This window comes from Pedobacter jejuensis, from assembly GCF_003725795.1.
GTDB lineage: Bacteria > Bacteroidota > Bacteroidia > Sphingobacteriales > Sphingobacteriaceae > Pedobacter > Pedobacter jejuensis.
Genome location: NZ_RBEE01000002.1, coordinates 288357 through 346027 on the forward strand (window position 1 = coordinate 288357; position 57671 = coordinate 346027).

Here is a 57671-nt window from a genome sequence, read left to right on the forward strand (position 1 = left end):
CGCCTTTGGGATAAGATGAACCCTGAATTAAAATCTAAAGTTTTATCAAGAGCAGATTATTATCTGAAAAACTTGGAGACATTGTAATTATTTAGGGTTGGTTTTTTCGATAGACAAATGAGCGATCTTATTTTCGGTTTGTAGGTGCAAAGACCGAGGAATGTCTATTTAGTATCCGTAGGACATAAGCGGAGTATAGGCATTAGCTTTGACAACTTTTAAAAAGTTGTCAAAGCTTACATGGGATGAAGCAAATCGATAAATTGTCGTATCATCACAAACCAATATACTAGCCCCCCATGGTCTGTGTCCTCACAGAACATTAAATTAATTTTATTTCGGTCTGTGGGGACACAGACCTGGGAATGTCTATTTGGATCTTTAGGACATAATCGGGGATATAGGCATTAGCTTTGACAACTTTTTAAAAGTTGTCAAAGCTTACATGGGATGAAGCAAACCAATAAATTGTCTGTATCATCATAAACCAATATATTATCCCCCGTGGCCTGTGTCCTCACAGAACATTAAATTATTTTATTTCGGTCCTTATGCACACAGACCGAGGAATAAAGAATTCCATGTTCAAAGATTTCTCGGCTTCGCTCGAAATGACGGTGGGTTTTCTTCAATGGCCAATGTCCTTACAGAACATTAAACACTTATATTTTCGGTTTGTAGGTGCAAAGACCGAGGAATGTCTATTTGGATATGTAGGACATAAACGGGCTATGGACAATTAGCTTTGACAACTTTTAAAAAGTTGTCAAAGCGACCATTAAACTATTTATTTCGGTCTTCATGGACACAGACCGAGGAATAAGAATTCTATGATAAAGATTTCTCGGCTTCGCTCGAAATGACGATAGCTTATTTACTTGCAGCCTTAAATACTTGTAGAAGCAAGATTTAACTAGACCCGATAGAGCGGAAAGACCGGAAGACGAGGAACGAGGATGAGGACTTGAAGCGATAGCGGGACGAACATTAATAGATGCTTCAGGTATTGCTCTTCTAAAAATTATGAATTTTGTGATATTAATCTAAATATTTTCGTTCATGGACATTAAACTTTTATTTTCGGTCTGTGAGGACACAGACCGAGGAATTTGTTTTGTGATATTTAATTTAAATATGCTCAACTATTGTCTGCGGGGCACAGACGTAAGAATATCTAAATAATTAATTTAGCTTTGACAACTTTTAAAAAGTTGTCAAAGCTTACTTGGAATGAAGCAAACCAATAAATTGTCTGTATCATCACAAACCAATTATTATCCTATTTCAGACCACTAAGACTTCTCTCCATTTCGGTCTGTGGCGGCACAGACCGATGAATAGGAATATAGTATGTATAAACTTAGCTTACTAAAGTTTGGGTAGATTGCCTAATATTTAAATTTGCATTTATTTTTAAAACGCTACGTTCGCCGCTGTTTTTTGATTCGCCGGCATTTAGTTTTTTAAGTAGCAGTTGAACAATATTTTCTGCCAATGCTTCAATTGGTTGTTCAATCGCTGTTATAGATGGGCTAATGAATTCCAAAAGTTCAAAATCATCGAAAGATAAAACTGCCTTGCTAGACAAAAGTTGCTCCATACCTAATCTAGAAAGCCTTAAGCCATCCATTGTTAAATAATTCGCTGCAAAAATTATGGCATCTAAATCCGGATTTTCCTGCAAAAATGATTTAATTTTCTCGGTAGAATCTTCTGAATTTGTGTATTTTATTTTCAGCACCTGCGGTTTAGCTTTTACTTTTTTAACGGTATCTGTATAACCTTGTAAACGATCGAGCATTTGCTGTTGTTCCGTATCAATGGTTACAAATCCTATTTTTTTAAATCCATTATCCAACAGGTGCTGTGTTGCTGTTGCCGTTGATTGAAAATTATCTGTTAACACATAATCTGCATCAATTTCTGGGAGATATCTATCGAAGAAAACTACCGGAGCTTTACCCGAAATAAGTCTACCAATTTCTTCTTCCAAACCTTCGGCAATGGCAATAATGTAACCATCTACGTGCCTATCTTTAAAAATATTTAAAATTTCGCTTATTCTTTTCTTATCATTCCCGGTGCTGCTGAAAATAATTTTATAACCACGAGCCGAAGCTTTTTGGTCGATAACCCTTGCAATTCCCGAGAAAAAAGGTTTAGAAATATCATCAACCAAAAAACCAATAATTTTCGTTTTGCCTGTTCGTAAGCTGCGAGCAATTGAATTTGGCTGATAATCCAATTCAGCTACAACCTTCAGTATTTTTTCGGTAAGCTTTTCGCTAATATGCTTTTCTTTCGCCTTTCCATTTAATACAAATGAAACGGTTGTAATTGATGTGCCTACCAGGTTAGCAATGTGTTTTATTGATAATTTTTCTTGCATTAAGAATGTTAATATGTAATAATAAATTGTTTAGACACGCAGCTAGGCTTATTTCATTAATAATTTCCGGTTACACCAACTTCAAGTCCACGTAATTCTGCCAAACCCCTTAAACGACCAATTGCTGAATAACCAGGGTTGGTTTGCTTCGCTAAATCATCGAGCATTTGGTGGCCGTGATCTGGTCTGAAAGGAATAGTTTTTTCTCTTAAAGCATTCTCTTCGGATAGAGCCTTCATAATTTCGTACATGTTTACATCGCCGCCCAAATGGTCTGCTTCGTAAAAACTTCCGTCGTTATCTTTAGTTACGTTTCTTAAATGTGCAAAATAAACCTGCTCTTTAACAACGTTAAAAATTTCTAGTACATTGTTATCAACACCCGCACCCAATGAACCGGTACAAAAGCAAACTCCATTAAATGGTTTATCAACCTTTTCAAATATATAACTAAAATCATCAATCGTACTTGCAATTCTTGGCAAACCTAAAATAGGATAAGGAGGATCATCGGGATGGATGGTCATTTTAATTCCTTCGGTTTCGCAAACATCCGCAATAGATGATAAAAAATAAACCAAATTTTCCCTCAAGCCATCAAAACCAAGTTTTTTATACTCGGTAATGCTGTTTCGCAGGGTTTCCAATTCGATTTCTTTCTCATTAGGAATACCCATCAAAACGTTTATCTGCAAATCTTTTAGTTCCTGCTGATTTAACGTAGCGAACTTGTCTTTCGCCCGGTTTAAAATAGATTCAGAATAATCCAACTCCGCTTCATCCCTTTTTAAAATGTATAAATCGAAAATTGCCAAATCTATCCAATTAAAATACAAGGCTTTGGAACCATCTGTCATTTCTAAATCCAGTTGTGTACGTGTCCAATCTAACACCGGCATAAAGTTATAGCAAACTGTTTTTATACCACATTGCGATAAGTTTTGAAGCGACTTTTTATACTTTTCAATATATTCATCTGCATTAGCAGCACGGGTTTTAATGGCTTCATGCACAGGAACGCTTTCTACTACTGACCATGTTAAACCAGCAGCTTCGATAATAGATTTACGCTCTAAAATATCGTTTACCGGCCAAATTTCGCCATGTGGAATGTGATGCAGTGCGGTAACAATTCCTGTAGCACCAGCTTGTTTTACATCTTGTAAACTAACCGGATCATTTGGCCCATACCAGCGCCAAGTTTGTTCTAATTTTTTATATTCAGTTTTCATAAATTTAAATTGAGGACGGAAATTATACAAAAAATCCAAATAAATTTTTGTTAAAATGTACTATTCGTTTCCTGAAAATTTACCGTTCTAAGTTTTTCAACATTTTTTTGTTCAATTGCTTTTCCGGCATAACTAGGTTTTTTTAAACCCCAAATTACTTCGCTATTTAGCAAATTAATGTTTCCTGTATTTTCAAAATAAAAACCAGCGATAGGACTTTTCACCAATCCTTCTACATTGCTAGGACGGCGATCGTAAACGCCTCCGCTAACATTGGTTGTTTTGTTAACAGTAACACTAACCTGGTCAAAATTAATGTTAGAAATCTTATCCTGACTTTCGCCGCTAATGTAAACGCCGCTTTCTCCTGTACAGCGAATATTGCTAAAATAAATATTTTTTACGGCACCAACTTTACCTTTCGTTTGTCCTTTTGGTAAGCGCCATCCGGCATCTTTGTTATTTGCCGTAGCACGTGGATAAGCAGTTATGTAAATAGGTTCTGCTTTTCCCCACCAAACATCACTAAAAAGTTTCGATTCGATAATCAAGTTAGAAAAAGTAACATCGCTAACTGTTCCTTCATCCCTATTTTGAATGCCAATGCCCCTATTACTGTTTCGGATATTGCAATTGTTAATCAATACATTACTAATTCTATCCATATTTTCGGAGCCTATTTTAATGGCACAAGAACTTGAAGTCATGGTGCAGTTGCTAATCACAATGTTTTCGCATGCGCCATATTCTTCAAACTCGCGTCGGTTTTTTAGGCATATACAATCATCTCCCGATTCGATATAGCAATTTGTAATTCTAACATTTTTACTGTGATCGAGATCAATTCCATCGCTGTTTCTAATTTTTATGCTATTGAGCAAGGTAATATTCGAAATGGAAACATCATCGCAGCCAATAAGATGGACGGTCCAATAAGCAGAATTTTGAAAGGTAACACCATCTATATTAAGTTTTTTACAGCCAATTAGGGTTAGCAAATGCGGACGAGGATCGATAACATTAAAAGGTTTCAATACATAAGAATCAGATAATTCATCTCCCATGAAAGAAATACCATTGCCATCAATAATTCCGGTACCGGTAATGCTTACTTGTTCCAGTTTTTCTCCTCCAATCCAAATGGTTCCTTCGCCTTTATTTTCGCGAAATGCGCTTTTTGTATAAATGCTTTCATCAGGACTAGCCAATATTTTTGCGCCACCTTCAACTCTTAATTCTACAAAAGATTTTAAATCGAATGGTCCTGCCAAAAAAACATGCCCTGCAGGTACAAGTACTTGTCCACCACCTGCTGCCGAGCAAGCATTTATGGCTTTTTGAATGGCTGAGGCATCATTCGTTTTACCATCGCCAACGGCTCCATAATTTTTGATGTTAAATTTTTGTTGTGCAAAGACATTTAAAGAAAGCAATAGTGCAAATGTAAGTAGTACTTTAATTTTCATTCTATATTGGTATTGGTTTTTATGTAAAACGTGCATCAAATCATATTCAATTAACGCAAAATATTTTTTTGTTGAAGCTAATTTGCCTTAAAAATTGCAATCATTCAATTAATTAATCTGCTACCAGAAAACGGTATAAAGAGCTGCTAAAATGCCGCAAATAATAACTGACGAAACTGCAAATGCTGGTGTTACTTTAAACATACTGCTATCAATTTCCAACCCCTGCTCGTTATTTTTACTTTTTGGATCGCTAAGCGTTACAGCAACCATAATAATTATAATGATTACAAAAACCCAGGACATTCTATTTAGAAAAGGAATATCAGCTATAAAACCGTTACTCAACACAGGTAAAAACTTAAGGAGAATTGATAATGGGATGGTTAATAATGCAGCAGCAAGTGCAGCTCTTGAAGTAGTTCTTTTCCAGAAAAAGCCCAACAAAAAGATAGCAAATACGCCTGGTGAAATAAAGCCAACATACTCCTGAATAAATTGATAAACCTGATCAAAACTTCTTAAAGCTGGCGCCACCACAATTGCAATAAGTGATGCCACCACAACCGACCAGCGACCAACAGAAACCAATTTCTTTTCGGTTGCTTCTGGCTTGATGTATTTTTTATAAATATCCAATGTAAAAATGGTTGCAATACTATTTGATTTTCCGGCTAGAGATGCAACAATTGCGGCTGTTAATGCGGCAAATGCCATTCCTTTAATACCCCCAGGCAATAAATTCATTAAAACCGGATAGGCATGGTCGGGCTTAACCGTTCCACTGGCGTCAAGCATTTCCGCCTGAAAATATCCGCGTTGGTACAATACAAATGCCGCTATACCCGGAATGACTACAATTACAGGAATTAACAATTTTAGAAAAGCGGCAAAGATTAATCCGCTTCTACCAGTTTTTAAATCCGCACCTAAAGCACGTTGAACAATATATTGATTGCAGCCCCAATAATTTAGATTGTTAATCCAGAGACCGCCAACCAGCACTGCAATTCCAGGTAATTCGTTGTAAAACTTATCACCCTTATTAAAAATCATGTGAAAATGATCAGATGCTTCTGAACGTAAAAGCGGCAGTGCTCCAAAAACAGTTTGTGTATCTAATTTTTCCGAAACCAATTTCAAAGCCATGTAGCAGGTAATTAAACCACCAACAACCAATACTACAACCTGAATTACATCCGTATAGCCAATAACTTTCATGCCGCCGAGCGTAATAATCGCCGAAAAAATAGCCAGAAATATTATACAAGTACTAAATGGAATACCGGTGATGGTTTCAATTGCGATTGCACCAAGAAAAAATATCGAAGTTAAATTGACAAAAACATAAACCAAGAGCCAGAAAACGGCCATTAATGTACTAACCGTATTGTTATACCGCGTAGAAAGAAATTGCGGCATAGTGTAGATTTTGTTTTTTAAATAAATAGGCAAAAAGAATATGGCTACAATAATTAATGTTGCTGCAGCCATCCATTCGTAACTTGCAATGGCCAATCCCATTGCAAAACCAGAGCCCGACATACCAATAAAATGCTCGGCAGAGATGTTTGACGCTATAATGGATGCACCAATAGCCCACCATGTAAGCGAACCTTCAGCCAGGAAATAATCTTTTGTATCGGTTTGTTTTTGTTTTTTGCTTCGGTAAACCCAGTATCCATAAGCAGAAACTATAATAAAGTATATAAAAAAGACTGCACAATCTAGCGCCGAAAGATGATTCATAAGAAAGATAATATTTGGTTTTTTTAAAAATCAGAAAAATTACTAAAGTTACAGGCTATATACTTTTATTTAATTACGTAAACGTTTTCGGATAAAATTTGAATTTAAAGCATAAATAAAGCTAGCAACCTGTTGAAGCCCGCTTGATGAGTACTGATTTTAAAACAATGTCTTTATCATCATCCATGCCTTTTTTATTTAATATTTTGAACAAACATTTGGCTGCTTCATTGCCAATTTCAAAAGCAGGTTGTGTAATAGTTGTTAGTGAAGGATTAAGTAATTTTGCCGAACTCATGTTAGAAAAACTCAATATTTTTACGTCTCCAGGAATGCTGAACTTCAATTCAGCACAAGCCATGTAAGCTGGAATGATAAATTCTTCTATTGATGAAAACAAGGCATCGGGTTTATGTTTTTTAAAGAGCGTTTTAATATTAGCGAAATTTACTTCCTCATCTTCGCTATAATCTAGCACAAGCTCCTCACGAAAATTAATGCCATGCGCTATTAAAGCATCTTTGTAACCTGTAAACCTGGCTGTACCTGCCGGAAGTTTACCCAAACCATATAAAAATGCGATGTTTTGACAACCACATTCAATGAAATGCTCTGTTGCCTTAAAAGATATTTGGTAATCATCGGTGGTAATTTTAAAGGCATCTAAAGATTCATAAACCCTGTCGAAAAACACCAATGGAACTTTTTTTACCAAATCTCGGTAATAATCGCTGTTGTATTCGTTGCTCGATACCGATGTTAATATTCCATCAACCCTACCATTTAATAAACTATTGGTAAAGGATTTTTCCATTTCTGCGTCTTCATGCGTTTGATAAATCAAAACATGGTGACCGTATTTTCGGGCGATTTCTTCAATACCTTTAATGGCCAGCGAAAAGAAATTATTAGCAACATCAGGCACAATTACCGCGATGGTTTTGGTCTTATTGCTTCTTAAATTACTTGCTGCCGGGTTTGGTGTATAATTAAGTTCTTTAGCTAGCGATAAAACCCTGTTTTTAGTTTTCAAGCTAATTTCATAGCTATCGTTAAGTGCTTTAGAAACCGTTGCAATAGAGATGTTTAATTCTTGTGCAAGTCTTTTAATATTTACCTCTCCCGCCATTTTTTATTAAAGTTTGTTAGTTATTACGCTTCTCATCTTATCACCCAAGGCAAAAGCTGTATTTAAAAAATATCTCTATCAGCATTTGCGAAGTAAAAGTTAGTTAATCTTTTAAATAATTTAAAATACCAGAAATTATTTGGTTAATAAAACAAGTGTTGCGTTGCATTACACAACAATTTCGCCGTTACGAAATTATAAAATAATAGTCGTATTAACATTTATTTAATATGCTACTGGTAATGCAGATTAAATTTATCAAAAGTGGTGTTGAAAAACCAGCCCTTAAACAAAATCAAATAATTGATTTACAGATAAATATATAATTTTTTAGAAGGTTACGTAATCGTTTAAGTAAATAAACTTGGCAAATTATTAAGGTTTGTGTTTTCAAAAACTCAACTTTAACTATTCAAAAAAAGCAATTTTTAACCAAATTATTTCTAGCCTTATGAGAAACGAAAACCTAGTTTCGGGGGAAGACCAAAATCCTTTGAAAAATCTTGATCAGTGGGAAGAGGATATATTAACACGCTATCCAGACCCAGCAAACATTAATTCTGATAAAGCAGAAGAACAGTTTAGAAATTATGAAGAAACTGAAAAAGATGGTGTAAAAGAATTTTACAAGTTAAACCACACTTATCAAACTTACGATTTCGTTCAGCAGAAAAAGGCAGAATATTTAAAGTTTGACAAAGAAGAAATGCCAATTTGGAGTGCATTTGATTTCTTAAACAGATTGGTAGATGATTCAGATCCGGATACGGATTTAGACCAGATGCAACATTTACTTCAAACTTCAGAAGCGATTCGCAATGATGGTCATCCAGATTGGATGGTCTTGGTTGGCTTAATTCACGATATGGGTAAAGTACTTTGCTTGTACGGAGAATCACAATGGGCGGTTGTTGGCGATACTTTCCCTGTAGGTTGCGCTTACTCTGATAAAATTGTTTATCCTGAATTTTTTAGCTTAAACCCCGATTTTCACAACCCAACCTATCAAACCAAATTAGGTGTTTACAGCCAAAATTGTGGTTTGGATAACGTTGATATGTCATGGGGACATGATGAATATGTTTACCACATGATGAAGCCATACATACCAGAACCTGGTTTATATATGCTTCGTTACCACTCTTTTTATTCGCAGCACCGCGAAAATGCTTACGACCACTTAATGAGTGAAAAAGACCACGAAATGTTTAAATGGGTTAGGCTTTTCAATCCTTATGATTTGTACTCAAAAAACCCAAACCAAAAAAGCTGGGAAGAACTAAAACCTTATTACGAAGCTTTGGTGAGCAAGTATTTGCCAACCAACATAAAATTTTAACTACAAACAATCAATTTTTTTATAACCAAATAACAAACAATTTATGAACCTAAATTTACAAAAATCATGAGATTAAAATGTACAAGTTTAAAGTATGGCAGCATTCTTTTGCTGCTCTTACTTATTGGACAATCTTTCAACTTTGCATACGCACAAACGGATAGAAAAATTTCAGGTAGTTTATTAGACAATACCAATCAGCCTATTATTGGAGCTTCGGTTTCGGTTAAAGGCACAAGCAAAGCCGTATCAACAGGCACCGATGGATCGTTCAGTATTATGGCAAAAACAGGAGATGTAATTCTGTTTAGCTTTATGGGTTACGAAACAAAAGAATTAATCGTAACTACAGCATCAACTTACAAAGTAACCATTGCCGAAGCAAGCGCTACCTTAACTGATGTTGTTGTAGTTGGTTACGGAAAAAGTACTCGAAAGGCATTAACCAGTTCAATATCAACCATAAAAGGTGATGATTTAAACAAAGGTGCTATAAGTGATGTTGGGCAAATGCTACAAGGTAAAGTACCTGGTTTGAACATAACCAGAAGTGGAGACCCAAACCGATCGGCAGCTATTATTTTACGTGGTGCTTCTACCCTGCGTGAAGGCGCACAATCGCCATTATTTGTAATTGATGGTGTGGTTGGTGCTGATATTTCTATCCTTGCTCCAGATGATATTGCATCGATTGATGTATTAAAAGATGCTGCTGCTGCCGCAATTTATGGTAACAGGGCTGCAAACGGAGTAATTATGGTTACCACCAAAAAAGGTGTAGCCGGACAAACTCAATTATCATACAGTGGTTATTTCGGAGTAGAGAACGTTTCCAATCAGTATGAAATGATGAATTCTGACCAGCTGAAAGCATTTTTAGCTAAAAATAATTCTTCACTTACGCCAGCTAATGATAAAGGTGCCAATACCAATTGGCAAAACGAAGTGCAACGTACAGATGCGATTTCTTACAACCATAACATTTCTTTTAGTGGTGGTACAGAAAGAACGACTTACAATGCTAGTTTAAATTATTTCAAGCAACAAGGTATCATCAAAACCAGTGATTTAGATCGTTTTATTGGTCGCGTTGGTGTAGAGCAAAAAGCCCTTAACGATAAATTAAAATTAGGTTTTAGCTTAACCAATTCGGTAAGCAATTCTAATCTTGTACCTTATCGCAATACAGTTTTATCGCAAATGCTAACTTATTTGCCAACGGCTCCGGTAAAAAATGCTGATGGTTCATATTTCGACAACTTAACTCAATCGAATTATTACAACCCAGTATCAATGCTAGAAAATGCTCAAGAGAATTTAAAGTACAAAAACTTACTTGGTAGTTTTACGGCTAACTTGAAACTTCCTTTCGGCTTTTCTTATGATGTTGCGGCTTCGTATCAAAACTATCAAACGGTTTATGGCGCATTTTACAACAGCATTTATACTTCGAGATATAACAACGTTCGTAACACTCCAGATCCACCTGCAAATCCTTCAATTGTTTCATTAATTGGTCAGAATGGTGTGGGTGTTAGAAATGCTTATCAAAGCACAAATAAAATCATCGAAACCTATTTAACTTGGGATCGTAAATTCGGAGACCACTCTATTAACGCGGTAATTGGTTATTCATATCAAAACTCAGTAATTGGAGATGGTGTTCAAGCATCATCAACAAACTTTCCAATTAATCAGGTTGGTTATTATAACTTAAGTTTAGGAAACCCATATGCAGTAAAAGATTTTAGAGTAGATTACGGAGGTAATACCTATCAAGAAGTTTTGTTAATTTCTGATTTTGCGAGGGTTAACTATAACTACAAAAACAAATATGTTTTGCAGGGTTCGATAAGAAAAGATGGTTCATCTGTTTTTGGTAGAAACGAGCAATGGGGTTACTTTCCTTCTGTAGGTGGTGCCTGGAATATCGATCAGGAAAACTTTATGAAAAACCAAAACCTGTTAACAACCTTAAAGTTAAGAGCAAGTTATGGTATTGCTGGTAACTCAGCTGGCTTTAATCCACTTACTACAAAATTAATTTATGGTAGTGTAGGTCAGTTTTACTATAACGGTATTAACGAATCGGCAATTGGAGCTGTTCAAAATGAAAACCCAGATTTACGTTGGGAAAAAACAGCAACGACTAACATCGGAACTGATTTCAGTTTATTTAAAGGCAGATTAAGCGGTTCATTCGATTGGTATAATAAGCTAACAAGCGATTTAATTTTTGAATACGACGTAGATCCTAACATTTACCCTGTTGGAAGATTAACAGCAAACGTTGGTAAAATGAGCAACAAAGGTTTTGAGTTTGTATTAAACGCAACACCTGTTGCAGGCAAAGATTTTTTCTGGACAACAGGAATAAACTTAGCACGAAACGTAAATAAAATTGTAAGTCTATCTGATAGCAGATTAGCCTTAGCGAAAGTATATACCGTTCAACCTGATGGCGGTGGCCAAACAGGTGCTACAGTACAGCTGTTAGAGCCAGGTTTACCAATCGGAACCTTCTACACTTTTAAATATGCAGGTAAAAATGCTGCAGGTGTGTCTCAATATTATGATGCAAAAGGAAATTTGACTACTACCCCATCTAACAGAACAGATTATTATGCAGTTGGAAATGCACAACCAAAAGCATTAATCGGCTGGACAAACAACATCAGTTATCGCAATTTCGATTTTAGTGTTTTCATGAGAGCGGTATTGGGTAATAAGATTATGAACATCACCAGAGCAGATTTGTTCCGTCCGAATACGGCGCAGTTTACAAATATCCCGGTAGAAGTTGCAGATGAATCTACAGCAGATTTTAACTCTTACAGGTATTCATCTCGATTTGTAGAGAACGGAAGTTACCTTCGTTTAGATAACACTACGCTAGGTTATACTTTCAGAAAAGGTATTCCAGGAGTTAAATCTTTACGCCTGTACGCCACAGCAAACAATTTATTTGTAATTACCGGCTACAAAGGCATCGATCCAGAGATTAATCAAGGTGGTATTGCTCCTGGTGTAGATACCAATAACTTCTATCCAAAAACCAGAACATTTTTATTCGGTTTAAATGTATCATTTAACTAATCCATAAAGAAGATGAAAAATCTTATCAATATAACTGCAGGAGCCTTATTAGCCATGGCTACTTTTTCTTCCTGCCAAAAACTGGATGTGGATGTAAAAACACAACTAACACCAGAAACCTTTCCGCAAACAGATCAACATTATATTCAACTTACAGGGCAAGTTTATGCACAGCTTCGTGGCATTAGTGTAGAATATTTTTTCTTACAAAGCTTAAGTACCGATGAAGCGATTATGCCTGCAAGAGGTGGTAACTGGTACGATGGTGGTCGTTACGAACAACACACGAAACATACTTGGGATAAAGATAACGCACATATTGGTGGCGTATGGACCTTCCTTTCTACAACCATAAGTAAAGCAAATCAAAGTCTTTACTTAATAAAAGATGCGCCTGAAACTACAGCAAAAAAAACAGCAACAGCTGAAATGCGTACGGTTAGAGCATTAGCACTTTATATGATGATGGACCTTTGGGGAAATGTGCCAATTGTAACTCAATTTGGTGATGTAACGCCACCAGAAACCAAATCGAGAGCAGAAGTATTTGCTTTTATAGAGAAAGAAGTTAAAGAAGCTATTCCAGATTTAAGCTCGGTTGTGGGTGTACCAACTTACGGCAGACCAACAAAGTATGCAGCTTATGCTTTATTGGCTAAAATGTTTTTAAATGCAGAAGTTTATATTGGTACAAACCGTTATAATGATGCTGTTGCCATGTGCGATAACATTATTGCAGCTACCGGTGCACCATTTAGTTTAGAAACCGATTATCGTAAAATGTTCTTTATTGATAACGGACCTCAAACCAAAGAATTTATTTTTGCTATTCCTTACGATGCTTCATTTAGCGGAGGATATATGTTTTATGCAAGATATTCTTTGCCTCGTTCATTACAAGCGAAGTTTAGCTTAAAACATACGCCAAGCGCTCCAATGAGTACTTTACCAGAATATTATGCAAACTTCAACGACCCTAATGACAAACGTAATGCGCAATGGATTAGAGGTTTACAGTTTAATAACGACGGAACATCTGTTACGGTAACCACTACCAAAAAAGGTTACGATCAGTTTTACACAGGTTCTGATGGTGCGGCTCCTTTAACTTATCAGGTTAACATTACACCAAATGTTACTTTAAGAGATGCAACTCGTCCTTTTGATGCCGGAAATGATGAAATTGCCTGGAATATGGGCTTCCGAAATAATAAATTTTACTGCGATAGTACTTCATCGAACAGAAATCAAAATAATGATTTACCGGTATTTAGATATTCAGATATTCTTTTGATGAAAGCTGAGGCTATTCTTCGTGGTGCAACACCAACGCAAGGTCAAACTGCTTTATCTTTGGTAAACCAATTACGTGCTGTAAGAACGACTTCACCAGCTTGGACTGCAGTAACGCTAGAAGACCTTTACAAAGAACGTTGCAGAGAAATGGCTTGGGAAACCTGGCATAGAAATGATATGATTCGTTTTGGCAAATTCGAAGGAACTTGGGGTTTCAAAACAGATGCACAAACGTTCCATCGCCTGTTCCCTATTCCTGCTACGGCAACTTTATTAAACCCAAAATTAAAACAAAATCCGGGTTACAATTAATTACCTTTTTACAAGAAGAAATTCCTCTAATTACTATTTTAGAGGAATTTCTTTTTTTTTATAATCCACATCCTAAGTTCAAATTATGGTTAAACGATTACTTTTTATTTTACCATTGCTTGCCGCTGGTTCTTTATATGCACAGGTTTTAACAAAAGCAACTGCAACTGGAACAATCGCATCAAAAAACATTACTAAAGATGCCACTTCGCTAAACTTTATTGCCATGGGCGATTGGGGTCGCAACGGTGCAGACCACCAAAAGCAGGTTGCAAAACAAATGGGCATAACTGCTTCTGATGTTAAAGCTCAATTCATTATTTCTACAGGCGATAATTTTTATCCAAGTGGTGTAATTAGCGAGCAAGATCCTTTATTTAAATATTCATTTGAAGACATTTACACTGATTTTTCACTACAATGGGATTGGTATTCGGTATTGGGAAACCACGACTATAAATCAAATCCTGATGCACAGGTTGCCTATTCTAAAATAAGCAGAAGATGGAAAATGCCAGCACGTTATTTTGCAAAGAAATTCCCAATAAACGGCGATTTAAATAATCAGGTTTTGATTGCTTTTATTGACACAAATCCATTGATACCAGAGTTTTACAAAAATTCGGAATATGGTCCGAATGTAAAGGGACAAGATACCACAGCACAAAAAAGATGGCTTGCCAAAACACTTGATGATAAAGACGAATCAATAAAATGGAAAATAGTTGTTGGTCACCACCCGATGTTTACAGGTGGTAGCAGAACCGAAGGCTACGATACCAAAGCCATTCGCAATTCACTAAAACCTGTTTTAGATAAATATGCAGTAGATGTTTACCTCACCGGCCACGAACATAGCTTACAATACATTAAGCCTGAAGGCAAAACGCATCATTTTATTTCTGGTGCAGCATCAGAAAAAACACCTGTGAAATTAATTCCTGATGCGGAAGTTGTAGCATCAGAGTATGGTTTTATGCTGTTTTCGGTAAACAAAGACCAATTACGTGTTCAAATGATTAATGATGAAGGTTACATCATTTACACTACTGTAATTAAAAAATAATCAGCAAAAATGAATTCAACGAAAGCGATTGATGAGGAAAAACTTGCTACCAAAAGCAAGAGATTAATTTCTTTAGATGCGCTTCGTGGTTTCGATATGTTTTGGATTGTGAGTGGCGAAGGAATTTTCCACGGTTTAGCTAACGGAATAAAAGATGAAAATGAATTGGTAAGAAACCCAACAAACTGGGTGATTGCCACCAATGATAATCTTTCTGTTTTTGAAAAATTTCTAGTTGGAATAAGCAATCAATTACACCATTCTCACTGGAATGGATTTACTTTTTACGATTTAATTTTCCCTTTGTTCATTTTTATCTCCGGTGTATCTATGCCTTTTTCTTATCAAAAATATTTTGATGATAAAAAGACAAATAGCGCATTAACAAAGAAAATTTATACTGCATTAATAAAAAGAACGCTAATACTGCTAATTTTAGGTGTAATTATAAATGGCTTATTTAAATGGAACGGCTATGAGAATACTCGCTTTGCAAGTGTACTCGGACGAATAGCGCTTTCTACCTTTTTCGCAGCAGTAATTTATTTAAACTGCTCATTACGCAAACAAATTATTTGGTTTTCTACCATTCTAATCGGTTACTATCTTATAATGCAATTTGTACCTGTACCTAATTTTGGAGCAGGCATATTCACACCCGAAGGAAATTTATCAGCCTATATAGACAGACAATTCTTACCTGGAAAACTGCACCGTGTGGTTTACGATCCGGAAGGCTTGTTAAGTACAATTCCAGCCGTTTGCTCTGCGCTGATTGGTGTTTTTGTGGGTACCTTCATAAAATCTACTTACATAAACTTAAATCCTAAAAAAAAGGTATTGGTTTTACTTGCAACAGGTTTGTTAAGCATTTCTATTGGTTTAATTTGGAGCTTAATTTTCCCCATCAATAAAACCATGTGGACAAGCTCTTTTGTTTTATTTGCTGGCGGATTTAGCATCTTGTTATTTGCAGTGTTCTATTTTGTTATCGATGTAAAATCATTCAAAAACTGGAGTATGCCTTTGGTTTGGTTCGGTACAAATTCTATTCTGATTTACGTTTTTGCGCATGGTTTATTCAATTTCGAATCTACCGCTACATTTCTTTTCGGAGGTATAATCGATAAAATCCCAAGCGTTTACCAGCAAGCAGGCGTGTGGACGGGTGTTTTAATTATTCAGTTGTTTCTCCTAAAATTTCTCTACGATAAAAAGTTGTTCCTAAAAATTTGATATGAAATTTAAGATTATACTATCAGGCTTGTTCATCATCCTGTTTTCAAGCAATATCTATTCACAGGCATTCGTTACCGCTTCTAATGATTTAATTGCAAGGGTTTTACCAAAACAAAGCAGTTACTTTTCTACGGAAAGCATTTCATCAGAAAATGGAAAGGATGTTTTTGAAATTGAAAGCAAGGGCAACAAAATCGTATTAAGAGGCAGTAGTGGCGTAGCGCTTGCATCTGCATTTTACTACTATTTAACCGAATATGTGCATTGTCAAATCACTTGGAACGGTACAAATTTAAAAACACCTGAAAAATTACCATTGGTAAAAACTAAGGTTAGAAAAAATACACCATACGAATACCGCTATTATTTAAATTATTGCACTTTTAATTATAGCATGAGTTGGTGGGATTGGCCAAGATGGGAAAAGGAAATTGATTGGATGGCGTTACATGGCATTAATATGCCGCTAGCCATCACAGGTGAAGAATATACCTGGTATCTGCTGTACAAAGAAATGGGCTTTACAGATAACGATTTGAAAGACTTCTTTACTGGTCCGGCTTATTTCTCTTGGTTTTGGATGGGCAATATTGACGGTTGGGGTGGTCCGCTCCCATTGAGTTGGATGAAGAGCCATTTCGAATTGCAAAAGAAAATACTGGCCAGACAACGTTCTTTAGGCATGAAACCTGTTCTTCCGGCTTTTACTGGTCATGTGCCTGCGGCATTTAAAAAGAAATTTCCAAATGCTAAGCTTAAAGCAACCAATTGGACAAACGGCTTTGCCGATACCTACATTCTTGATTCTGAAGACCCGATGTTTGCTTCAATAGGAAAAAAATTCCTTCAAAAACAAACCGAGTTATTAGGTACGGACCATTTGTATTCTGCAGATACTTTTAACGAAAATGAACCGCCATCGGCCGAACCAGAATTTTTGAGCAAATTAAGTGCGAGAATTTACGGTGGCATGTCGGCCGCCGACCCAAAAGCAATTTGGGTAATGCAGGGATGGCTTTTTTACAGCGATAGAAAGTTTTGGAAAGAACCACAAACAGAGGCACTTTTGAAAGCAGTACCCAATGATAAAATGATTTTGCTCGACCTTGCAACCGAAATTGAACCTGTTTGGAAACGTACAGAAGGATTTTATGGCAAACCGTGGATTTGGAATATGCTTCACAATTTTGGTGGAAACACTAATTTATTCGGCAGAATGGATGTTGTTGCCACCGCACCATCCGAAGCCTTAAACAATCCACAAAGCGGCAAAATGAAAGGTATTGGCTTAACCATGGAAGGCATTGAGCAAAATCCGGTTTTATACGAACTAATGATGGCTAATGTTTGGCAATCGAAACCGATAAATCTGGATACTTGGCTGCCTCAATTTGTGTTGAACCGATACGGAAATAACAATGCAAATGCAGTAAAAGCATGGGATATTCTTCGAAAAACGGTTTACACCGTGCCTGCTGATAAATACATTAGAGATGGTGCTGAATCGATAATACAGGCTCGCCCAACGTTAGATTCGCTGAGCCGTTGGGCAAAAACAACTTTAAATTATAATGAATACGACCTTTTACCTGCTTGGGACGAATTGCTTAAAGCTGCTCCCTATTGTAAAAACAGCGAGGGTTATCAATATGATGTTGTTGATAGAACCAGACAAGTAATGGCAAATTTTGCCTTGCCCATTCAGCGAAAAATTGTGTTGGCTTATCAAAAAAAGGATTTGATTACGTTTAAAAAAGAGTGTGATAATTTTATCCAACTTATTAATGATATGGATAAATTGCTCGCAACCAGAAAAGACTTTATGTTAGGTCCGTGGGTTGCCGATGCAAGAGCCTGGGGTACAAATACTGAAGAAAAAGCACGATACGAAATGAATGCGAAAGATTTGGTAACGCTTTGGGGCGATGCTAAAAGTCCGCTGAATGAATATACATGCAGGCAATGGAGTGGATTAATGACAGACTTTTACAAACCCAGATGGCAGCTTTTCTTTTCTCGTATGGAAGATGACTTAATCAATAAAAAAGGATTAAATATTGAGAAATTTAATGATGATATCAGCGCTTGGGAATGGAAATGGGTAAATCAAAGAAAAGATTATCCAACAAAAACAGTTGGCAATCCTGTTGATATTGCAAAGCAAATGCATCAAAAATATCGTGGCTTAATTGAAAAATACGCTGCGATAACCAAAAATTAAGAAAGAATTATGAAAAACCTTATTTATATAATTACCCTATTTGCATCTATTTCCAATGCATTGGCGCAAAATAAAACCTTCAATATTATTGATTTTGGTGCAAAGCCGGGATTAAATTTCATCAATACCAAGAATATTCAAAATGCGATAGATGCTGCATCAAAAAATGGCGGCAAAGTATTTATCCCGGATGGGCAATTTGTTACCGGACCGATAGAAATAAAATCTGGAGTGGAGCTGTATTTAGCAACTAATGCAGAATTGCTCGGAAGCGTTAACCGATTAGATTATGGTAAGAAGAATGCAGAGGCGTTAATTTATGCGAAGAAACAGCATTCAATTGCTATAAGTGGCAAAGGAATTATTAATGGAAGAGGTCGCGAAGTAGTTAAAAACCTACTTACCTTATTACACCAAGGCGTTTTAGAAGATGAAACCTGGAAAGTAAAAAGACCTTCAGAAAGCAACCGACCTAGGTTAATTGCTTTTACCGACTGCGAGGATGTTTCCGTAAGAAGTGTGAAATTAAAAAATAGTGCAGGTTGGGTTCAGGACTTTGTGAGGTGTAATAATGTTAACATAGACAGCATAACGGTAGAAAGTACGGAATATTGGAATAATGACGGAATTGATATTGTAAACAGTAAAAACGTTCGTATAACGAATTGCAATGTTGATGCAGCAGATGATGGAATTTGCTTAAAATCTGAAGGCATGCTTGGTATTTGTGAGAATGTCTATGTAGAAAATTGCATCATCCGATCGAGCGCTAGTGGATTTAAATTAGGAACAGGTTCTTACGGAGGTTTTCGAAATATTAAAGTTAGAAACATCACCGTTTACAACACTTACCGTTCGGCCATTGCACTAGAAGCTGTTGATGGCGGTTTTATTGAAGACGTTGATATTGAAGGCGTTGTAGCCAAATACACAGGTAATGCAATTTTCATCCGCTTAGGGCATAGAAATAAAACCGATAAATTTAGTACGATAAAAAACATTCGGATTGCCAATGTTAAAGCAGATATTCCAAACACAAAGCCTGATGCAGGCTACCCAATTGAAGGACCACTACCAAAAGTTCCACCTCATAATTTACTTCCAGCATCAATTGTTGGCATCCCAGGGCATTTCATAGAAAACGTATTGCTCCAAAATATCGAAATTACGTATGGCGGCGGTACTTCAGAAAAAACAGCAAACATTCCAATTAATGAGTTGGATAAAGTGGCTGAAAATGAAGCCGGATATCCAGAATTTAGCATGTTTGGAGAATTACCTGCATGGGGATTTTATGTTCGCCACGCAAAAGGTATCACCTTTAAAAATGTAAAATTAAATTATATTGAGAGCGATTTTAGGCCGGCTGTAATATTTGATGATGTAAATGGAATTGACGTGGATGGACTAAAAATCGATAAATCTGAACATCCCAATGTAATGGTATTAAAAAATACTGGCGGTGTTTCCATTAAAAACACGAAATTCCCTTCAAATAAAAAAGAATCGATAAAGGAACTTCCTTAAACAAAATTAGTGTGCTGAAAATCAATAAAATTTATCAAATTAAAATGAATGTAATAGCTAGAAAATATAAGGCAAAATCGGTTGGTATTAAGATCATTGGCATAATTTTGCTTACCTGTTTACAATCTGTTTCAGTTTTCGCTCAGCAATCAGCTTTAATAAAATATGTTCAGCCATTTTCTGGCACATCAGCCAGTACGACAATGGCCAGCCAGCACATCGAAGATAAAACGGAACGCTTGGCCAACACCATCCCGGCTGTGGCACCACCTTTTAGCATGACACAATGGACGCCCCAAACCCAACTAACAGAAACAAAATGTTTAGCGCCTTACTATTACAGTAATAAAAAAATATATGGCTTTAGGGCAAGCCATTGGATAAGTGGCTCTTGTACACAAGATTATGGTAGCTTCACCATTATGCCAATTTCAGGCAAACTGAAAACCAACACAACAGATTATGCCGAGAATTACAATCACGACAACGAAGTTTCTACACCATCGTATTATAAACTAAACTTAAACCGCTATAAATTACAGGTAGAATTAACTGCGTCGCTTAGGTGTGGTGTGATGAGGGTTACTGCCATAAAAACAGATAGTGTTTATGTTTTGATTAGTCCCAACAGCGATAAAGATAAAGGATACATCCATATTGATGAAGCGAAAGGTGAAATCTCGGGCTACAATCCTGTTCATAGGATTTATCAAGGTTGGGGAGAGGCCGCAGGTTTTAGCGGTTATTTCTTTATAAAAATTAAAAAAGCAATTAAAACAAGTGGCGTTTACAGTGATGGAAATACTGCTAAAAACCACACCATCAGCAACAAGAAAAACCTTGGTGCTTATGCAGGCTTCATGATGGAAAAAGGCGAGCAATTGATTATATATTCTGGCACTTCTTTTACCAGCATTGATGCCGCAAAACGTAACCTCGAAAGTGAAATAAAAAATGAAACTTTCGATTCAGTGTTGAGTAAAACAAATGCAACCTGGGAAAAATCATTATCGCAAATAAAAATTACCGACCCGAATGAGAAGAAGAAAAAGATTTTCTATACTGCGCTTTATCATGCACAACAACACCCAAGGTTATTTAACGATGTAGATGGCACCTATCCACAATACGCCGGAAATTATCAAACACAGAAAATAAGCAAAGGCAACTACTATGATGATTTCTCGATGTGGGATATTTATCGTGCACAACTTCCACTGGTAGAATTATTACAACCCGAACTGGCAAATTCTTTTGCAAATTCGCTGGTTTTAAAAGGTAAACAAGGCGGTTGGTTTCCGATTTTTCCATGTTGGAACAGTTATACAGCCGCAATGATCGGCGACCATGCAACGGCTTTTCTTGCATCTGCTTATAATAAGGGAATTAGAGATTATGATGTAAAAGAAGCCTACCGATTGATGAGGCAAAATGCATTTGAGATGCCCGATTCGGTTGATTATTTGAATGGAAAAGGTCGCCGAGGAATAAATAGTTATTTGAAATATGGCTATATACCAATGGAAGATAGCATTCCAAACGCATTTCATAAAAAAGAGCAGGTAAGTAGAACGTTAGAATATGCTTATGATGACTACGCACTAGCCACTATTGCAAAGGATTTAGGAAAAACTGAAGATTTCAAAAAATTATCACAAAGGGCTTTAAATTACAAGAATGTTTTCGACCCTAAGGTGGGAATGGTTAGAGGTAGATTTGAAAATGGAAACTGGTACAGCCCTTTTTACCCAGATCATCGTGAGCCTTATATAACAGAAGGAACACCAAGGCAATATACTTTTTACGTGCCACATGATGTGCCCGGATTAATTAAATTAATGGGTGGAAGTAAAAACCTTGAAAACGAATTAGACTCTTTATTTATCAAGAAAGAATACTGGCATGGCAATGAACCTGGTCATCAAATTCCTTTTCTTTATAATTTCACAACTTCTCCATGGAAAACACAATTGCAAGTAAACCGCATTTTAAACGAAGAATATGATGAAGGCGCAGGTGGTTTAAGTGGAAATGATGACGCCGGCCAAATGTCGGCATGGTATGTATTTGCAGCATTAGGCTTCTATCCTGTCGATCCGGTTTCTGGGAATTACCAATTAACAAGTCCGTCTTTTCAGCAAACTCAAATATCGTTTAGTAACGGAAAGAAACTAAATATAAAAACTTCGAAAAGTTCCAAAAACGCAATTTACATTTCAAAAATATTATTAAACGGAAAAAGTTATGGTGCAAATTACATCAAACATGATGATTTAATAAAAGGTGGCGATGTAGTTTTCTATTTAATAGATAAGCCAAAAAAATAGCTTAAAAACGAGATTAAGTGATAATATCTGTTAAGTAATTGTGATTAAATAAGAAGTTGCAACAGCATTAAATGGTTAGATTAGATTAATTATTTAGTTTCTTTCTGCTTGACAACCAACACAATACCTTTTCCATCAAACAATTGAAAATAATATTCGACCGATGTTTCAGTTTTATAAACATTTATTTGCTCAATAATACCTTTTGAGCCACTTTTGTGCTCAATAAAATCACCAATTTGAAGTGAATTTAATTTAATTGTCGTTACATCATTATTAAGTACCATAGCATGAAAGCTTAAATAGAGGAATGATTATAATAAAACGAGTATATATACGGATTTTGAGCGAAAACAGATTTTAAATACTTAATTTTAAGTATTTTACAACAAATCTTCATCTTAATTGTTAAAGAATCATGAACAAAAAAATACTGGTCATTGATGATGACATTCTTACCTTAGAAGTTATAAATTCAATGTTAGATAATGAAGGCTATAACGTTAAAAGCGTTCATTTAACTGAAATGATATTCCCATCGATAGCAGAATTTAATCCCGATTTAATTATTATGGATATTAAACTGAACAAAGCTGATGGAAGAATTCTGTGCAATCAAATTAAAGAATCAGAAAATACTAAACACATTCCGATAATCTTATTAACTGGCTTAGAATACGACGTAATTGGAGAAATTATCTGTAATGCCGATGCAATAATGGGCAAACCGTATAAGTTAGATAATATGCTTTTAACAATTAAAAACCTATTAGATTCTAAAATTGAATCTTTTAGCTAATATTTGAATGTTACTGATTTAATATACCTCATCAATTTGTTTGGTGAGGTAATTAAAAGCTTTAGGAATTTCTACTTCTGCATTACCAATATTTCCTTCTATAAAAATATAACCGCTATAATTAGCTTTCTTTAATGCGCTCAAATAAGGTTTAAAATCATCGCCCATAACACCTGGCAATGTTCTTTTTTCTTTTTCGGCTATTTCGCAAAAAGCCAATAATTTCCCGGCAGCAACAATTTCATTTGGCAATTCGCCTTCACGCATCATGTGGAAAATATCTGCATTCAATCTGAAATTAGGGTCGTTAACTCGTTTTACAATAGATGCAGCTGATTTTAAGGAAGTAATAAAATTTGTTTCTGTGGTTTCCAGGTTTTCGAGCACAATGGTAACATTGTATTTTTTTGCTATAGCACCTAGCTTTTTAGCTAAATTGACAAAGCTAGTTTCTGCCTTTTGTAAATCGTAACCTTCGGGAATATTTCTGGAACCACCGCTACCCAATACAATAATTTTTACTCCAGCTTGCCCTGCCCTATTAAGAACTGAATCAGCATAAGCTAAAACTTTTTTCTCATCCACATCTGGTCCGGCGATTTTTAGTGTGCCAGGAAAAAACAGGTTACACATCATTACCTTACATTTTGCCGCTTTTATCAGAGATAAATTTTGTTCGAATTGCTCACCGGTTAATGATGGAGCCAGCATCTTTCTAACAGATTCACCAAGCATTCTAAAACCAGATGCGTAAACCAGGCTATCTCTATCTAAACCAGCTGAGATGCCCAATTGTGGTTTTTGCATATTTTTTAAGGTGAAGCTGTAAACGAGCAATAATGTAAACGCAATTATTAATAAGTTTTTGAATCTCATAATCTGATTGGGGTAATTGAATTGCAAAAATGTTAATCGGTTAGATGATTTATGCTAAAACCCTCAGGGAATTAGCAAATTGAAGATAACCATTTGATTTGCAAAAACTATAAATTATGCAGACATATCAATAATCTTACGGTTCAGCACCGCAAGGCATCAATTATTTTTTAAATAAAGAAATAACTTTTTTAACTAATGTAATAATTCCTAGGGCAACCAAACCCGCTAATAAACCAACAACAAATTCTTTTATTATTGAAGCTACGTTTGGATACAGATCATGAATGTAGGCTACGTTGTGCACGAAAATACCGCCTGCAACCAATATTAAAGCTATTGTACCTCCTATACTTAAAATCCTGATTATCACAGGTAAAGATTTTACCAATAAATTTCCAAGAGAACCAAAAAAACCTTTATCGCCCGAACGCTTTATTAGGTTTTGTCCGGCATCATCCATTCTAACAATAAGTGCAACAATGCCATAAACACCAATGGTTGCCAATAATGCAACAACCGAAACGGTTAAAATTTGTAAGGTCAAACTTTTATCTAGAACGGTTCCTAGAGCAATAATTACAATTTCTACCGACAGTATAAAATCGGTAGTGACGGCAGATTTGATTTTAGCTTTTTCGTTTTCAGCATCATTTTCCACAATAACTTTCTCTGCTGTTTTAGGAACTACAGAACGATGAAAAAAGTATTCTACAATTTTTTCTACACCTTCAAAGGCCAAATAAAATCCACCTAAAATTAAAATATAGGTAATGGCAACGGGAAAAAAAGAATTTAACAGTAAGGCAACTGGAACAATAATCAATTTGTTTATAAGTGAACCTTTTGTGATAGCCCATAAAACTGGTAACTCTCGTGATGATAGAAAACCTGTAGCTTTTTCTGCATTTACGGCTAAATCATCGCCCAAAATTCCTGCGGTTTTTCGTGTAGCAATTTTGGCCGTTACGGCCACATCATCCATTAAAGCTGCGATATCATCTAAAATTGCAAAAAAACCTGATGCCATATTTATTATTAAGGTTGTAAAATAGAATTCAAATTTAAAACGAAATATTTAAATCAGTTCAAATCTCATCAAAAAACCAGCAATACACAAAATAGTTTTAAATGGAATAAATAAATGTAGCGTTTACTATTATTTAGATTGCCACAGAAACACAGAATTCACAGAATATTGCGTTTGCACTATCGTTTTAAGATTCTCCATAATTTGAGGAATGAGGAACTGAGAAAACACCAAAAAGAAGCTTACTTTGTTAAATAAACCTGATTGCAGTGTAAGCCCGCAATCCCGATTTTTCATCGGGAGCGGACTTGAAACGAAAAGCAGGACTGAAAAACCAAAAGAATTGCTGAACGTAAATTTCCAAAAAAATACATTAAGCTTGCCATAGAAACACGGAATTCACAGATTATTGCGTTTGCACTATCGTTTCAAGATTCTCCATAATTTGAGGAATGACGAATTAGGGAACACCAAAAAGCAGCATACTTTGTTAAATAAACCTGGTTGCAGTGTAAAGCCCGCAATCCCGATTTTTCATCGGGAGCGGACTTGAAACGAAAAGCAGGACTGAAAAACCAAAAGAATTACTGAACGTAAGTTTCCAAAAAAATATATTTAGATTGCCATAGAAACACAGAAATCACAGAATAGAGCGTTTGAACTATCGTTTCAAGATTCTCCATAATTTGAGGAATGACGAATTAGAGAATACCAAAAAGCAGCATACTTTGTTAAATAAACCTGATTGCAGTGTAAAGCCCGCAATCCCGATTTTTCATCGGGAGCGGACTTGAAACGAAAAGCAGGACTGAAAAACCAAAAGAATTACTGAACGTAAATTTCCAAAAAAACACATTATGATTGCTACACAAACACAGAAATCACGGAATAAAGTATTTGAACTATTCTATTAATAAAAAAAAAGGCAGGAGCTCTCAATCTCCTACCTCAACTAAACCAATATAATAAACGCTATTTCTTAGTTACTTTAAATTCTGTTCTTCTATTTTTTGCTCTGCCTTCGGGATTATCCTTCCCCCTTTTAAGTTTATTTGGGGCAATCGGCATACTTTCGCCATAACCTTTGGAGGCCAATCGGTTTTGCGAAATATTCTTACTTACCAAATAATCAACGCAAGATTTCGCCCTTCTTTCTGATAATTCCTGATTGTAAACATCGGTTCCGACATCATCTGTATGGGCTCCAAGTTCTATTTCCATTTCAGGGTTATCATCTAAAATTAATGCTAAAGCATCAAGAACTTTTTTAGACGATTCTGTTAATTCTGCACTATTAAATTCATAATAAATGTTATCCAATACGATTGGTACATTTATTTTAAAGGCATTGATACAATAATCAGCATACATTAAAGTGTCAGCTTTAGCAATTTCCTCATATGCATAGCTTTTGTTTAAGGCAAAATAATTTTCTTTGGTCATGTTTAGCTTTACTGGTCTTCGGCTATCCATTTTAAAATCGTATTTTCCTGTATTATTGGTTGTAAAAATATAATCATTTTCCTGGTCGTTCATTTTTACCAAAACCCCATCCAATGGCTTTTTGGTTTTACAATCGGTAATGATGCCAGATACAGAAATATATTCCCTTTTCACTTCAAAAATTTCCAGGCAACAAGCAGATTCTCTATCCGAACTGATGTAACCTTTGCTGGCATCGGCATTTATCGGCGTGAAATACACATCATCTTTGGATGAATTAAAAGGATAACCCATGTTTTTGGGTGTTGTCCAGTTAATTAAATCACCCTCCGATTCGTAAAAATCCATTCCACCAAAACCAATTCTACCATCTGTACTGAATATTAATTTTTTAGTAATCGTGTTATAGTAAGGCGCCTTTTCATCGGCTTCGCTATTAATCTCAGGACCTAAATTTACCGCCTGACCAATTGTACCATCACTTCTTATGGCAGCATACCACAAATCGTATTTTCCATAACCGCCCATTCTATCAGATGAGAATATCAAAAATTTACCATCGCTGGTTACAAAAGGTTGTGCAGCGTTAAAATCTTTACTATTAACCTGTAAACCTACAGATTGCGGAATCGACCATTTATCATCTGTTTTACTAGCAGAATAAATAGAATATTTTTCTTGCCCTTTCCAGGCCGTAAAATAAGCAACATTACCTTCAGGATTAAAACTTACCGCAGCAAATTCCATATCATTTTGTAAATTGAAATCGATCTTCTTAACATTAACTTTATCATCCTGAAAATTTGAGCTCGAACTATAAAGGTTATTCATAAATGGATTGGCCTTAGTAGAAATTGGTGATTCGCCTTTTACCACCTTAACCACATCGGGCTTACCTGAAACCGCAACTGGCCTTGAAGAAGTAAAATAAAATGAACTGCCTTGTTTAATCGGAGCGTAATTAGAACCTAATCCGTTAATTTCTGAAGGCACTTTTTTAATTTGAACCAGCCTCGGGAAACGCATTTCTTTCATGGCGAATTTACATGACAGCACTTCTAAATTTGCTGTTTTTACCAATCCATCAGTTTTGTTATTGGTAATAAATTTTTCAAAAGCAGCAATTGCCTGTGGAAATTTTTTATTTGCCCTTAAACTTTCGGCATAGTAAAACAAGGATTTATAATATTTAGGATTGCTAAAAGTGCTGGCTACCTCGTAATATTTCTCAGCTTCTGTAAAATCGCGGTACATCCGACTTGCTTCGGCAAGGTTATAAAGTGAGCCTTCATAATCTTCAATTACCTTTTCTTCGCTGCCCAATTTTTTATCTTTACCATAAGGCAAAACAACCTGGCTACTATCTGCTGTAATTTTTAAAGCCTTTTTATAAAATGTTGAAGCGGCATAATAATCTTTACTTTGAAAATAAGCATCGGCTACTTTTTTATAATTAACAACGTATTGAGCTTCAGCAGTAATTGCTGTAGCTAAAATTAAAAAGAGGATTAATTTTTTCATAGCTAAAAAATTATAAACGAGGACAGAAAAAGTTAGGACCGATAATACCGTTGCGACCAATAAGTGAAATGGATAATTCTAAACCACCATTACTATTGGATGCCCGCTGAAGTGTTGATGTATTTACATCGTAACTTAGGCCTATAACCATATTTTTAAATTGTAAGCCTACAAAAGCAATTGCAGCATCTTTAACCCTGTAATTACCTCCGAAAAGGATATTTGATTGGTTGTTAACCATAAACTGAGCATAAGCACCAACAGAAACTTCATTTGTATTGCCCTGATACATTACCAAAGCATTCGGAACAATATCCAGCATTTCAGAAGCTCGGATTCTGGCACCACCATGCGCCGTAAAACGGATTGGAGTACGGGTACTATTTTCAGAAAATCGCTCTATCGGACGGTTTAAATGTGCTGCACTTGCACCCACAAATACATTGACATTTTGATTTGGATTACCATCAAAGTACATAATACCAGCATTTACATCTGGCACAAATGATGAAGTTGATGAAAAGCTTTCGCCGCTAATCATGCCACCATCATAACCTGTAATTGGATTAAACTGGTTGCCAAACCTGCCTTGCGATAAATCGAAACTCCTATTTACGAACCCGGCTTGCAATCCAAAACTTATCATTTGTAAACCTTCTAAGCCAAAGCGTAACCGATAAGAACCAGAAACCAATGCTGTTAAATAATTAAAATCGAGTTCGCCTGCCCTTTGATTTAAAATCGTAGCACCAAAAGCAAAGTTCTTTTTTGGTGCCAAATCAAAAGAAGCCCCACCTGTTAAAAATGAATTGGAGATTGCACCCCACTGTTGTTTAAAATTTACTGATGCCCGGTAATCGCCATCGATAACACCTGTTAAAGCCGGGTTTAACCATAACGGATAGGCATAATATTGAGAGAAATGAGGATCGGTTTGTGCTTTCAGGTTTAGTGTTGCAAAGCTGAATATCAGCATTGCAACACATATTTTTAGAGGTTTTAGCATTTTCATAAGATGTAATTTATAGCGGTATATTATCTGTTAATTATCGGATTAAGGTTATTGTACCTTTTTTCATCACCTTGGTGCCATCTGTCGATTCTATTTCAATCATATATACATACACACCGTTTGGCTGAGGAACACCTTTGTAAGTTCCATCCCAACCTGTAGTGGTAGAATTTACTTGATAAATCAATTGACCCCATTGGGTGTACACATTCATTTTTACAGCGGCTATTGTAGTTCCGTAAACCAAGAAGATATCATTCTTACCATCGTTATTAGGACTAAATATGTTTGGAATGTAGATGTCGTTTCCAATCGGATTAGAAGCTTTTCCAGTTACAGGGGTTGAATTGGCGCTGGTTTGACAACCAATCTGTCCCAAAGCACGAACGATTAAGGTAACGGCTTGGTCTGGTTTTAAGCCAATAATTAAATGGCTGGTTGCGTTCGTCCCGTTGGAAGGTGCTTGCCATGTTGCGCCATTAGTAAGCGAAACTTCATAGCCTGTTGCACCAGAAATAGCATTCCAACTAAATGTTACACTTGCAGGTGTAGTGGTTTCTACCCGAACAACTGGTATAGATAAAACTGGCAAAACGGTAACGATTACTGGCGTTCTTACTGCACTTACGCAACCTGCTGAACTAAAGCTCTCTACATAAAATGTTGTGTTAGCACTTAGCGACGGTGTTGTAAACGTAGTTCCTTGTCCTAATACGGTTCCACCTGTACTTGTTGCATACCATCTGTAAGTTAAACCAGGTTCAGGTGAATTAACATTTAATACAGTTGTCGTTCCAGAGCAGATTGTACCGTTTGTAGCACTAACCAATAGTGGTGCTACAGGCAATGGTAAAACCGTAATGCTAACCGCAGTTCGGTTGCTTGAGATACATGTACCAGCCACACCCTCAACATAATATGTTACATTATTGGTTAATGATGGCGTTGTAAATGTACTTCCTGAACCAGCAATTGCACCTCCGGTTGCGCTGGTGTACCAATTATAAGTTACACCAGTTTGAGCATTTGTTACTGATAGATTTGCAGCACTTCCAAAACATACGTTTTGTGTAGCACTCGCAACTATTGGAACAAAAGGTTGTTGATTAACGGTTACGGTAATCAAGGTTCTGCCTGCACCATTAAAACAACCGCCTGCGCCTATCGCTTGGATGTAATAGTTTACTGTATTGGTTAATACAGGAGTTGTATATGAAGTTCCGGTTGTTAAAAGATTACCGCCAGTTACCGCATTATACCATTCGTACGTTACACCAACCTCTGGACTTTGAATGTTTAATGTAGTGGCATTGCCTGAACAAATGTTGGTACCAGCTGATGAAACTACAGGATTAGATGGTGCCGCACTAACAGTTACTGCAACTAAGGTTCTGCCTCCTGTATTCACACATCCTCCGTTTCCTACCGCTTGTAAATAATAATTAACATTTGCAGTTAAAACAGTTGTGGTAAATGTACTTCCAGTTGTTAAAAGATTGCCTCCTGTTGCAGCATCATACCATTCGTAGGTTACAGCCGTTTGAGGATTTTGTACGGTAAGTGTGGTTGAATTTCCAGAACAAATTGCAGTGCCAGTCGTAGCAACCACCGGGTTATTTGGTGTAGCATTAACTACGATGGTAACCATTGTTCTTCCCGCAGCGTTTACACAACCACCTGCTCCAATTGCCTGGATATAGTAATTCGTGTTTGAGTTTAGAACTGGTGTAGTAAATGACGTTCCTGTTGAAATAAGGTTACCTCCAGTTGCTGCATTATAAAATTCGTAGCTTACGCCATTTTGCGGATTTTGAATATTAATTGTAGTTGTATTACCTGAACAAATTGTTGTACCAGTTGATGAAACAACAGGATTTGCAGGAGCAGGATTTACAGTTATTACAACCACTCTTGCAGTTGATGATGCGTTTTCACATTTATTATCGCCTTTAACAGTTACATAATAAGTTGTGTTAGCATTTAAAACCGGTGTAGTATAACTAGCGCCCACAAAAGATATGTTTGTAAGTGATGCATCGCTGTACCAGGTAAACACTGGGTTAGTAACCGTGGTTGAGCTTGCAGTAAGAATAGCTGAAGAACCAGCACAAGCTGCCGTATTTCCAGCTACAATAATATCGGTTGATGTAGCCAGCGGATTTACATTGATGGTTACCACTTTTGCATCTGCAGCAGCATTTTCGCATTTATTTGTTCCTTTAACAGTTACATAAAATGTAGTTGTAGCAGAAACGGCAACATTGTAAGTTGGTCCGGTAAAAACAGGAACCGTTAATGATGCATCGCTGTACCAGGTAAATACAGGTTGTGTTACCGTTAAACTCGATGCCAGCAAAGTTGCCGTGCTACCTGAACAAATATTTGCATTATTAACCGTAATATCTGCTGCGGTGGCATAATCTTTTACTGTTACGGTGATGGTCTTAGCATTTGCTGCAGAATTTGCGCAATTGTTATCACCGCTAACCGTAACATAATAGGTTGTTGTAGCAGTTAAAGCTGGTGTTGTAAACGATGCGCCAACAAATGCAACACTGGTTAATGCCGCATCATTATACCAGGTAAATACCGGGTTGGTTACCGTAACTGATGATGCGGATAATGATGCAGTAGCACTACTACAAATGATGTTTAAGCCTGTAATATTGATATCTGCTGCGGTTGACAGCGGATTAACATCTATGACAACAGCTTTTGCAGTTGCTGGTGTATTTTCACATCTATTGCTACCTTTTACGGTTACATAATAAGTTGTTGCTGTTGATAATGCAGGCATTGTAAATGATGGTGCTGTAGATACGACTGTGGTTAAAGCAGCATCGCTATACCAGGTAAATATTGGATTTAGTATAGTTGAAGTTGCTGTTAATGTTGTTGTTGAGCCAGCACACAAGCTACTTGCATCAGTAACATTTATATCTGATGCTAAAGCTACAGGGTTTATGGTAATGGATACGCTGGCCGCATTACCTATAGGGTTTGGACAACGATTTGAACCGCTTACCGTAACATAATAAGTCACGTTCGCATTTATTTGTGGAGTGGTAAATGCTGCACCAACAAAAACCGGAGTGCTTAGTGATGCATCGCTATACCAGGTAAATACCGGATTTGTAACTGTTGTGCTGCTTGCTGTTAGGATTGTTGTACCCGCATTACATAATGCTGTGTTACCAGAAATTACGATATCTGTAGCAATTGCATTTTGGTTAACCTCAATATTTACCGGCGTGCGTGTAGCATTTGTACAACCTCCGCTTGATGCCGCTTCTACGTAATAGGTATAACTGCCTGGCGACAGATTTGCAGAAGTTACAAAACTACTGCTATTGCTCACCAATAAATTACCTGAAGTTGCTGCATCATACCAATTGTAAACCACACCAGCAACCGATTGAACAGCTAAGGTAACCGGAGTATTGATACAGGTTGATACAGAATTTGTTGTAGCAGGAACAGGTGGTGCTGGTGGCGAAGTTATGGTTACCGTTATATCAACTTTCGGACTTTCGCAGCCATTCAAGTCTGTAGCGGTTACAGAGAAATCATAAGTTCCGGCGGGTAGGGTCGCATCTGTTAAGAAATTAACACCATTTTGTCCAGTGTAAACCGAGCCTTGGTACCATTTATAAGTGATATTTGGTTTAGGATTACTTACGCTTAATGTAGCAGAAGAGCCGAAGCAGGCCGATACTGCAGTAGAAACGATTTCTGGTTTGGTTATGATTCTTCTGGCATAATTAAAATCTACGGAAGTTAAAACACCAATTAAACCCGAACTTAATCTTAATTCTACGCCATCAAATTGAGCAGTTGGAATGAATGATAAAGTAGCTTCACTTCCATCGGTAGCTAAATCAAGTTGTATGAATTGACTGTTAAGTGTAACATCATCATTATTGCTTGCCGAACCATTGTAGGTGGTTAAAGTTAAATTTGGTAAAACTGCTGCTGATAATAATTTTCCTGGAGAAGAGATTTTAATTTGCAAGGTATCACCGATATTTGATAAACCACCTGTAAATCCTAAGCGATGAAAAACAGATGCTCCTAAAGCCCCTGCCGGAATAAATAAAGTAGAACCCGTATTTTCATCTGTATCAACAGCAGAAGCATCGTTGAAAACACTGGCTCCTACAATTACACCATTAACACCTGTTAAAGCGCTTATTGTTGCAATACCGCAATCAACTGTTCCTGGGGTTGGAGGTATTACGGTTACCAATACAGATACAGGTGAACTAGTGCCACAGCCTGGAACTGTTGTAGTTACATAATAAGTTGTAGATGCGTTTAGTATTGGTGTTGTAAAAGATGTGCCAGTATTTACAAGAATTGTTGCATTAGCGTCACTATACCAATTTATTGTAGCACCAGCAACCGATGATGTTGCATTTAACACAGCCCTTGTTCCAGATACAATTATGGCCGATGCAGGCGTAATAACCGGAGCTTGTGGGTTTGCACCAATAGTTACCGTGGCAGTTGCTCTTGCTGATGCCGTTCCGCAACTATTTACAGCTTCTAATGTGTAAGTGGTATTGGCTGTTGGTGTAACAGTTAAAGTTGTGCCATCAGGTCCAGCACTTGTTCCGTTCGAATCATACCATTTATAGGTAACGCCAACAACCGGATTTTTAACCTGTAAAAATATTGCTGTACCTGCACATGCGCTAACGGTAGGCGATAATAATCTGGCGTTGCAGGTGCTGGTTGAACTACAACATTCACTTCTGTTTTTGCACTCAAACATCCCGAGGCCGAAACGATTGCTACATAATATTTTGTATCGGCTGTTAATGCCGCTGTTGTGTACGTTGGTCCATCTGTTAAGGCATTTTGTGCAGCATCAAACCAACGATAAGTTACGCCATTTATTGGATTTAAAACTGACAACGTACTTGTTAAACCTGCGCAGCCAGCAACATTTGCTGATGTAACTTGTGGTGCCAGTAATGAACGCTGCATGTAATTTAGGTTAACCGATGTTAACGCACCCAATACGCCCGAATTTAAACTTAACCGTGCTCCATCAAATGCAACACCGGGAATTAATGTAATTAAAGCCTGAGTGTTGCCATTTAATAACCTGATGTTTAATAATCCGCTATTTAAAAGCGTAGCATCATTATTGGAATTCGCACCATTATATGTTGTTATAGAAACGTTATTTAAAACGCCAACGGAAGCTAAGCTTTGAGGTAATGAAACTAAAACTCTTAAAGTATCACCTAAATTGGATAAACTTCCGAAATATAAAGTTTGATAAACGCTGGCACCTAAGGCGCCTACAGGCATAACCAATGATGATGAAGTTTGTGCATCGTTATCTATTGCCAAGCCTGCATTAAAAACTCCCGCTAGTAAAGCAACTCCTGTTACACCATTTACCTGAGTTGATGCAACTTCACAAGGAATTGGTGTTGGTGTACCTGTTCCATTTACGGTGATTGTTACCTGAACTCGAGTAGATGAAGAACAACCTGAAGCCGAAACCGTTTCTACGTAATAGCTTGTTGTTGCTGTTAAAGGCGGTGTTACGAAGGTAGAACCAGAGAAAACCGGAGTTGTAGATGCCTGAGCATCATACCAGTTAAAAGTAACACCTGTTTCTGACGAAGTTGCGGTTAATATTGCTGTTTGACCAGAATTTACGGTTGTAGCTGATGCTGTAACCGTAGGTAATAGCGGACGTGGATTTACGGTAATCGCTGCTGCAACTCTACTCGCACTCAAACAACTTCCATTTGCAGCTTCTAAGTAATAAGTTGTATTGGCATTTAATGCCGGGGTTACAAAAGTGCTTCCAGTAAATATGGCTGGACCACCAGTTGCTGCAGCGTACCAATTGTATGTTAGGGCAGCATCAGGATTACTAACCGTTAATGTTGCAGGTGAACCTGAACACACATTAGCAAGAGGCGCCAAAACAGGCTGCGCAACCGCAGGTGTTACCGTCACAACAACAGAAACTCTGGTTGTATTTGCACAAGTTCCGTTGGCTACTTCGATATAATATGTTGTTGTTGCAGTTAAGGCAGGTGTTGTAAAAGAAGCTCCACTGCTTAATAAGTTGCCACCAGTTGGCGCATCAAACCATTTTAGGTTGGTTCCGCCATTTGCAGTAGCAGAAAGTGTTGCTGTATTTCCGGCACAGATGGTTTGTGAACCACTTGTTATCGTTGGATTTGGATAAATTACGGTAGCACCATAAATATCTAAACTGCTAATTGCAGATACCAATCCGCCAAATCGTAGTTCTACCCTATCATAAACTCCTGCCGAAGGTAGTGTTGCGGTAAACCTGGTACCACCAAGTAACCTAAGATTTAAAACTGATGAATTAAGTGGATAGCTCGAAACAATTGATGCACCGTTCATTACATTCACAGTAATGTTGCTCAATACGGATAGATCCAATAAGCCAGTTGGCAAACCTAAATCTAAACGAATACTATCGGTTGCAGCTCCTACCGCTGGAAATATTAATTGTTGAAACCCTGTTGAAGTAACGCCAACTGCAAGAGATATTCTGGTGAAATTATTTGGATTTGAATCGGTTGAGTTACCAGCTCCTGATATGTTACACAATAAACATATTCCTGTTATTCCAGAATTTTGACTGTTTGCAGCGTTACAAGCTGTAGCACCACCACCTGAAATAACAGTAACTGTTACCGGAACTCTACCAGCGCTGACGCAACCATTGACGTTTGTGGTTTCCACATAATAGGTTGTGGTAGCTGTAAGTGCCGGAGTTGTAAAGTTAGAACCTGTTGCAAGCTCGGCACCTCCTGTAGCAGCTGCATACCATTTAATGGTATTTCCTGCATCAGCAGTAGCAATTAATGTAGTGCTTTGTCCAGCATTAACCACCTGATTGTTTGTGGTAACAACAGCAGGATTAGCTGCCGGATTTAGAGTAACATTAACTACTGTTCTAGCGCTTACCGCTGTTCCTGAAACAGCTTCTGCATAATAAGTAATAGGGGCATCTACAATTGGTGTTACAAAAACTCCGGTACTGTTTGTTGCTAAAGCCGTGCTTCCGGTAGAACCATACCAGTTATACGTTACGCCAGATTGTAAATTACTAACTGTTAGTGTAGCAGTACTGCCAGCACAAACCGCAGCACTAGCTACAACAGGTTGGTTTACATTTACAACAATCGTATAATCAGAATTTACAGTATTGCCATTTGCATCAGTTCCTGTTACCGAAACTACAAATGTTCCACCTAAAGTTGGCGTACCTGAAATTTCTCGAGTTGCGGTATTAAAACTTAATCCCGGAGGCAAATTACTTGCAATGTAATTGTAAGGTGGCGTTCCACCTGCAACAGCAGGGAGCGTTTGTGTTGGGTAAACACTACCTACAACACCACTTGGCAAACTTGCAGTTGGTAAAGAAAGTACACCAGTTACACTTAAAGGATATGTATTTGATGCTGTTCTACCCTGACTATCAGTAACAGTAACCGAAATAGTATAGTTACCAGCTTGAGTTGGCGTTCCGGTAATTGCTCTGGTTGTAGCATCGTATGTTAAACCGGGTGGCACACCAGTAGCCACATAAGTATAAGGACCAACACCACCGGTAGCCGCTGGCAATACTTGTGTGGTGTAAGCAGTACCAGCAATACCACCCGCCAATGTAGCTGATGGAAGTAATAGCGGATCGGTTACCGAAATGGTATAATTTGTACTTGCAGTTTTTCCATCAGCATCCGTTACGGTTACAGGAAATGTAAATGTACCTGAGCTAGAAGGTGTGCCTGTAATTTCTTTTGTTGTCGGATTAAAAGACAATCCAGGAGGCAAATTAGTAGCTGCATAAATATATGGTCCGGTACCACCTGTTGCAGATGGAATTGTTTGTGGGGTATAAATCTGCCCGGTAATGCCACTTGCTAAAGTTGCAGCAGGCAAAACCAATGGATCAGTTATTTTAACGGTATAAATAGCGGTTACACTGATTCCTGTTGCATCAGTTACCGTAACCGGGATGCTATAGTTTCCTACTTGTGTTGGGATTCCGGTAAATTCTCTTGTTGTAGCATTAAATGCCAATCCCGGAGGTAAATTTATGGCACTGTAAACATATGGTCCGGTACCTCCAGTTGCCGCAGGAATAACCTGAGCTGGGTATTGTGTTCCTGTTACGCCATTTGGCAAAACGCCGGGTGCAAAAGTAAGTGCTGCCTTAGCGCTTAAGGTATAGCTTGCAGTTGCTGTACAACCTTTGGTATCAGTTGCAACTATAGAGAATGTTGCATCCCCAGTGGCTGTTGGTGTTCCTGATATTAATCCTGTTGAAGATAAACTTAAACCCGCAGGTAAAGAATTTCCACTAGCTAAGGCATAAGTAAATCCAGGTGTTCCGCCTGTGGCTGCATCAATTTGCTTTGCATAAGCAAATCCGTTAGATGCATTGCCTAGCGTTGTTGTATTAAAAATAATCGCCGGATTTACGGTCACCGTTATTGGTACCCGTACAGATTCATCTATGCAACCTAATCTTCTGGCTGCTACATAATAAACTTTATTGGCAGTAAGTGCGGGCGTTTGATATGTGCCGTTGTAAGCGGTTGTTGCCAATGCCGTTCCGCCTTCTATTGCGTCGTACCATCTCAAATCGTTAGTACTAGCCGTGGTTGCAGTTAAAGCTGCGGAAGTATTGTAACAAGCTGCAACGCTATTGGTTGCAGGCAAAGTAAAAGTTGGGCGCCCTGCTGATTTGGTTAACCCATAAATAAATATAGTTTGTGTTAAATTAGCATTTAACAATGATGAAAGTGTAACCTGAACCCTATCAAATGCAACACCTGGCGAAAATGGTACTGTAACCGGCTGACCTGAATTTAGCAATGCCAACAAATCTAAATTTAATAGATTTGAAGCAGAGGCAGAATAGACTTGACTTGTGCCATTAAATGCAGTAACATTTAAATTATTTAACACACCTGCTGTTAATAATGCCGATGATACTCTAAGTCTTAGATTGAAATCATCTCCTGCACTTGCTGCTGTATTAAAGTAGAAATTCTGACTAATAGAACCGGCAACACCAAGTGCGCCTAAACTCAATTCTGAATAATTGGTTGTGTTGGCATCAATTGCAAATTGGGCATTGGTTACTCCAGCTTTGCCTGCTCCTAACACATCTACAGTTAAACCGCTGCCCTCAAAACCAGTAGCAAATGCCTGTGCACATGGATCAATACCACTGGTGTAAAATGCATTGTAAACTCTTGTCTCATTTGGTCCACTCAATAATAAAGCACGGGTTACGTCCCTAACATATACCCTATCATAATTTTGCGTTGGCCGTAAAGCAAAATAAAAAAAGCCGTCGGCATCTTTCACTAAGCGTAAATTCTGGCTCGTAAATGCGCCCGTACTCGAACCGCTTAATACAGTTGTACCTGCAGCATTTCGAGCACCTACTTCTATAGAGTGGTCTCCTAAAACAACTCCACCTACAACTCCTGCAAGTAAACCGCCTAAATTGCCACCAAGCAATTGATTTAGTAAAGTTGCGTCAGCATCTATTCTAATGTAAGATGTTGTTCCGGCTGTAAGAGTAGTTGGAAACCTCAATTCCAATTCTCCTGAATATGCTCCTCCCCCTAAAGCTAGCCCGCCATATGATTTAACAGTAGCAAAATCAGTTTGGACTGGTGTTATTGCATTGGCAGGATTATCTACCGAAGAATTTCCGGTAACGGCACTGACCACGTTTGCATAAGTTTTAGTTTGACTATACGATTTCTGATTTAGAATCGTTAATAGAGATAGTATTGCAAATAGTTTAAGCATGCAACGTTTTCCCGATTGGGAATTGAGAGTAAAGATTTTCATCATGTCAGGCGCTAGTAGGTTTGAATTTCTAATCACATCAAGTATTTATACTTTCTTTGATTATTGATAAATCTACATCAGCAACTCTAAATAGCATTTATCCATTCTCGTTCATTATTCGTTCGGGGCACCTATTCATTTCATTCATCAAACTTTTGTTACCAAAATGATTTTTGCTAACAGATTATTTTTATGACATTAGCATTATTATCCTCTACGATGAATACAAATGAATTAATCTCTCAACTCAGAAAATTCGTTCTTATAAAATCGGGTTTGCGAAATATCGACCCCGCCCACTGTAAGACTATTTCGGAGTATATATTTAAAGAGACTAAGAATTACGTTAGCGAAACAACCGTTAAAAGATTCTTCGGTTTCGCACAGGTTATTCATAAATTTTCGTTGTTCACGCTCAATAGCCTTTCTCAGTATGTAGGCTTTTCAGATTGGGAATCTTTTTGTAAGGATAAACAAGGTCAATCAGAAAATGTAGATGATGTATGGACAGACCTTCAAATCAGGTGCAGGGCAATAACAGAAATGTCTATCATTTCTAAAAAGAACAATTCCGGTGTTCCATTTGATGCCACATCAAACAGAAGTTTTCTTTTCAACGATTTCGATTACTTTTTAAAAAACAATTATCAGTTTACAACCATTACTGCACAACCAGGGCAGGGAAAATCTATCCTCATTACGCACTTAGTTGAACATTTTTTTTATGGGGAAAATGCAGTCTACAATAATGATATCGTATTATTAATCAATTCAGATACGATTAACGAACTCATTCAAAATGACTTATCATTAAAAGACTGGTTTAGAAAAGAATTTAAATTTGGTGGGGTAAGCGATTTAAACACGCATTTTAAAAAAAATCCAACAGAATGTAAAGGGCATTTTATACTTATTGTTGATGGAATTGACCAGTTTTTATCCCAAAGTAAATATTTGAAGGTTTTTACTGATTTTTTGCTAAGTATTGAAGAAAGCAATTTTTTAAAAATAGTACTTGGTTTAAGGGTAAACAACTGGGTTAATATGCAACCTATTATTTCTGGTTCGGCATTTTTAACCAAAGCCTGGTACAAAGGTTTATTTTTTGATGAAGAAAAGGGTACAAACGTACCATTGCTGAATAAAGATGAGATTCTCTTCACCCTTTCCCGATTGGAAGGAAAAATTATTTTGGAGAAAGACGTTCATCCTGAATTAATTAAACAATTTAGAACGCCCTTCTGGTTACAGATTTACTATAAACTTAAACAGGAAAACAATACCATAAGGCTAAATAACTACTTATTGTGCATAGAATTAATTAGTTATTTTTTGGAGAATAAAATATGTCTATCCAAAAACAGCACAGAAAAAATCATCATTTTAAAGGATTTAAGTAATTCAATCTCTAAAGGAAGTGTTCGCAACCGGGTGGCCAAAGACAAGGTTTTGAACTCATTTACCTTATTTCCAGAAGCTTATAACGAACTTGTTTATGGTGGAATTCTTATTGAAGAAAAGCGTTTGACCACCTCAATTCCAACTGAAATTATTCGATTTTTAAATGATGATATCTACACATATTTTCTGTTTTTGCAATTAAAAGAGAAGTTCCACTTTAAGCCAGATGGTAATTTTTTTAAAGAGATACTAACCGTTTATTCAGAACAATCTCATCTACGTAGTTTAATGCTTAACTGGAGCATTCGCTTTTGCATCAATAGAAATGAGTTACAGGCTTTGAAGCATATTTTTAAACTGCCATTTACAAATGATGAAAAGAATATGGCATTCGATTTTATATGCGATGTTGCTGTATTCGAACTAAATAGATCAGGTTCTAATTTTAATTCTCAAACCATTGATATTCATTTTATTGATATTATGGTTATGGGTAAAATTGTAAGCCAACACTACAAAGAAACCATAAAAAAGATAGCCGAAAAGATTGTAAACGAAGATATTCAGATTATGCTAAATGTTATAGAGTGTAGCATTTGCGTAGTTGATATGGATGAAAAAGGCTTGAATGAGAGCATGCATCTATTAAAAAGATATCCGAAAGAATTGTACGATTTGTTTCCAATAAACCCCAGTGATTTACTTTTATTTCTATCGAACAATTTATCAAATAAACCAAATAACGGAAAAAGTGTATTCGATAAAATTAATGTATTACAGCAGCAACTTGATGAAAGCCGTCCGCATACCAATGATGAGCTTACCAGTGTAGAAATTATGTGTTACAGATTGGCTTTCGTAGTTTTATTTACCAACAAAAATTACGAAGCATGCGGCCGTTTTATTGAAGCGATATTAAAAAAATACCCAAAGATATTTTATCTAAGGTCGTCCGTTTTTTCTTCATATCTATTAATATTATTGGTACAAACGTATATTAAACTCGACCAAAACAAAAAAGCGAAAAGGATAATCCAGCTCTTAGATAAAATTATTCACGAAAATAAAAGATACTTCACTCCTTACATAAAATCAGCGTATCATATATGTAAAGCAAATTTTTTAAACCATAACCACAATTATTCAAATGCATTGGTGGAAATAGAAAAAGGTTTAGAATCGTTAAATGGACATCAATTTAAGATACTTGAAATTTCGTTCCGACTTTTGAAAATTGATGTTCTAAAACACTCTGATAGCAATGAATATGTAAATCAGAGCATCAGAGATTTACTGAATTACTTATCCATCAATAATTTAAGCATGCCAGATTTTGCCAACGTTAGTGGCGAAAATTTTGACCACATGTTCAAAATTTTGAAATCTTACAAGCACAGCTAATGCAGATTCTATATCGTGCTGTTTAGTAATTGAACGTCAACTGCAACCAAGCCTGTTGCCGACAATTCTATTTGAAAACTAACGTTTTTACCGCTTAAACTTTTCAGAAAATCAATATCAATTTCAAAAGGAATGTCTTGCTGATTTTCATCTGTAATAATACCAGAAAGATCACTATTCAAAGACTTTATAATGCCATTTCGAGCCATAATTACACAAAACAAAGAGGATGATTTTTTTTAAACGACAATTATACAAATAATTGTAAAATTAATTAGTATTATTTATACTACAATTTAAAACTTATGTATTTATAAAACTTCAATCATAAAGTATTATTAACACTTCACCTTAATAAATATAACCTTGTATCAAAGTAAAATAGTTTGTAAATTCTCTTTCAAATATTAATACGGTAAACATTTTCCAGGTTGATTGTTATCTTAGCATCCAATCACCATATTATGTTAAAATTTAAAAGTCTAGTTTTATTTTGCCTATGCTTAATCTCAAGTATAAATGCATTTTCTCAAAACGTTAAAGAACCCACAGGAACGCCAAAAGAATGGTCTGCTGCTTATGCGCCATTCAGAATTGCTGGTAATCTATATTATGTTGGCACTTACGATTTAGCCTGCTACCTCATCACTACCTCAAAGGGTAATATTTTAATAAATACTGGTTTATCGTCATCAGCTGCTTTGATTAAAAAAAACATTGAGCAATTGGGATTTAAGTTTAGCGACACTAAAATATTGTTAACCACACAAGCACATTACGATCATCTTGGCGCAATGGCAGAAATTAAGCGGTTAACTGGTGCGAAATTTATGGTATATAAGGAAGATGCATCAGTTTTAAAAGATGGTGGAAAATCTGATTACGCATTGGGTGGAAAAGAAAGTAGTTATGCTCCTATAATCCCTGATAAATTATTGAGAAATAACGAAGTAGTTACTTTAGGAAATTTTAGCCTGAAAATGCTTCATCACCCTGGCCACACTAAAGGTTCTTGCAGTTTTATTTTCTCTACCGCAGATAAAAATCGAAGCTATAAGGTTCTGATTGCGAATATGCCATCAATTGTAACGGAGAAGAATTTTGAAGATGTAAAAGAGTACCCGAAAATTGCTGAAGATTACGCTTATACTTTCAAATCGATGAAAACTTTAACTTTCGATATTTGGTTGGCTTCTCATGCAAGTCAGTTTAAGCTGCACGAAAAACATAAACCTAGTGATGGCTATCATCCGGAAGTTTTTATGGATAGAAATGGTTACATACGATCATTAAATGAGTTGGAAAAAGCTTACACAGAAAAAATAAAGAATAATAAATAGCACATGGAACAAATTAATTGGGGGATAATTGGTTGCGGTGATGTTACCGAAGTAAAGAGTGGTCCGGCGTTTAACAAAGTGCCCAACTCGAAATTGGTTGCAGTAATGCGAAGAAACGCACAAAAAGCGGAAGATTATGCTTTACGACACGGTGTTCCAAAATGGTATACCGATGCTGATAAATTGATTAACGACCCCGATGTAAATGCAATATATATTGCTACACCTCCATTGCAACATGAAATGTTCTGCATCGCTGCATTAGAAGCTGGCAAATCTGTGTATGTTGAAAAGCCAATGACTATGGATGCAAATTCTGCAAAGCGAATGATTGATGCAGCAGAAAAATATAACACTAAGCTTTCGGTAGCGCATTATAGAAGGCTGCAGCCCATGTTTTTAAAAGTTAAATTGCTATTGGATGAAAAAGTTATTGGAGACATTCGCTTCGTAAATCTAAAAATGCTTCAGCCGCCAAATCCAGATTTGATAGCTAAAAGTGATGAAAACTGGCGAACCAACCCGGCAATTTCTGGCGGTGGTTTATTTCATGATTTAGCGCCTCACCAACTCGATTTAATGACTTACTATTTCGGAAGCGTAGAAAAAGCACAAGGAATGGCAATTAAGCAGCAACAAAATGCAACAGCCGATGACTTAGTTGCAGGAAATATTCTATTTGATAGCGGAGTTTTATTTAATGGTTTATGGTGCTTCTCGGTTTCAAAAGAAGAGCAAGCTGATGTTTGCGAAATATATGGCGAAAAAGGAAAAATTAGTTTCCCGATGTTCGGGCATAAAATTCTTGTTTCAATTGATAATGAAGAAAATACCTACAACTTCGAACCATTACAACACGTACAACAACCTATGATAGCACAAGTTGTAGATTATTTTCTGGACAAAGGAAAAAATCCATGTAGTGGGGCGGACGCTTTAATAACCATGAAAATAATGGACGCTTTTACTATTAATAAATAACTTACGGTACAACTGTGTAAAACAGATAGGAAAAGAATATTACCAATAATACAATACCCTGTTGGATATTGGTTTTACCAGTAGCTAAAGAAAACATTATGGTTAACATAGATAGCAATAGCAAAACTGTTGATGTGGTATTTATGCCCAATACAATAGGCATTTCTGTTAAAATTGACACTATTGCTACTGCTGGTATTGTTAAGCCGATACTTGCTAGTGCCGAACCCAGCGCCAAATTTAGACTGGTTTGTAAACGATTAGATTTTACTGCGCTATAAGCTGCTAATCCTTCTGGAAGTAGCACAATGGCAGCTATTATTACACCAACAACAGATTTCGGTGCTCCCATTTCAACAACAATAGTTTCAATATCTTTTGATAAATATTTGGCCAATAGAACAACGATTATCAAACTTAAAATTAAAAAAGCTAAGCTGGATAGTGCTGTAATATTGTTTGGAGCTTCTGCATGATCATCTTCAGATTGTGATTCTTTTGGAAGAAAATAATCACGATGCCTAACGGTTTGCATAAAAATAAATCCGCCATATAAAACGAGGGAAACAACAATAACAAATATCAATTGACTTACGCTATATTCACCTTTGGCTCCACTGGTGTAGTTTGGCAAAATAAGAGTAAGTACGATTATTGATAATAACGTTATTAAAGCTGCATTTACTCCTTGAAGTTTGTACAATTGCTCTTTAAATTTTAACCCACCTTTCAGCAGGCAAATTCCAACTATAGCAGTTAATATTATCATTACTGCGGCAAAAACGGTATCTCTGGCCAATTCCTTAACGCCATCGCCACCGGCTAGCATCAATGATACAATCAAACCAACTTCAATTGTAGTGATTGCAATAGCAAGTATAATTGTACCAAAGGGCTCTCCTACCCTGTGCGCAATAACTTCTGCGTGGTGTACTGAGGCAATTACAGAACCGATAAGCAATACAGCCAAAAGTAGTTTTAAAAAAAGCCCTGCATCATAACCTGCCACAAAATATAAAATTATAGCTGCCACAGGCACAAGCATTGTCCATTTTGGTAAATGTATTTCTTTCATGTTTTAGGAGTATTTTCAACAAAGTAACACAAAAGTTCTGCATGGGTTTTAAATTATATTATCATCACTATTAATCGAGTTAGTTTATTTTAACTATAACAACCTGAATTCGATTCTTAAACTTAATATTTTGCTGCTTTACCGCTGTGTTCGTTGTGCGACACGTCATGCTGAATTTATTTCAGCATCTTTCCTGCAAATAAGACCCTGAAATAAATTCAGGGCGACATTAAAAAAATCAGCATATTAATAATGTGAAGAAAAATTAATAATATAACTCAGGTTTGTAATTAGCAAAATTATGGGTCAAAGATCTATGTGTTCCGCTGCGCTCTAATCGAGATGACGGATATATACGTCGTCATTTCGAGCGTAGCTGACGGCAATGCCCGAAAAGCAACTCACCTTTGTTAAATAAACGTGATTGAAATGGAAAGCCCCAATTCTTCATTGGGCTTGTAATGGAAAGCAGGGCTGAAAAATCAAAAGGATTACTGAACTAACGTTTTCAGAGAAAAATAAAATTGCCACAGAAACACCGAAATCACAGAAGAAGTGTGATTGTAATTTTGAAAATGGCCAGGAAATTTTTGTAGCCTGAATTCGATTCTTAAACTTAAATTTTGCTGTGTCATCGCCGTATTGCTTGCACGACACGTCATGCTGAATTTATTTCAGCATCTTTCCTGCAAATAAGACCCTGAAATAAATTCAGGGTGACGTAAACTAAAAAAAGCGGCTTATTTATAATGTGAATGAAAATTAATAATCGAATTTGAGTTTACAATTAGCAAAACTACTGGTCAAAGATCTCTCTGTTCCGCTGCGCTCCAATCGAGATGACGAGAATATAAGACGTCATTTCGAGCGTAGCTGACGGCAATGCCCGAAAAGCAACTTACCTTTGTTAAATAAACGTGATTGAAATGTAAAGCCCCAATTCTTCATTGGGCTTGCCATGGAAAGCAGGACTGAAACATCAAAAGGATTACTGAACTAACGTTTTCAGGGAAAAATAAAATTGCCACAGATACACAGAAATCACAGAATAAGTGTGATTGTAGCTCCGAAAATCGCTGAGAAATCTTTGCAATAAAAAAACTATTGGTCAAAGACCTCTCTATTCCGCTGCGCTCCAATCGAGATGACGAGAATATAAGACGTCATTTCGAGCTTAGCCGGGAAATTTTTGTAGGCTGAATTCTATTCAAACTTAAATTTGCTATTTTGTTGACGTATTGCTTGTACGAAACGTCTTGTCGATTGTATTTCAGCATCTTGCCTGCTTGTAAGACTCTGAAATAAATTAAGGGTGACGTTAAAAAAAAAGCAACTTATTAATAATATGAAGGAAAATTAATAATCGAACTCCTAATGATTTTAAATAAGCTAAAATTTATTTCAAACAAACCGTACCGACCTATGTTTCGTACCTATATTAGCAGCAACAAAAACTGCAGGGAATTTTCCCACAATACCTGATGAGTTATATAGCTGCTTAAAGAAATAGTGGTGAAACAATTTGTTTAACCCAATTTCAATGAAGTTAAAAGCTAAATTCCCGTCCGCGGCATCTGGTCCGTTTTATTCTGTATTGCGCTCTAGGGTAAATAATCATTTTAAAGAAAATCAAATCTCTCCAAATGCTAATGCTGGTATGTGGATGAAAACAATTATTTTCCTGGCTAGCTATGTGTTACTTTATTTGGTCATTTTATTGCTTCCAATAAATTTATTTGCTTTAGCAGTTCTAACCGTATTGCTTGGAATGACGGCGGCTTTTGTTGGTTTTAACATTTGTCACGATGCTATACATGGTTCATTTTCAAAATCCAAGAAAGTAAATCATTTGCTTAGTTTTCTATTCAATTTATTGGGTGCAAGCCCGTATGTTTGGAACATAACACACAATGTTGTACATCATACTTACACAAATATTGCCGGTCATGATGAAGATATCGAGGTTGCACCAGGTTTAATCAGAATATCAGATGCTGATGAATTAAAAAGTTTCCATAAATATCAACAATGGTATGCCTTTCCTATTTATGGTCTTGCATCATTATCATGGGTTTTAAGAAAAGACTATAAAAAGTTTTTTCAGGCATCAGTTGGTGCACATGCAAACAAGCATCCTAAAATAGAATATTTCAATCTTTTCTTTTTTAAGGCGATTTATTATTTCCTGTTCTTAGCATTACCAATTATGCTAATGGATATTGCATGGTACCACGTAATTGTAGGTTTCATGATATTACATTTATCACAAGGCTTTACCATGGGTTTGGTTTTCCAATTGGCACATGTTGTTGAAGGAACCGAATTTCCAATACCCGATTTGGCTGGTAATATGCAAGAATCATGGGCAGAGCATCAAATGGCAACAACAGCAAATTTTGCAACCGATTCTAAGTTTGCTGCATTTTTCCTTGGTGGTTTAAACCGACAAATTGAACATCATTTGTTTCCAAAGATTTGCCACATACATTACGGCAGCATATCAAAAATTGTTAAATCAACAGCCTTAGAGTATGGAATTGTTTACCATGAAAATAAAACATTTCAAATGGCTTTGCAATCGCATTTTAATATGCTTAAAAAAATGGGGCGAGAATAAACGTACATTTCGATTTTATTATTTAAATGTTGGTGAATTAATGAGGAATTTGCTGCGTCACAATCAATTAAATCACTTAAAATATCTAATACCTTAATTTCCTATATAATACTTAGACATAAATAGCATTTTACATCAAAGTTTCGGTTAACTCAATCTTCCTGGCTTAAATTTTAATTAAAAGTCAATTAAGTTTTGATTTTAAACATTTTTGAAGTATATTCACGTCATTCAACGAACATTAAATCAAGAAGTTATGAAAAATTTTTTCTATTTCTTCCTGACCGTTTTAATTTCCACAGTTATATTACTTATAGGTTATGATTATTATGAACCTGAATTAATTTTCAGCACGATTACCATGGTGTGGATACTGTATTTGTGGCAAATTTCATACGCGAACAAGAGAAATTATAGCGAATAGCTAATTTACCAAACGCTCCTACCACAATTCCTTAATTAAAAGGAAAAATCTCTCTACGTTCAAAAATTAATTGAATGCTAGCTGAAGACACTTCTAGGTTAATTCTAACTCACCTGTATTCGCAATGTTTCTCATCACCTTGTTAACATTAAGCTAATATTAAACAGTTTTTATTGTTTAACTAACAGTTATTTTAAGTCTATATTTGCAATTGACTTAAAACTAGCTGCTTTTTACTATGAAACAAGGACTTTTAATTGATATGGACGGCGTTATTTACAGCGGCGAAGAACTTATTTTTGGGGCTGATAGATTTATCAATAACCTCATAAAACAAGATATTCCATTTGCTTTTATGACAAATAACAGCCAAAGAACAAGCCTGGAAGTTCGCCGTAAATTAAAGGGTTTGGGTATAAAAGTAGAAGACAAACATGTTTACACCAGCGCAATGGCTACAGGAAAATTTCTTGCAGATCAAAGTCCGGCGGGTACGGCTTATGTTTTAGGAGAAGGTGGTTTATTAAGCAGTTTGCACGAAAATGGAATTACCCTTGTTAATACCGACCCAGAATTTGTAGTGCTGGGTGAAGGAAGAAATTTCACACTTGAAATGGTTCAAAGAGCTGTTGATATGATTTTAGCTGGTGCTAAATTTATTACAACCAACAGAGATCCATCACCAAAAAAACCGGGATGGAACAATTTGGGTATAGCTGCAACAACCGCTATGATTGAGGAAGCTACAGGAAGGAAAGCTTTTGTAACCGGCAAACCAAGTCCGGTTATGATGCGTTCGGCCCGTAAATTTTTAGGTTTGGAAACATCAGAAACAACCGTAATTGGCGATACGATGGAAACCGACATACAAGGTGGTGTACAAATGGGATATAAAACAATTTTGGTGCTTTCGGGCATTTCGAGTAAAGATAGGTTAAGCCATTATGCTTTTAAGCCCGATTTAATTGCCAGTTCTGTGGATGAAATAGAATTTCCACTTTCTTGGTGGTAAATTAATAAGATACTAACATTTTTAGTAGCAGTAACAAAAATCATCGTACTTTTGATTTGCAAGTCATCTAAAATTTCTTGCAAATTAAAATTTACAATTTGGCCCACGAACATCAGCTCATACTAGATTTTTTAAAATCTACCAATCAATCTATTTTTCTTACCGGAAAAGCTGGTACAGGCAAAACCACCTTACTTCGGCATATTAGAGCAGTTACTACAAAAAATTATGCCGTTGTTGCACCAACTGCTGTTGCTGCAATTAATGCTGGTGGTGTTACGCTTCACTCCTTTTTCCAAATTCCATTTGGACCACTAATACCCGATAATTTTGGCGATGGAATAAAATATTCATCAGACAAAATAAAACTATTAAAATGCCTTGAGCTTTTAATTATTGATGAAATAAGTATGGTTCGGGCAGATATACTTGATTTTATTGATGCAGCACTAAGAAAAGTAAAATCATCCCAATTGCCTTTCGGTGGCGTACAGGTATTAATGATTGGCGATTTATATCAACTTTCACCTATCGCACACGATGCATGGCACATCCTAAAAGCGCATTATTTAAGTCCGTATTTTTTTGATAGCCTTGTTATTCGTAAGCATAAACTTACAACATTTCAACTTGATAAAGTTTACAGACAATCAGATCCTCTATTTCTTGAAATTTTAAACGGAGTTAGAGAAAATAATCTTTCTGATGATTTATTTACAAAATTAAATGAACGCTACTTTGCTGATTTAACAAGTATAAAACAGGAAGAGTATATTACTTTAACCACTCATAATAAACTGGTTACGCAGATAAATCAAGAATATTTAGAAAAACTAGATAGCGACCTGCATCAATTTACAGCTAAAATAACAGGCGATTTCCCTAAGGATGCATATCCTGTTGATGAAGTTTTGGAGCTTAAAGTTGGTGCAAGGGTTATGTTTTTAAAAAATGATTCATCAGGTAAAAAACTTTATTACAATGGTAAAGCTGCAGTTATTACAGAGATTAGAAGTGATGGTGTAAAAGTAAAATTTAATGATGAAGAAACCAGTTTAGAAGTTGCTAGAGAGGAATGGCAAAATATAAAATACAACCTAAACCCTACTGACAATAAAATTAATGAGGTTAATACGGGTTCTTTTTCTCAATATCCATTTAAATTGGCTTGGGCAATAACGGTTCATAAAAGTCAGGGTTTAACGTTTGATAAAGCCATTGTAGATGTAAGTTCTTCATTTACACATGGCCAGGCTTACGTAGCTTTAAGTAGATGCCGAAGTTTGGAAGGATTGGTTTTAAAGGCTCCGATAGCGGCAAACAATTTAATTACAGATGAAGGGGTTATTAAATTTACAAAAGACGCTGTTGTTTCTAAGCCAAATGCTGAAACTTTAGCAAATGCTTCTAAAGATTTTGAATGGACGCTGATTAGTGATTTACTAGATTTTACAGGTATAAATCAAAATTGGTTGTTACTAAAAAAATCGAGCTTTGGAAATAATGCTGGTAACGATGCTTTCCATAAAATTGTTGATAAAATAAGTATAGTTTTAGAAGAAGAAATTGTTGCCATTGCCCATCGCTTTATTAAAAAAGAACTGGCTGGTTTATCTAAAACTAACGGTATTAAGGATGAGGAAGAATTTATTGAGCGTTTATCCAAAGCTTCGAAATACTTTATTCCAAAATTGGAAATGGTTTTAATTGAAGCTGATAAATTTAATGAGCTGAATGTTTATATTGATGATCGAACAGAAAAAATATTGAACAGAATTAGCGATTTAATTAATGATTTAACTTTAAAACTATCACTATTTAAATTGCCTTGGAATACATTTACGATAGATGATTACACTAAAACTTATCATAAAGCAAGTGGTAAATACGAACCTGTTCAAACCGGCAGAAAGCCAAAAATTATTATCGAACCGAAAGCTATATCTAATCTGCCACTTTTTAATGAACTCTTAAAACTTAGGAAAATAATTAGTGAGAAACGCAACGTTGCTGAACATAATGTATTATCAGAACAGGCTTTACTTTCAATTGCAGATAAATTACCTAAAAATACGGAGCAATTGGCTGCAATAAAAGGCGTAGGAATTGGAAATGCGGTAGAAATTGGTGGTGAAATTTTAAAATCTGTTAATGGTTATCTGGGTACGAGTGAGCTTTTTTAGTCGGTTGGGAGACTTACGAAGTTTCCTTTGCTCAATGCCCATCGAAACTTCGTAAGTCTAGCGTGGCGACAAAGTTTCCTTTGCTCAATGCCTGTTGTAAGACTTAAGAAGTTTCCTCTGCTCAATGCCTGGAAAACTTCGTAAGACTAGCGTGGCGAATCTAACAATGCGACAAAAACCTACCGCCCTTCTTCATGCATCGTATCGCTATATGGATTCGCATGTGAATAATCTACTGCAGAAACTTTATAATCTGTTGGTGCAAAGCTTTTCGAAGAACTCAACGCCATACCCAATTCGAAACGTGTGGGATAAGGTGTTTGCAATAAACTACCAGCCGGAATGTAAGGGAAGCTTTCTAAATAAGATTGTATCACACTCGAACTAACCCTTCTATTTATATAAGCTCTGCTTAATTGATGTGGTTCTTTAAGCCCTGCAGCACCCAATAATTCTACCGCACTGGCAACCGTTAAGTTATGGAAATTTTTAACACGAACGGTTTTATCTTCAACCACTAAACCTTTCATCAAACTTTGGTCTTGCGTGGCTACACCAGTCGGGCAGGTATTGCTATTGCATTCAAGTGCTTGTATGCAACCCAAAGCAAACATCATTCCCCTTGCAGCATTACACATATCTGCTCCAAGTGCAATGTTTTTTACCAAATCAAATCCTGTGGCTACTTTACCAGATGCGATAATTTTAATGTGTTTTTTAAGGTCGAAACCGTTTAAAACATCATAAACAAAAGCAACTCCCTCACGCAGAGGCATACCAACAGAATTAGAAAATTCTTGTGGTGCTGCACCAGTTCCACCTTCACCACCATCTACAGTAATAAAATCAGGATAAATTCCGGTTTCTACCATTGCCTTGCAAATTGCATAAAACTCGCTTTTTCTACCAATACACAACTTAAACCCGACAGGCTTTCCATCTGATAAATCGCGAAGTTTTTTAATAAACTCTAATAATCCAATCGGTGAGTTGAAAGCTGAATGAGCTGGTGGCGATAAAACATCTTTACCCTCTGGCACCAAACGTATTCTAGCAACCTCAGCGGTAACTTTTCTTGCTGGCAACATACCTCCGTGACCGGGTTTTGCACCTTGAGATAGTTTTACCTCAATCATTTTTACCTGTTCTGTTTTTGCTCGCTCAGCATAGGCATCGTAATTAAATGTACCGTCATCATTTCTACAACCAAAATAGCCTGTACCAATTTGCCAAATTAAATCGCCTCCGGGCTGACGATGATAATCGCTGATACCACCTTCACCTGTATTATGAGCAAAGTTGCCCATTTTTGCACCACCGTTTAATGCCAATATCGCATTCTGACTTAAAGAGCCAAAACTCATTGCAGAGATGTTATAAATACTTGCAGAATAAGGTTTTTTACAATCTGGTCCGCCTACTAAAACTCGTGGGTCTAAATTTAATTCATGGTGTGAAATGGCGGCAATACTATGGCTTAACCATTCGTAACCGTTTTCATAAACGTTTAACTGGGTACCAAAAGGAATGGTATCGTTATCCTTTTTTGCCCGCTGATAAATTAATGAGCGGTTTAAACGGTTATATGGTGTTCCATTGGTATCACTTTCTACAAAATATTGATAGACTTTTGGTCTCAATTCTTCCATAAAATACCTAAGCCTTCCAAATACCGGGTAATTTCTAACAATACTATGTTTAGGTTGATATAAATCGTAAACACCCAGAATTACAAATGGTCCGGTGAATAGGAATGTCCACCATAAAAATGGATGGTATAAGCCCAACATTATGGTTAAGGCAATTAAAAAGGCAGCGATGGCTACGAATGCTTTTCTCATATTATAATTAATTATTTCTAAAATCTACTATGCAAGTTAACTACGATAAACTATCTATTTTGTAAACATAGTTTTAGTGTTAACTTATCTCCAAGCAAATATATTATTGATTTTTTTATGCAATGCGGTTTATAATTTTCAAAATTAAAGATAATAACCCTACAGTACAATCATTTGCATAGATTTAAAATAGATGCGATTTATAGAATCTCTAAACAACTGACACCATTAAATTGTTATTTTTGCGTTATGCTTATTAAGATTTATCCAGAAAACCCAAACGAAAGAGCCATTGAGCAAGTTGTAGAAGTGCTAAAAAAAGGTGGTTTAATTATCTACCCAACAGATACAATTTATGGTTTGGGCTGTGATATTTCCAATCCAAAAGCCATCGAAAAAATTTGCCGAATTCGTGGAATAAAACCTGAAAAAGCTAATTTTTCATTCATTTGCCATGATTTAAGCCACATATCTGATTTCATCAAACCTATCGACAATACAACTTTTAGAGTTTTAAAAAAGGCTTTGCCGGGTCCGTTTACATTTATTTTTAATGCTAATAATAATGTACCTAAACTTTTAAGTTCGAATAAAAAAACGGTTGGTATTCGTGTGCCAGATAATAACATCGCCAGATGTATAGTAAAAGAATTGGGCAATCCCATCCTTTCAACTTCAATTAAAGATGATGATGAATTGATTGAATATTCTACCGACCCTGAATTGATATATGAAAAATATCAGGATTTGGTTGATTTGGTAATTGACGGTGGCTATGGAGATAATGAGGCATCGACCGTTATAGATTGTACAAATGGCGAATTTGAAGTGATTCGTGAGGGCAAAGGAAATATTGAAGATTTTCTGTAAATCACCCTTTTAAACCACGTTACATCGCCATAACTTTTCAACATCTGTATTTAAATCCCTGTAAATCTTTAGATTTATACCATAAATGGATAACTACCATTTTACAAACAAGCTGATTTAACATTCCCTAAATATTAAATTAATATTCGAAACCTATTTTCGCATCCTAAACCATCCCAATATGACGAAACATCTACATCAATAAAGCTGGTTCCGGCTGTGTCTTTTTGCTTTTCGCAAATTGATTTTTTATCTATTTATTCAATTATATATCCTTTGAGCATAACCCTTTGTCATGGATAATATTTTGCATGAACTTCCTTAAAATCAATTTACTACAAATCGGTTACACCACAAATTACAGATTGCATTGTACAATGCAATTAATGCTCTAAATCATTTTATATCCCTATAAAATTTGTATGAAAAAAATTTTACTGTTATCACTGCTATTTTTTATGGCAGGAAAAATGTTTGCTCAGAGTTTCACGGCAACATATTCCTTTGCTAATGTTACTACTACCTCTAGTAAAACGGATCCAACACCAGTACCAACCTCATTAGGTATTAATTTCAGCCCATTTACAGCAAACGGAGCTGTATCTGCAAACCCAAACGCTGGAGGAAGATTCTCATTTACGAATCAATCAACTGGTGCAATAAATGGTAGCGATGTTTTTACAGGAACCGTTGATTTAAGTAAATATTACGAGGTTACTGTAACACCTACCGTGGGATATACTTTAAATATCGCATCTATAAAATTTACATTACAACGTTCAGCTACTGGAATAAGACAATATGTTGTAAGATCTAACAAAAATGGTTACTCAACTAATTTGCCAGCATCTATAGCTCCACAAAATACAGATTTACAAGTATTAACTGGTAATGTCTTTCAGGTTACGGATGCTTCTGCAACTGCTGAAGTAGGTAGTACTATTACACTAAATGGCTACACAAATATTACTGCTGCTACAACTTTCCGTTTCTATGGCTACAACGCCGAAGCCATCGGTGGTACATTTAGTATTGATGACGTGACAATTGCAGGGACTGCTTTATCGGGATCAGATACCACCCCACCCACAAATGCTGCAGATTATCCAAAAACGGCTTCAATAACCAGTACATCAGTTAACTTAATTAGTAATATAAATGAGGCAGGTAACACTTATTACGTTTTAATTCCTGCTACTGGAACGGCTCCAACAACATCAGCACAAATAAAAGCTGGTAGAGATGGAAATAATGTTGCCGCTTTAAAATCAGGAACAATAGCAAATACGATAAATACAGATGCTATTGCCACAATAACAGGATTGACCCTTTCAACCGCATATAGAATTTATGTAGTTTCAGAAGATGCAGCAAGCACCCCAAACTTGCAAACTTCATTTTCAACCTTAAACTTTTCTACCCTTGGTGCTGCCGACGTAACCCCTCCCGTAACCACACCAACTTACCCGAAAACCAATAACCCTACCTTAACATCAATAGATTTAATTAATAACATAAACGAAGCTGGCACAAGTTATTATGTACTTCTAGCTTCGGGTGCAAACGCACCAACACCTGCACAAGTTAAAGCAGGCCAAACATCCACAGGCACCACCGCATTTAAATTTGGTTCGTTTGCCAATGCAGCAAATACAGATGCAACAACAACAATTTCTGGTTTAACCGCAGGGACCACCTATGCAATTTATGTAGTTTCGCAAGATGCTGCAGGGAATTTGCAAACTACAGTTTCTACCGTTGGCGCTATAACAGCAAACCCGCCATTGGTTAGCGCACCTATAATTATTAGTCAATATTACGAGGGAACATCTACAAACAAATGGATTGAATTAACCAATTTAAGTAACGCACCAATTAATACTGCATCGCCACAGTTAAAGTTAGCTTTATATAATATCTCCGGCGATGCTGGAACCATCAATATCACTGGTGCACCATCGCAAATCGTAAATCTAAACTTTACCATTCCCGCACGTGGCTCTGTTTTGTTGGGTAATACAGGAAATAGCAGCACCGAAGTTCCATATTTAAATAGCACGAGTGCTGTGTTAAACAGTAATTCGGTAATCAATTTTAATGGTAATGATGGCGTTGCTTTACTCGATGCCAACAATAATGTTATCGATGCATTCGGACAGGGTGTAAACGCCAAAGATGTTTCATATGTAAGAAGTTTAAATGTTACTGCGCCAAGCCCAACTTATATAAATGATGATTGGACACTCACAACCTTAGCTGTAGTTCAAAATGCAATTGATGATGATGACGTAAATAGATTGGGTGTTCATTTCCCACCAAATTTGCCTGTTTGTGCAGCACCATCAAGCCCAGCAACTGCATTAGCATTTAATAGCGTTACCACCAGTAGCATCTCTGCAAGTTTTACCAAGTCTGCCGATGCAAATGAGTATTTAATTATCAGAAGTTTAAATTCAACCTTATCTGCTCTACCTGTTGATGGAACAGTTTACAATGTAGGTTCTACTTTTGGTGGCGGTATTGTTGCCAACAGAATTGTAACCAACACCTTTACCGATAACGGCCTATCTGATAATACAAGCTATACCTATTTTATCATTCCATTAAATAATATTTCCTGTACTGGGGGACCAAAATACTTAACCACCGGAATTTTAAAGGCTAGTCAGCTTACCAAAGCTTTATTGCCTTGTGCGGTTCCTGTCGCACAGCCTACAAATTTTGTGGTCACTTCATCAAACTACAATTTTATACAAGCTGCATTTACGCCTGCAAACGGTGCCGATGAATACCTCGTGATAATGAGTACCAGCAATGCGCTATCAGCCGCTCCTATAAACCAAAACACTTACAATGTTGGCGACCAGTTAGGTGGCGGCATTGTAGTAAAAAGAGGAACAGGAGGCACTTTTATTAGAAATGGATTAGCACAGAATACGAATTATTACTTCTTCATCTATTCGATAAATAGTGCATGCAGCGGAGGTCCGTTGTATTTAACTACACAGCCGCTCTTAGGAAATTTGAAAACAGGCATTTTAGATGTTAACAAACTGAATTTTTACTACGGAAATTTACATAGTCACAGTAGTTATTCTGATGGAAATAAAGATGATTTAACTAAGAAACCAGAAGATGATTATGCTTTCGCGAAGAATTCGATGAATTTGGATTTTTTAGGAATATCAGAACACAACCATACCCAAGCCGGAATGTCGCTAGCAAGCTGGCAACCTGGAATTGACGCCGCTAAAAAAGCAACAACATCAAATTTTGTGGCCTTGCATGGTATGGAATGGGGCGTTATTAGCGGTGGTGGACATGTTATTGTATATGGTATCGATTCATTAATTGGCTGGGAACCAGGCGAAAACCAAATCTACGTTCCGAAAAGTGTTTACACAGGTACAACCGGATTATTTAGAATAATCAACAGACATGGGTTAAATGCTGTTGCAACACTTGCCCACCCAAATACAACTGATTATAACAACGTTTTAGCTAATTATGATTTAAGTGCTGATAGTGCTATTGTAGGTACTGCTTTAGAAAGCGGACCTGCGTTTTCTACCAAT

The 57671-nt window shown here is 36.4% G+C and carries 33 protein-coding genes (2 of these 33 cut by a window edge); 18 read left to right on the forward strand and 15 right to left on the reverse strand.

Annotation, left to right across the window (positions count from 1 at the left end):
- Positions 1 to 87, forward strand: partial view of a cryptochrome/photolyase family protein gene (locus D7004_RS01795; protein WP_123204160.1) — the end only. It extends 1461 nt beyond the left edge of the window; 87 of the gene's 1548 nt are visible here — the last part of the coding sequence; its start codon lies off the left edge, out of view; it ends in the stop codon at positions 85 to 87.
- A gap of 1273 nt (positions 88 to 1360) precedes the next feature.
- On the opposite strand, the gene D7004_RS01805 is transcribed toward D7004_RS01795, so the two are convergent.
- The 5 genes from D7004_RS01805 to D7004_RS01825 all read right to left on the reverse strand — a co-directional run bounded on the left by D7004_RS01805 (position 1361) and on the right by D7004_RS01825 (position 7965).
- Positions 1361 to 2389 carry a LacI family DNA-binding transcriptional regulator gene (locus D7004_RS01805; RefSeq protein WP_123204162.1) on the reverse strand — a complete coding sequence of 343 codons (1029 nt, stop codon included), beginning with the start codon at positions 2387 to 2389 and terminating at the stop codon, positions 1361 to 1363.
- Positions 2390 to 2445: 56 nt separating this feature from the next.
- Entirely contained in the window at positions 2446 to 3621 is a 1176-nt protein-coding gene (gene uxuA, locus D7004_RS01810) for a mannonate dehydratase (RefSeq protein WP_123204163.1), read from the reverse strand.
- A gap of 50 nt (positions 3622 to 3671) precedes the next feature.
- Positions 3672 to 5087, reverse strand: a complete 1416-nt coding sequence (locus D7004_RS01815; RefSeq protein WP_123204201.1) for a glycoside hydrolase family 28 protein — start codon at positions 5085 to 5087, stop codon at positions 3672 to 3674.
- Positions 5088 to 5207: 120 nt separating this feature from the next.
- Positions 5208 to 6836, reverse strand: a complete 1629-nt coding sequence (locus D7004_RS01820; RefSeq protein WP_123204164.1) for a sodium/sugar symporter — start codon at positions 6834 to 6836, stop codon at positions 5208 to 5210.
- A gap of 121 nt (positions 6837 to 6957) precedes the next feature.
- The gene (locus tag D7004_RS01825; protein WP_123204165.1) at positions 6958 to 7965 is read right to left on the reverse strand and encodes a LacI family DNA-binding transcriptional regulator; all 1008 of its coding nucleotides are present in this window, start codon (positions 7963 to 7965) and stop codon (positions 6958 to 6960) included.
- A gap of 451 nt (positions 7966 to 8416) precedes the next feature.
- Here D7004_RS01825 and D7004_RS01830 point away from each other — a divergent pair, with 451 nt between their 5' ends.
- From D7004_RS01830 to D7004_RS01865, 8 genes are all read left to right on the forward strand, one after another.
- Positions 8417 to 9304 carry an inositol oxygenase family protein gene (locus D7004_RS01830; RefSeq protein ID WP_123204166.1) on the forward strand — a complete coding sequence of 296 codons (888 nt, stop codon included), beginning with the start codon at positions 8417 to 8419 and terminating at the stop codon, positions 9302 to 9304.
- 66 nt (positions 9305 to 9370) lie between these two features.
- Complete coding sequence (locus D7004_RS01835; RefSeq protein ID WP_123204167.1) at positions 9371 to 12400, forward strand: SusC/RagA family TonB-linked outer membrane protein; 3030 nt, start codon at positions 9371 to 9373, stop codon at positions 12398 to 12400.
- 12 nt (positions 12401 to 12412) lie between these two features.
- Complete coding sequence (locus D7004_RS01840) at positions 12413 to 14008, forward strand: RagB/SusD family nutrient uptake outer membrane protein (RefSeq protein WP_123204168.1); 1596 nt, start codon at positions 12413 to 12415, stop codon at positions 14006 to 14008.
- Between the two features lie 85 nt (positions 14009 to 14093).
- Positions 14094 to 15074 carry a purple acid phosphatase family protein gene (locus D7004_RS01845; protein WP_123204169.1) on the forward strand — a complete coding sequence of 327 codons (981 nt, stop codon included), beginning with the start codon at positions 14094 to 14096 and terminating at the stop codon, positions 15072 to 15074.
- A gap of 9 nt (positions 15075 to 15083) precedes the next feature.
- Positions 15084 to 16310 carry an acyltransferase family protein gene (locus D7004_RS01850; RefSeq protein ID WP_123204170.1) on the forward strand — a complete coding sequence of 409 codons (1227 nt, stop codon included), beginning with the start codon at positions 15084 to 15086 and terminating at the stop codon, positions 16308 to 16310.
- A 1-nt stretch (position 16311) separates the two neighbouring features.
- Positions 16312 to 18534, forward strand: coding sequence for an alpha-N-acetylglucosaminidase (locus D7004_RS01855; RefSeq protein ID WP_123204171.1), 2223 nt, complete (start codon positions 16312 to 16314; stop codon positions 18532 to 18534).
- A gap of 9 nt (positions 18535 to 18543) precedes the next feature.
- Positions 18544 to 20061, forward strand: a complete 1518-nt coding sequence (locus D7004_RS01860) for a glycoside hydrolase family 28 protein (RefSeq protein ID WP_123204172.1) — start codon at positions 18544 to 18546, stop codon at positions 20059 to 20061.
- 44 nt (positions 20062 to 20105) lie between these two features.
- A complete protein-coding gene (locus tag D7004_RS01865) occupies positions 20106 to 22388 on the forward strand; it encodes a GH92 family glycosyl hydrolase (protein ID WP_123204173.1) in 2283 nt (760 codons plus the stop codon).
- An 89-nt stretch (positions 22389 to 22477) separates the two neighbouring features.
- Here D7004_RS01865 and D7004_RS01870 read toward each other — a convergent pair whose 3' ends face one another.
- Positions 22478 to 22675: a hypothetical protein gene (locus D7004_RS01870; RefSeq protein ID WP_123204174.1), complete on the reverse strand. Its 198-nt coding sequence runs from the start codon at positions 22673 to 22675 to the stop codon at positions 22478 to 22480.
- A 131-nt stretch (positions 22676 to 22806) separates the two neighbouring features.
- On the opposite strand from D7004_RS01870, the gene D7004_RS01875 reads away from it, so the two are divergent.
- Positions 22807 to 23187 (forward strand): response regulator, encoded by a 381-nt coding sequence (locus D7004_RS01875; RefSeq protein ID WP_123204175.1) that lies wholly within the window; start codon positions 22807 to 22809, stop codon positions 23185 to 23187.
- An 18-nt stretch (positions 23188 to 23205) separates the two neighbouring features.
- Here D7004_RS01875 and D7004_RS01880 read toward each other — a convergent pair whose 3' ends face one another.
- The 6 genes from D7004_RS01880 to D7004_RS01905 form a co-directional block, all read right to left on the reverse strand.
- Positions 23206 to 23994, reverse strand: coding sequence for a sugar phosphate isomerase/epimerase family protein (locus D7004_RS01880; protein WP_167459370.1), 789 nt, complete (start codon positions 23992 to 23994; stop codon positions 23206 to 23208).
- Between the two features lie 232 nt (positions 23995 to 24226).
- Positions 24227 to 25093 carry a DUF808 domain-containing protein gene (locus D7004_RS01885; RefSeq protein WP_123204177.1) on the reverse strand — a complete coding sequence of 289 codons (867 nt, stop codon included), beginning with the start codon at positions 25091 to 25093 and terminating at the stop codon, positions 24227 to 24229.
- A 972-nt stretch (positions 25094 to 26065) separates the two neighbouring features.
- The gene (locus D7004_RS01890) at positions 26066 to 28057 is read right to left on the reverse strand and encodes an OmpA family protein (RefSeq protein ID WP_123204178.1); all 1992 of its coding nucleotides are present in this window, start codon (positions 28055 to 28057) and stop codon (positions 26066 to 26068) included.
- Between the two features lie 10 nt (positions 28058 to 28067).
- Positions 28068 to 29069, reverse strand: coding sequence for a PorP/SprF family type IX secretion system membrane protein (locus tag D7004_RS01895; protein ID WP_123204179.1), 1002 nt, complete (start codon positions 29067 to 29069; stop codon positions 28068 to 28070).
- Positions 29070 to 29103: 34 nt separating this feature from the next.
- Entirely contained in the window at positions 29104 to 33744 is a 4641-nt protein-coding gene (locus D7004_RS20925; protein WP_244214219.1) for an Ig-like domain-containing protein, read from the reverse strand.
- Complete coding sequence (locus D7004_RS01905) at positions 33651 to 38909, reverse strand: Ig-like domain-containing protein (protein WP_167459371.1); 5259 nt, start codon at positions 38907 to 38909, stop codon at positions 33651 to 33653. The genes D7004_RS20925 and D7004_RS01905 overlap by 94 nt, the downstream gene beginning before the upstream one ends.
- Positions 38910 to 39143: 234 nt before the next feature.
- Between D7004_RS01905 and D7004_RS01910 the strand changes: the two genes are divergently transcribed.
- Positions 39144 to 41753, forward strand: a complete 2610-nt coding sequence (locus D7004_RS01910) for a hypothetical protein (protein WP_123204182.1) — start codon at positions 39144 to 39146, stop codon at positions 41751 to 41753.
- An 8-nt stretch (positions 41754 to 41761) separates the two neighbouring features.
- Here D7004_RS01910 and D7004_RS01915 read toward each other — a convergent pair whose 3' ends face one another.
- The gene (locus tag D7004_RS01915) at positions 41762 to 41962 is read right to left on the reverse strand and encodes a hypothetical protein (RefSeq protein WP_123204183.1); all 201 of its coding nucleotides are present in this window, start codon (positions 41960 to 41962) and stop codon (positions 41762 to 41764) included.
- A gap of 255 nt (positions 41963 to 42217) precedes the next feature.
- Here D7004_RS01915 and bla point away from each other — a divergent pair, with 255 nt between their 5' ends.
- Entirely contained in the window at positions 42218 to 43093 is an 876-nt protein-coding gene (gene bla / locus D7004_RS01920) for a subclass B3 metallo-beta-lactamase (protein ID WP_123204184.1), read from the forward strand.
- 3 nt (positions 43094 to 43096) lie between these two features.
- On the forward strand, positions 43097 to 44074 hold the full coding sequence (locus D7004_RS01925) for a Gfo/Idh/MocA family protein (RefSeq protein WP_123204185.1): 978 nt from the start codon (positions 43097 to 43099) through the stop codon (positions 44072 to 44074).
- 1 nt (position 44075) lies between these two features.
- On the opposite strand, the gene D7004_RS01930 is transcribed toward D7004_RS01925, so the two are convergent.
- On the reverse strand, positions 44076 to 45149 hold the full coding sequence (locus D7004_RS01930) for a calcium:proton antiporter (RefSeq protein WP_123204186.1): 1074 nt from the start codon (positions 45147 to 45149) through the stop codon (positions 44076 to 44078).
- Between the two features lie 1540 nt (positions 45150 to 46689).
- On the opposite strand from D7004_RS01930, the gene D7004_RS01935 reads away from it, so the two are divergent.
- From D7004_RS01935 to D7004_RS01945, 3 genes are all read left to right on the forward strand, one after another.
- Entirely contained in the window at positions 46690 to 47766 is a 1077-nt protein-coding gene (locus tag D7004_RS01935; RefSeq protein ID WP_123204187.1) for a fatty acid desaturase family protein, read from the forward strand.
- A 662-nt stretch (positions 47767 to 48428) separates the two neighbouring features.
- Positions 48429 to 49202 carry an HAD-IIA family hydrolase gene (locus tag D7004_RS01940; RefSeq protein ID WP_123204188.1) on the forward strand — a complete coding sequence of 258 codons (774 nt, stop codon included), beginning with the start codon at positions 48429 to 48431 and terminating at the stop codon, positions 49200 to 49202.
- Positions 49203 to 49300: 98 nt separating this feature from the next.
- On the forward strand, positions 49301 to 51385 hold the full coding sequence (locus D7004_RS01945) for an AAA family ATPase (protein ID WP_167459372.1): 2085 nt from the start codon (positions 49301 to 49303) through the stop codon (positions 51383 to 51385).
- A gap of 179 nt (positions 51386 to 51564) precedes the next feature.
- Here the strand turns inward: D7004_RS01945 and D7004_RS01950 are convergent, their stop codons facing one another.
- Positions 51565 to 53226 carry an FMN-binding glutamate synthase family protein gene (locus tag D7004_RS01950; RefSeq protein WP_123204190.1) on the reverse strand — a complete coding sequence of 554 codons (1662 nt, stop codon included), beginning with the start codon at positions 53224 to 53226 and terminating at the stop codon, positions 51565 to 51567.
- Positions 53227 to 53475: 249 nt separating this feature from the next.
- On the opposite strand from D7004_RS01950, the gene D7004_RS01955 reads away from it, so the two are divergent.
- Positions 53476 to 54096, forward strand: a complete 621-nt coding sequence (locus D7004_RS01955; RefSeq protein WP_123204191.1) for an L-threonylcarbamoyladenylate synthase — start codon at positions 53476 to 53478, stop codon at positions 54094 to 54096.
- A 422-nt stretch (positions 54097 to 54518) separates the two neighbouring features.
- Positions 54519 to 57671: the 5' portion of a T9SS type B sorting domain-containing protein gene (locus D7004_RS01960; protein ID WP_123204192.1), read on the forward strand. It continues 2073 nt past the right edge of the window; 3153 of the gene's 5226 nt are visible here — the first part of the coding sequence; its start codon is at positions 54519 to 54521; its stop codon lies off the right edge, out of view.

Coding starts and splice junctions, on each gene's coding strand:
- D7004_RS01805 (WP_123204162.1), bottom strand. CDS start 2,389: ATGCAAGAAAAATTATCAATAAAACACATTGCTAACCTGGTAGGCACA.
- uxuA (WP_123204163.1), bottom strand. CDS start 3,621: ATGAAAACTGAATATAAAAAATTAGAACAAACTTGGCGCTGGTATGGG.
- D7004_RS01815 (WP_123204201.1), bottom strand. CDS start 5,087: ATGAAAATTAAAGTACTACTTACATTTGCACTATTGCTTTCTTTAAAT.
- D7004_RS01820 (WP_123204164.1), bottom strand. CDS start 6,836: ATGAATCATCTTTCGGCGCTAGATTGTGCAGTCTTTTTTATATACTTT.
- D7004_RS01825 (WP_123204165.1), bottom strand. CDS start 7,965: ATGGCGGGAGAGGTAAATATTAAAAGACTTGCACAAGAATTAAACATC.
- D7004_RS01830 (WP_123204166.1), top strand. CDS start 8,417: ATGAGAAACGAAAACCTAGTTTCGGGGGAAGACCAAAATCCTTTGAAA.
- D7004_RS01835 (WP_123204167.1), top strand. CDS start 9,371: ATGAGATTAAAATGTACAAGTTTAAAGTATGGCAGCATTCTTTTGCTG.
- D7004_RS01840 (WP_123204168.1), top strand. CDS start 12,413: ATGAAAAATCTTATCAATATAACTGCAGGAGCCTTATTAGCCATGGCT.
- D7004_RS01845 (WP_123204169.1), top strand. CDS start 14,094: ATGGTTAAACGATTACTTTTTATTTTACCATTGCTTGCCGCTGGTTCT.
- D7004_RS01850 (WP_123204170.1), top strand. CDS start 15,084: ATGAATTCAACGAAAGCGATTGATGAGGAAAAACTTGCTACCAAAAGC.
- D7004_RS01855 (WP_123204171.1), top strand. CDS start 16,312: ATGAAATTTAAGATTATACTATCAGGCTTGTTCATCATCCTGTTTTCA.
- D7004_RS01860 (WP_123204172.1), top strand. CDS start 18,544: ATGAAAAACCTTATTTATATAATTACCCTATTTGCATCTATTTCCAAT.
- D7004_RS01865 (WP_123204173.1), top strand. CDS start 20,106: ATGAATGTAATAGCTAGAAAATATAAGGCAAAATCGGTTGGTATTAAG.
- D7004_RS01870 (WP_123204174.1), bottom strand. CDS start 22,675: ATGGTACTTAATAATGATGTAACGACAATTAAATTAAATTCACTTCAA.
- D7004_RS01875 (WP_123204175.1), top strand. CDS start 22,807: ATGAACAAAAAAATACTGGTCATTGATGATGACATTCTTACCTTAGAA.
- D7004_RS01880 (WP_167459370.1), bottom strand. CDS start 23,994: ATGCAAAAACCACAATTGGGCATCTCAGCTGGTTTAGATAGAGATAGC.
- D7004_RS01885 (WP_123204177.1), bottom strand. CDS start 25,093: ATGGCATCAGGTTTTTTTGCAATTTTAGATGATATCGCAGCTTTAATG.
- D7004_RS01890 (WP_123204178.1), bottom strand. CDS start 28,057: ATGAAAAAATTAATCCTCTTTTTAATTTTAGCTACAGCAATTACTGCT.
- D7004_RS01895 (WP_123204179.1), bottom strand. CDS start 29,069: ATGAAAATGCTAAAACCTCTAAAAATATGTGTTGCAATGCTGATATTC.
- D7004_RS01905 (WP_167459371.1), bottom strand. CDS start 38,909: ATGCTTAAACTATTTGCAATACTATCTCTATTAACGATTCTAAATCAG.
- D7004_RS01910 (WP_123204182.1), top strand. CDS start 39,144: ATGACATTAGCATTATTATCCTCTACGATGAATACAAATGAATTAATC.
- D7004_RS01915 (WP_123204183.1), bottom strand. CDS start 41,962: ATGGCTCGAAATGGCATTATAAAGTCTTTGAATAGTGATCTTTCTGGT.
- bla (WP_123204184.1), top strand. CDS start 42,218: ATGTTAAAATTTAAAAGTCTAGTTTTATTTTGCCTATGCTTAATCTCA.
- D7004_RS01925 (WP_123204185.1), top strand. CDS start 43,097: ATGGAACAAATTAATTGGGGGATAATTGGTTGCGGTGATGTTACCGAA.
- D7004_RS01930 (WP_123204186.1), bottom strand. CDS start 45,149: ATGAAAGAAATACATTTACCAAAATGGACAATGCTTGTGCCTGTGGCA.
- D7004_RS01935 (WP_123204187.1), top strand. CDS start 46,690: ATGAAGTTAAAAGCTAAATTCCCGTCCGCGGCATCTGGTCCGTTTTAT.
- D7004_RS01940 (WP_123204188.1), top strand. CDS start 48,429: ATGAAACAAGGACTTTTAATTGATATGGACGGCGTTATTTACAGCGGC.
- D7004_RS01950 (WP_123204190.1), bottom strand. CDS start 53,226: ATGAGAAAAGCATTCGTAGCCATCGCTGCCTTTTTAATTGCCTTAACC.
- D7004_RS01955 (WP_123204191.1), top strand. CDS start 53,476: ATGCTTATTAAGATTTATCCAGAAAACCCAAACGAAAGAGCCATTGAG.